This window comes from Paraplanobispora siamensis (assembly GCF_016863175.1).
GTDB classification, from domain to species: domain Bacteria; phylum Actinomycetota; class Actinomycetes; order Streptosporangiales; family Streptosporangiaceae; genus Planobispora; species Planobispora siamensis.
The window spans coordinates 54,344-110,111 of sequence record NZ_BOOJ01000036.1 but is presented as its reverse complement, the minus strand read 5'-3'; the positions used below and the strand labels follow the sequence as shown (position 1 = coordinate 110,111).

The following is a 55,768-nucleotide window of genomic DNA, read 5'->3' as shown; positions in this document are numbered from 1 at the left end:
CGGGGAACGGATCGCCTCACCTCGCGGCCGAGGATCGGGCCACCTTCTCGGGTGTGGCCCGCAGCTCTTCCTCCAGCTCCTCGACGACCCGCCGGGTGAGCATCCGCAGCCGCGCCCTGCGCCCGGTCAGCTCCCCGGCGAAGTCCCGCGCCGCCGGACCCGTCCAGACGGCCTCACCGGTGAACGTCGCATGCGCCGGATCCAGCGCCGCCTCCAGCTGCGCCGCGTAAATGCGCACCTTCTCCAGCACCCGCGCCAATTCTTCCCTACGGGGATTAGGGGCCATATCCGGTGGTTCGGGGATCAAACGCTTCCCCTTTCTCCTTGGAACGGCTTGTGCGCTCTCCCGGACGATATGAGATGGTGCGCTCAGACGGCCAGCTCTTTGGAGGGTATCCAATGCCCCGTTCCAACCGAAGCCTTCCCGTACGGCTCGGCGCGACGCTTCTGGCGGCCGGTCTGGCCATGGCCGGATGCAGCGACGACGAACCGACGGCGGCCGAGGCGGGGGCCACTCTCAAGACGCACATTCTGAAGCTTCTCGACGAGGTGAGCGCCCAGGACGTGCAGGTCACCGACCCGGGCGACAAGGACATCCCATGCGGAGACGACAAGGTCAAACGCACCTTCGCCGCAACGGCACCGGATGCGTCTCCGCAGTCAGAGCCTTACACGCTGAACTCCATCATGGTGAGCGTTCTGAAGGACATCGCCGATTACGGCATTACAGAAAGTTCAGGAAAAGTAATCCGCATGGCGCACGAGCCTTCAAGGACCGTGATTCTGCTGGAGTCCACTAAGGGCCGATACTCCGTACGGGGCGAGACCCAGTGCCTCAATCGGTCGTGAGCCCCGATTCCACATAATTCCGCCCACGACTGTAGGCATCTTCTTTCGTACCGTTAAAGGCCGTAGCCTGCCGTGCCACCAGCTCGCCCAGAGAAAGAAGATCACCCTTCCCCATGCCGTTGTCGGCCATCCACTGGTCGAAAGCCTTCGCCCCTGCGGCACCCTGCTTGAGGATGTCCTCGAATGGGCGGAGGCCGCCGTCCGAGTCGGCGATGACGCCGGACGGAGGCGTCCGGGGAGTGAATCCCTGCGTCATTAGAAGCTCGGCCATCTCACGACGGCGCCCCAGCGTCTCCGCCTCATCCGATTCCAGGAGCTCCTTCACCTTCTCCTCCGTTTCCCGGCCGTAGGTGTAGTAGCCGGAAACCCCGGTGGACAGAGCAGTCCAGGTCCTGGGGATGGAGGAGAAGGGATAGATCAGCCCGAGCGCTCCCAGGCCGGCACCCATGAGAAAGCTCTCGGCGTCCTCGGCGTCCTCCGCGCCTTCATCTCCGGGCTTGAGGACCCGTACGGCGGCCGCCAGCTCGGTGCCTCGGACGTTGCCCAGAGCCCCGAACAAATTGTCCAGCGCAGCGATGTTCCCACTGCTCTTCGCAGCATTCGACGCATACGGAAGAACCCTGTGCAGGAACTCCCCCATGCCCTCATCGAAACGGAGCCGCGCGTCGGCGTCACCGGCGAAGGTGGTCATGAAGCGGAAGGCGTCCTCGGGACTCAGCCGGAAGGCGCCCCGTACCCCCGGTGGCGGCGTCCACTCGAAAAGGCCGGGAGTGGTCCGCATGGCGCTGTCCCGGGCCAGATCCGCATCGTTGAGGCTGGCGCCCAGAGTGATCTCCGTGGCGTACGAGCCCGCGATCTCCGCCAGGTGGATCCGGGTCGCGTCGTTCAACGACCACCCGTCCGCCGTGGTCATCACGGTGTAGGCGAAGAACGCCGCCTCCCGGCCGTGCTCGCCGTCCTTCCCGTCGTAGACACCGGAGGCCGCGGCCAGAAGCCGTCCGAAGGCGTCCGCCGTCTCGGGGGTCTTCCGCGCCCGCTCGTTGAGCCCTTCCAGGAACGCGGCCAGCTCGGGTCGGCCGTCCCACTTGTCCGGTAACGGCGGGAGCTGTCCGAAGGGCAGGGAGAAAGTCCGCGGAGCCGGGTCGGGCCCGAACCGGGCCGCCGAGCCGATCGCCAGGCGGGCCGCGGCGGGGTTGTTCCCCAGCGCGTCGAGCAGCCCTGCCAGAGTCGAACCGCTGATCCGGCTGCCGGATCCCAGGGCGGGCCCGGCGACTCCGGCCAGCCACACATCCGGGTAGTCACCGTGGCTCAGCAGGGCGGCGACCGCCTCCATGCCCTCGGTGTCCTCGGCCCTCGTCTTCTCCACGGCCTTCATCACCGCGGCGAACCCGGGAACCTCCACCCCACCGCTGACCGCGGAGGCGAAAGCCGTACCGGCCACACCGAGCGCATCGGGCCGCTCGTCATCGGGCAGGCGGCGTAGAGCGGCGGTGACATGACCGATCCCGGCCGGACCGAGAGCGGCGAAGAACGCGGCGGTGAAGACGGCGTCGTGCCGGTGCGCCTTCAGCTCCCTCAGCACCGCGGCGATCTCGTCGGAGGCGTACGGCCCGGCGAGGCGGAACGCGTCCGGGTCGATGGCGGCGAACCGCCTGCCCAGGTCGGTCCCCTGGCGCCGGGCCTCGGCCGGAGCGAGCAGCGACGCCTCCCGGTAGGGCCGCAGACCCGTGCCGGTCGTCCCGGGCATCTCGGGCCCGGGAGCGGTGATGGTCGCCACCCTCTGACGCAGCCTGGGCAGCTGCTGCTCGACCCAGCCACCGATCTCCCGGATGGGGGCCAGCCCGGCGGCGGGCAGGTCGGCGGCTGTCAGCTCCCGGCGGATGTTCTCGGTCTGCTCAGCGATCACCTGCCCGGCCCGCTCCAGTTCGGCGATGAACCCGTTCATCGACACCGGGTCGATCCCGGAGAACCCCGGTGCGAGCGGCCCGGTCCCCGGCGGCACAGAGGGGGACTCTGTCATGCCGTCCATCATCGGCGACACGAGGGCCGCAGGGCACGTGTGAAGGCGGATTCGGCCAGGACGACACACAGGCGGTACGGCTACCGCCTACAGGGCGTTCACTCCCGGGGCGTCACCGGCAGGGATCGAGGTGCTCGGTGGGTCCGGCCAGCGCGGGGCGGGCGTAGTGGGCGGCGGAGAAGTGGACGCCCGCGGCGCGCTCGGCGAGGGCGAGAGCCCGGCGGACGGGGTCGTCGGGGAATTCGAGCTGGTCGCCGTCGACGTTCATCCCGAGGTCCTCGACATCGGCCCGGAGCCGGTCGGGATCGGATCCTTCCCGGAGGGAGTAGGAGTACAGGCCGAACGTGGTGACCGCCTGACCGTCGACGCAGTAGGCGAAGCTCTCGTTCTCGCTGGTCGCGAGGACGGCGGCCGCGAACGTGCCCGCGGACAGCGGACCTGCCAGAGCTGGACGAGTAAGTCCTAAAGCAGCAGGCGGGTACGGCAGCGCGTACCGGGCGGGTGAGCCCACCCCTGAGGCGTCTCCCCGGTGGGCCGGGTTTGCCCGCCCCACGCTGACCGCCGCGACCTGGCACGACCGGGTCACCGGCCGGCCCGTCACCCGGTCACTGATCGCCTACGCCACTGACCGGACTTCGGACTCATCCGTTTAGGCGGTGCGGGCATCGTGTGCTTCACGGTTGGTGAGGACTTCGTCCATGTGCGTCTCGGCCCAGTCCTTGAGCCCGCGCATCAGGTGGTGCAGTGACAGGCCGAGTTCAGTGAGCTCGTAGGAGACCGTGACGGGGACGGTGGGGGTCGCGGTGCGCGTGATGAGACCGTCGCGCTCCAGGGAACGCAGCGTCTGGGTGAGCATCTTCTGGCTGACGCCCGCAAGCAGCCGGGACAGCTCCGAGAAGCGCATCGCCCGAGGCTCACCCGGGCGGTCTGCGTCGGTCTGGGGCAGAGCGCCGTCGCGCCCTGCACGGCGGCTCGCGTCACTCCGGGGAACCCCGCCACCGAGTGCGCACAGGATCAGAGCGACCCATTTGTCGGAGATCAGATCGAGCAGTTTCCGGCTCGGGCACACGGCCAGGAACGCGTTGTACTCGATCTTGGCCTGGACTCTCTTCTCGGCTGCCGTGGTTGTGCTCATCGTCCACTCCTGTCACCTGCGGGTTACCAAGGCACTCTGAAGTGCCCACTTCCCATTGGAGAGTTGCACAACAATTATGAAGTTAGGCGCCGTGAGGCACCAGTGCTGAGATCGACATGAAAGACAAGAGGCATGAGCACACTCTCCCTTTCGCTTCCCGGTGGCATCTGGGCTCTGGGTGATCTGACCGTCACCCGCTTCGGCTATGGTGCGATGCAACTCGCGGGCCCGTGGGTCATGGGGCCGCCCGCCGACCGGGACGGCGCGATCGCCGTCCTGCGCGAGGCCGTCGACCTCGGGATCACCCACATCGACACCAGCGACGCCTACGGCCCGCGCATCACCAACCGACTGATCCGCGAAGCGCTGCATCCTTACCCGGAGTCGCTGCACATCGTGACGAAGGTCGGCGCGCGGCGGGATGAGCGGGGCGGGTGGCCGACGGCGCGGCAGCCGGACCAGTTGCGTCGCCAGGTCGAGGAGAACCTCGAGTCCCTCGGACTCGAGGCGCTGGACCTGGTGAACCTCCGGCTCGGCAACGCCGAGGGGCCTCAGACGGGCTCGATCGCCGAAGCGTTCGAGACGCTCGTCGAACTCCAGAGGCAGGGCGTCATCCGTCACCTCGGTGTGAGCAACGCCACCGCCGAACAGGTCGCCGAAGCTCAGAGCATCGCGCCGATCGTGAGCGTGCAGAACATGTACAACCTCGCCCACCGCCACGACGACGAGCTGATCGACCGGCTCGCCGCCGAACACATCGCCTACGTGCCGTTCTTCCCGCTCGGCGGGTTCAGCCCTCTCCAGTCCTCCGCGCTCTCCTCGATCGCCGCCCGGCTGGAGTCCACCCCCATGTCGGTTGCCCTGGCCTGGTTGCTGCACAGGTCACCGAACATCCTGCTGATCCCTGGAACCTCCTCGCTCGCGCACCTGCGCGAGAACATCACCGGCGCCCGGCTCTCACTGTCCGACGAAGACCTCGCCGAGCTGGACAAGATCGGACGCGAGTGACTCCCTCCGGGGCCTGCCGTACCGAGCCTGTGTCCGACAGCCAGGCCGACGGCGTACGGCTGCGCACCCCCGGAAACGGTCAACGGCGCCTGGTCCGGGGAACCCCCTGGTCAGGCGCCGTTTCTCAGGATGGGCGGAGAGCGTGGGATTCGAACCCACGAGGACCGTCGCCGGCCCTAGCGGTTTTCAAGACCGCCGCCATCGTCCACTAGGCGAGCTCTCCCGGTGGCGCGTCCCGGGGGACGCGTCAGATTGAACCTTAGCGCTTCATCGGGCGGGCCGGGTGGCGCCCTGGCGATCACGCCACCCGGTCCGGGGTCAGTTCTGGGGCGGGGCGAAGCCGTCGCCCACGGAGGCGGCCAATTGGAGGTAGGACTCGCGGGTGGCGGGCTGCAGTCTCTCGAGGTCGATCTCGGCGCCCTCTTCGAGGTGGGGGTCGTAGGGGACGCGGATGACCGCGCGGCAGCGGGCGGCGAAGTGGGCTTCCAGGCGGTCGAGGTCGACGGTGGACTTCGACCGGGGGCGGACGCTGCACAGCACCACCGTGGCGGCGCGGACGAGATGCTCGTAGTGGTGGGCCTCCAGCCAGTCCAGGGTCGCCGAGGCGGCCCTGGCGCCGTCCACGGACGGGGAGCTGACCAGGACGAGCTGGTCGGCCAGGCCGAGGACGCCGGACATGGCCGAGTGGAGCAGGCCGGTGCCGCAGTCGGTGATGCAGATCGAGTAGAAGTTCTCCAGGACCTGGGCCACCGACTGGTAGTCGGACGCGCTGAAGGCCTCGGACACCGACGGGTCGCGGTCGGAGGCGAGGATCTCCAGGCGGGACGGGGCCTGCGAGGTGAAGGCCCGGATGTCGACGTAGCGCTTGATCTGGCCGCGCTCGTTGAGCAGGTCGCGGACGGTGGCGGCGGTCTCCAGCTCGACCTTGTCGGACAGCGTGCCGCGGTCGGGGTTGGCGTCGACCGCGATCACCCGGTCACCGCGGACCTGGGCCAGGGTGGCGCCCAGGCCGACCGTGGTGGTGGTCTTGCCGACACCGCCCTTCAGGCTCAGTACGGCCACGCGGTGGTGGCCGGTCGCCACGGGGGTGCGGGCGCGGCCGACGAGCTCCCTGCGGCGGCGCACCTCGGGGGACTCGCCCGGCTTGATCAGGCCGGCCGAGGCCTTGTAGACGAGCTTGCGCCAGCCGCCGGAGGGCCCGTTGCGGCGGCCTCTGAGCAGCGACTCGGGGTCGAGGCTGTCGGCCGACGGCCGGGGGGCCCCGCCGAGGTTCGTCTGCCGCGCCGGGGAGGCGAAGGCGTGCGGCTGGGGGGTCTGGCGACGGCGCGGCTGGTACGGCTCGCGCACGCTCTCGGCCGTGTCCCGTTCGGGCCCGGAACGGCCGGGAGCGGAGGCCTTCGCCTCAGCGGAGGCCTTCGCCTCCTGCTCGCGGGCGAAGGCCGCATCCCCGCCGGACGCGAACGTCTCGCTCCTCTCGGGCCCGAAGACCGCGCCCCGGTCGCGGGGGAAGGCCTTGGTGTCGGAGGGGTCGGGGTCGAACATGCTCGGAGCGGGGCCCTCGGCGGCCGGCGCGGGCCGTTCGGGACCGAAGGCGGCGGGAGGCTCCGGCCAGGAGCCTCCGGGCGCGAACCGGTCGTGCACGGACTCGGTGGTGCCGCGCGCGGAGCGGTCGTATCCGGGGTCGGTGTCGCCCCGGTCGAAGCGGTCGGCGGCCTGCTCACCCTCGGACGCGCCACCGAAGGACTCGGCACCGCCAAAGCGCTCGGCACCGCCGAAGGGCTCGGCGCCGCCGAAGGGCTCGGCGCCGCCAAAGCGCTCGGCGCCGCCGAAACGCTCGCCACCGCCGAAGTGCCCGGTCTCGCGCTCAGCGTCGCCGAAGTGCTCAGGGCTCCCGGACGGCTCCGCGTCCTGCTCGGCGCCACCGGAAACGAATCGGTCGGCCTCCTGCTCGGCGTGGCCGGCGGGACGCTCGGTCTCCGGCTCGGCCGCGCCGCCGAATCCCCCGGTGTCCGGCCCGGTGCTCCAGCGCCCGGTCTCCTGCTCGCCGTTCGCGGCGAACGGCTCCGCGCCGGGAACCGGCGGCCTGACGGACGGGAGCGTGAAGGACTCCGGCTGCTCGGGCGCGGTGCGGCGGGGCTCCTCGAACAGGCCCCGGGAGGACTCTCTCTCGGACCTCTCCGATCCGGCGAAGTCGCCGCCGTCCGCGGGACCGTAGCCGACGTCCTCCTGGCGGGGCAGCGGCTTGAGCGGCGCCAGGAAGGCGTCGTTGTCGGCCGGAGCGGGCGCGGAGGGGGCTGAGGGGAGGGTGAACGAGCCCGCCGCCTCGGCGGCCTCCAGCCACTCGGCCGCGTCGGCCTCCTCGGCCTGACGCTCCGACGGCGGGTCGGCGACGGTCACGGACGGGCTCGTGGAACCGCGGTCCGGGTCGGCGGCCGTGCGGAACAGCGGCGAGGAGGCAGGGTCCGGCTCCGTGGGCACCAGGCTCCACGGGTCCTGCGGATATGGAGAGACGACGGCGTCGTCAGAGGTCGTGGCGACCTTGGCGGTCACCGCGATCGGTGCCTCCTCCTGCTCCTTGATGGCGTCAAGCCAGGCGAGCTGTTCCTCGAGAGATTCCTCACGATCGTGTCGTGCCACCGTGTTCCCCCTCGGGATGGGCTAAAGGGGCAGCAAACACATTGAAGATTAACGCCACGTGTTCTCTTCAATGCGGGCAACCACCGAGTTGGGTTCCCCGATAGCGTGAGCCGCATGCACGCCATCGTGATCGACAGGCCCGGCGGGCCCGAGGTCCTCTCCTGGCGGGAGGTCCCCGACCCTCGTCCCGAACGGGGCGAAATCATCATCGACGTCGCCGCCTCGGCGGTCAACCGGGCGGACCTGTTGCAACGGCAGGGTTTCTACGACCCGCCCCCCGGAACCCCGCCGTACCCGGGGCTGGAGTGCTCGGGGGTCGTCAGCGAGGTGGGCCCGGATGTGATCGGTTTCACTCCGGGCGACCGGGTGTGCGCTCTCCTGGCCGGCGGCGGATACGCCGAGCGGGTGGCCGTCCCCTGGCAGCAGGTCATGCGCGTCCCCGAGCGGGTGGACCTGGTCGACGCGGCCGGGCTGCCCGAGGTCGCGTGCACGGTCTGGTCCAACGTGTTCATGACCGCGCGGCTCAGGAAGGGCGAGACCCTGCTCGTGCACGGCGGCGCCAGCGGGATCGGCACCTTCGCCATCCAGCTGGCCAAGGCCTTCGGCTCGCGCGTCGCGGTCACCGCGGGCTCACCCGAGAAGATCGCCAGGTGTCTGGAGCTGGGTGCGGACGAGGGCGTCGACTACCGCCGGGAGGACTTCGCGGAGAAGGTCCAGGCCGACGTGATCCTCGACATCATCGGCGGGCGATACCTGCAGCAGAACGTCAGGGCGCTCAAGACCGGCGGGCGGATCGTGGTGATCGGGATGCAGGGCGGGTCCAAGGGCGAGCTCGATCTGGGCGCCCTGCTCGTCAAGCGCGCCTCGGTGCACGGGACCACGCTGCGCGCGCGGCCGGTCGACGAGAAGGGCGTCATCGTGCGCGGCGTCGTGGAGAACGTCTGGCCCCTGGCCGACGCCGGGGTGATCCGCCCGGTGGTGCACGCGCGGGTGCCGATGAGCGAGGCCGCCCGGGCGCACGAGATCATGGAGTCCGGAGAGCACGTCGGGAAGGTCATCCTGACGAACACCCCGTGAGCGGGGACGGGGAAACGTGTCGGCCCCCGTACCGTCTCGCGGCGGTACGGCAGTTAGTAGGTTGAGGTCATGAACGCAGAGGAGAACACCCCGCACATCGTTGTCGTGGGTCCCCAGGGCGTCCAGTCCCAGGACGACGGCGACGAGCGGTCGATCACTGATCTTGTCGAGCAGCCCGCCAAGGTGATGCGCATCGGCAGCATGATCCGCCAGCTCCTCGAGGAGGTCCGGGCCGCTCCGCTGGACGAGGCCAGTCGCAAGCGGCTCAAGGAGATCCACCAGAGCTCCATCAAGGAGCTCGAGGACGGCCTGGCACCCGAGCTGGTGGAGGAGCTGGAACGCCTGTCGCTCCCCTTCACCGAGGAGGAGAACGGCACCCCGCCCAGTGACGCCGAGCTGCGGGTCGCGCACGCGCAGCTGGTCGGCTGGCTGGAGGGTCTGTTCCACGGGATACAGACCACGTTGTTCGCCCAGCAGATGGCCGCCAGGGCCCAGCTGGAGAACATGCGCAGGGCGCTGCCCGGCGGCGCCTCCCTGCAGGAGGGCCACCCGCCGGCGAGCTCCGGCCCCTACCTGTAGGACCCGCAGGACCCTGCAGGTCCGCAGGAGTCCGGAGCAAGCCACCCGCCTGTCAGGTCCCCCGGTGCGCCGAGGGCTCGCCGAGGGGCTCCTGCGGCGTGTCCTGGAAGAGCTCCTCCAGGATCCGGGCGACCCCGTCCTCGTCGTTGGCCGCGGTCACGTGGTGCACCGCGGCCAGCACCTCGGGATGGGCGTTGGCGACGGCGTAGGCCGTACCGGCCCATCGCAGCATCGGCAGGTCGTTCGGCATGTCCCCGAAGGCCACCACGCTGTCCGAGCCGATCTGCTGCGCCTCCGCGAGCTCGGCCAGCGCCGACGCCTTCGTCACGCCGTGGGCGCTCATCTCGATCAGGGCCCGGCCGCTGGAGTGGGTGGGCGTCACCAGATCGCCCACCACCCCGCACACGGCCGCCTGGAGGATGTCGGGGTCCATCCGGGGATGCAGGGCCAGAAGTTTGGCGCACGGGCGTGAGGTGAGTGTGTCGGTTCCGACACGGAGCCCGGCGACCGCCTTGCGGTCCCAGCCGCCCAGGCGGAAGTCCGACTCGTGGGCGAAGCCGCCCTCGTACTCCACGGAGAACGACAGTTCGGGGACCTTGTCGCGCAGCCGTCTCACCACCTCCTCCAGCACGTCCGGCTGGATGAGGCGCGACTTCACGATCTGCTCGGTGTGCAGGTCGTACACCAGGGCGCCGTTGGCGCATATGGCCAGCCCCCGGTGGTGTACGGCGCCCGCGACGGTGTGCATCCACCGGGGCGGGCGGCCGGTGACGAAGACCAGCGTGGCACCGGCGTTCTCGACGCGGGCGAACGCGGCGGCGGTACGGGGCGAGACGGTGCCGTCAGAGCGCAGAGCGGTGCCGTCGAGGTCGGTGGCGACGAGCCGGGGACTTCCCATAACAGGTCCCAGTGTGCACTGTGATCCTCCCGGCGCCAGTGCCGGGACCCGTACGGCGAGGAATCTTCCTGATGGCGGGAACATACGGCCCCGGGATAGTGTTAGATGTGATGGCGTTGTATTAGCTGATCCCGTAGTGCATGACCAGAGCTGAGATCTGAGCCACCCGGGGCCCCGCTGTACGACACACGGGGGTTCACGAGGTGTGAATCCCATAGCTTCAAATCCTGAGGGAGAGCTTTAATGGCTCAGGGAACCGTCAAGTGGTTCAACGCTGAAAAGGGCTTCGGCTTCATCGCACCGGACGGCGGTGCGCCGGACGTGTTCGTGCACTTCTCCGAGATCGTCGGCAACGGCTACCGTAGCCTCGAGGACGGCCAGCGGGTCGAATTCGAGATCACGCAGGGTCAGAAGGGCCCGCAGGCCTCGCAGGTCCGCGCCGTCTGATCCCCAGACCTGATAACCACAGAGGCGAGGTTTCGCTTACCGCGAACCTCGCCTCTGTGTTTTTCGGTCCTGCCCGGACAACTGCCTTGAAGGGCCGTTTCCGGGCAGGTACGGCAAATCTTCATAGATGAACCGTAATAGAACTCTCTGGAGCAAATCCGTCAGAGCTCCGTGAACACGGGCTCAAGCGCGGTAGACCAGCCCCGACAGCCGCCAGGCCAGATTCCGGCGGAACCCGGCCACGTGCGCCAGAGCGCGCAGCACGAGGTTGCGGACCGGGCGAATGCTCCTGCTCAGGGTCGCCAGCCGGGTGAGACGCCCGGCGAACGCGACCACCTGCTCGGCGACCGGCCTGCGGACGGCCCCGTAGGCGTCCAGGGCGGCCTCGTCCCCCTTCAGCGCCGCGCTGAGCGCCTCGCCCAGCACCGTGGCGTCCTGGATCCCGGTGTTCATCCCCTGGCCGCCCGCGGGGCTGTGGACGTGGGCGGCGTCCCCGGCCAGGACCACCCGCCCGGCCCGGTAGGCGTCGGCCACCCGGTGGTGGACCCGGAACCGCGATCCCCAGATGACCTCGTGCACCACCACGGGGTCCCGCTGCGGCCCCCTGGCGTCCAGGAGAGCCTGGACGAAGGCCGCATCGGGTACGGCGGGCGCCTCGTCCACGGTCGCCACGATCCGGTGGCTCCCTCCGGGCAGGGGAGCGACCACGACGAGTCCGGCGGGTGAGAAGTACAGGACGACCTCGTCGGCGGGCACCCCGCCGCCGAGCCGGACGTCGGCCAGGCTGAACGACTCGGCGTACTGCCCGCCGGTGAAACCGATGCCCGCCTGCTCGCGGACGGTGCTGTGCATGCCGTCCGCACCGACCAGATACCTCGCCCGCACGGCGCTCCCGTCGGTCATCGTCGCCGTCACCCCGTCGTCGTCCTGGACGAGGCTCTGAAGCGTGTACGGCCTGGCGACGCGGGCGCCCAGCTCGGTCAGGCGCTCCAGCAGGATCCGCTCGGTCTCGGCCTGGGAGATCATCAGGGTGTAGGGGTAGGCGGTGGGGAGCCGGTCGAACTCGACCGGGACGAGCAGCCGGTCTCGGTCCCTGATGGTGAACCGGCGGGCGTGGATGCCCAGGCCGGTCAGGCGGCCCGAGACCCCCAGCGGCTCCAGGACCTCCAGCGTCCTGGCGTGGACCACCGCGGCCCGCGAGGTGTTGTCGCCTGCGGCCTGGTTGTCGACGACGGTCACGTCGTGACCCTGGCCGGCGAGGGAGACGGCGACGGTGAGGCCGGTCGGGCCGGCGCCGACGACGAGAACGTCCGTGCTGGTGGGGAGCATTTCGACCTCCGGTGAGCGATGCCAACGGTTGTTTGCCAACGTCCGTTGGCTTAACTGTGCGCCTACCGGCTGGCGATGTCAACACCTGTTGGCCTACAGTTGTTGGCATGAGGAGATCCTCGGAGGACACCAAGGCCGTGATCCTGACCGCGGCCCGCGAGCGGTTCGCCGCCGACGGCTACGAGAAGGCGACCATCCGCGCCATCGCCGCGGACGCGGAGATCGACCCGTCCATGGTCATGCGCTACTTCGGCAGCAAGGACAAGCTGTTCGCCGCGGCGGCGGAGGTGGACCTGCGGCTCCCCGACCTGACCGCCCTGCCCCGCGAGACCGTGGGAGCGGCGCTCGCCGCCCACTTCCTCGACCGGTGGGAGGAGGACGAGGGGATGATGATCCTGCTGCGCACCGGTGTCACCAACGAGGCCGTCGCCGGGCGCATGCGCGGGATCTTCGCCGCCCAGCTCGGCCCGGCGGCCGCCGCGCTCTGCGGCGACCCCGCCCAGGCCCCCGCACGGGCCGGTCTCGCCGCCTCCCAGGTGCTGGGCATGGCCCTGTGCCGCTACGTGCTCCGCCTGCCGCCCGTCGTCGCCCTGTCCCGCGAGGAGATCGTGCACTGGCTGGGCCCGACCCTCCAGCGCTATCTCACCGAGTGAGCCGCGCCCGCTCTACGGGTACGGTGACGCCGGGACACGGAGCGGACACGGCTTGATCACAAGAACCGTCACGCGCCGAACCGGACCCCCTGCCACGATGTCCATCCCAGCATGAGGCATCTGTCCGGTTCGGCGCCGACCTGGCTCGGTCATCCGGCGACCGTGATCGCCACCTTCGTCCTGCTGACCAACGACCACCTGCTCAAGCACCTGTGGCCCGGCCTCGTCACCGGAAAACTCGGCGACCTCACCGGCCTGATCGCCGTGACCGCCGCCGCGCCGGAGAGCTACCCGCCCCCGGAACTCAACCTGGGGGCGGAGCGCGTCACGGGGATCTTCGCCGGTCTCCTCACCTTCCTGGCCGGAACCGCCGCGGCCTGCCGCCACAGGAAATCCACCGTCGTCTTCGCCGCGATCGCTTCCGCGTTCGTCTCAGCCGGCTTCCTGATCACCCTCCAAGGCGCAGGGCGCCCGTACCTGATCGTGAACCTGCCGTTCGTCCTGGGAGGCGCCTGCGCCCTGCTGGGCATGATCTTCGCGATCGTCACGGCCGTCGCGGCACGTCCACGCGGCTGGACGTGGCTCTTCCTCCTCGTCACCCCGCCGGCCACCATGCTCACCGTCTGGAGCCTCTTCTCCGGATGGCTCCGGGGCACGCCCGAGTATTACTCGACGGCGGTGTGGCTCTCCTGCCTCGCAGTGATCATCGGCGTGGCGACCACGGTGACGGCCGGCCACCGGGGCCGCAGACCCATCGTCCGGGAGGACTCGCGGCTGGAGATCGTGACCGGCGAAGACAGCGAGGACCCGGCATGATGCCCTCAGCCGATTCGACGGCGCCTCGGAACACATCGGGCTCGGCCGGGGACTCGCCCGTATCGGCGTCGGCGTGGTACTCGGCTGCCTCGGCGCTGGCGTGGATCGGTCATCCGGTGACCGTGATCGCCACCTTCGTCCTGCTGATCAACGACCACCTGCTCAAGCATCTGTGGCCCGGCCTCGTCACCGGCAAGCTCAGCGACCTCGCCGGCCTGATGGTCGCCCCGCCCCTGCTCGCTCTCGCCCGCGTCCCCGCCCTCGCCGCCGTGATCGCCACCGGCCTCGGTTTCACCCTGGTCAAGACCACGCAAGCCGGCGCCGAGGCCGCCTCGCAAGCCTGGACCCTGCTCGCCGGACCCTCCCGGGTCCTGGCCGACCCCACCGACCTGATCACCCTGCCCGCCCTGGCCGCCGCCTGGCTCATCTGGCGCCGCTGCCAGTCCGAGCAGGCCGTACGGCGAGCCCGCACCCTCATCATCGTCCCCATCGCCCTGATCGCCGTCACCGCCACCGCGCCGGAGGGAGCGTCACGCTGGAGCGCGACGACCGGGGTCTCCGTCGACGGTGACGCGATCACCGTCTTCTTCGAGAGCGACTATGACGGCCCCTACGTCTCCCGGGACGGCGGGCAGACCTGGGAGGTCCCGCCGCCGCGGTCGACCCCGGTGGTCTATCCCCGGCCGCGCCCCAGGACCCAGGACTGTGTTCCCGGCGAGCCCGCCCACTGCTACCGCGTCGACCCGCCCCGACTGGCCGTGCAGGAGTCCCGGGACGGCGGGCGGACCTGGAGCGCGGCCTGGCAGCTCTCGGAGGGGCGGGAGGACATGCTGCGACGGCGTTACGGTCCCGCGGGTGAACACCTCTGGACGGGTTCCCAGGCCATCGCGGTGCAGAAGACGGCCGGGGGCCACGTGGTGGTCGCGGCGAACGGCAGCGACGGCATCGCCGTACGGGATGAGAGCGGGGCCTGGCAGCGGCTCGGCGCCTCCGGCGACGGTTTCTCCCCGGAGGCCGCGGAGTCCCTGCGGCCGTCGGACGTCAACCTGGAGCCCGAGCGCACCATGGGGTTCTTCGCCGGGCTGCTCGTGTTCCTGGCCGGAGTCGGCGCGGCCTTCCGTTCCGGGAAAGCCGCCGTCGTCTTCGCCGTGATCGCTTCAGCGCTCATCTCGGCCGGCTTCCTGATGACTCTCCGGGGTATGGGCGAGCCGTACCTGATCGTGAATCTGCCGTCCATTCTGGGAGGCGCCTGCGCCCTGCTGGGCCTGATCTTCGCGGTCATCGCGGCCATGGCGGTACGCCCGAACGGCTGGACGTGGCTCTTCCTCCTCGTCACCCCGCCGGCCACCATGCTCACCGTCTGGAGCCTCTTCTCCGGATGGACCCAGGGCGCTCCCGACGACTACTCGACGGCGGTGTGGCTCTCCTGCCTCGCAGTGATCATCGGCGTGGCGACCACGGTGACGGCCGGCTACCGAGGCCGCAGACCCATCGCCCGGGAGAACTCGCGGCTGGAGATCATGACGGGCGGAGATCCCGAGGATCCGGCATGAGGTGTCCACCCGGTGCGACGCTGGCGTGGATCGGTCATCCGGTGACCGTGATCGCCACCTTCGTCCTGCTGATCAACGACCACCTGCTCAAGCATCTGTGGCCCGGCCTCGTCACCGGCAAGCTCAGCGACCTCGCCGGCCTGATGGTCGCCCCGCCCCTGCTCGCTCTCGCCCGCGTCCCCGCCCTCGCCGCCGTGATCGCCACCGGCCTCGGTTTCACCCTGGTCAAGACCACGCAAGCCGGCGCCGAGGCCGCCTCGCAAGCCTGGACCCTGCTCGCCGGACCCTCCCGGGTCCTGGCCGACCCCACCGACCTGATCACCCTGCCCGCCCTGGCCGCCGCCTGGCTCATCTGGCGCCGCTGCCAGTCCGAGCAGGCCGTACGGCGAGCCCGCACCCTCATCATCGTCCCCATCGCCCTGATCGCCGTCACCGCCACCGCGGCGGTGCCCCCGCCTCCCGACGCGACCACGGTCGTCAGCGACGGTGAGGCGATCACCGTTTTCGACGGGCACGGAGCGGACTACGGCCCGATCACGTCCCGGGACGACGGCCGGACCTGGGTCCGGCAGCCGGCCCCCGCTCCCGGCCCGGGCTCGTCTCCAGGCTCGTCTCCGGGCCCGTCCGCCCCGGCTGCGCGCACCCCGGACGCGGGTCCGGCGTCGACCTCGCCCGCCCGGCCGGTGTCCCCGGTGCCCGAGAGCTGTGTCCCCGGCGAGCCCGGCCACTGCTACCGCGTCGTCCGTGGCCGTCTGGCCGTACAGGAGTCACGCGACGACGGGGGGAGCTGGAAGATCGCGTGGGAGGTTCCCGAGGACCGCGAGGAGATACTCCGGCGGGTCTGGGACGGCACGTCATGGAAGCAATGGGGCTCCGTGGCCGTCGCGGTGCACGCCACCCCGGACGGCCACGTGGTGGTCGTGGCCAACGGCAGCGACGGCATCGCCGTACGGGACGCGGACGGCGCCTGGCGGCGCCTGGGCTTCTCCGCCGACGGCCGTTCGCTCTCCACAGAGGCGGCGATCCCGCTCAACGGAGCGGATCCCGACCTGACATGGGAATATGCGATGGGCCTGTTCGCCGGGTTGATCGTTTTCCTGGCCGGGATCGCCGTGGCCCGCCGTCGTCACGCCCCCGGCCACGGTTACGCGGCCGCCGCCTACACCCTGGCCTCCGTCGGCCTCCTCATCGCGATCACCTTGGACGGGGACCTGTTCTCGCCCATCACGACCATGGCGGCTCTGACCTTCGCCGTGGTGAGCGTGGCGTTCGCGATCGTCGCGGCCCGCCCGGCACGCATGCGCGCCTGGGCGTGGTCCTGCGTTCTGACGGCGTCCGCAGGCACCACGCTGGCGATCTGGGCCCTCTTCCTCGGCTGGGTCTCGGGAACCCCGGGCGGCTACGGAACGGCGGTGGCGTTCTCCTGCTCCGCCACCGTCATCGGGCTGGCGGGGTCGGCACTGGCCGGATGGGAAGGCCGGAGGGGCCCGGTTCGCGGAGACCGTCCGTGAGGCCCCGGGGCCCGCCGCGGCGGGCCCCGGGGATCGCGGGACTTACTTGGCCGGCTCCAGGACGTCGAGACCGACGTAGGGGCGCAGGGCCTTGGGCACCACGACCGAGCCGTCGGCCTGCTGGTGGTTCTCCAGGATGGCGACGATCCAGCGGGTGGTGGCCAGCGTGCCGTTCAGCGTGGCGACGTGCTGGGGCTTGCCGCCGGAGTCACGGAAGCGCACGCCCAGGCGGCGGGCCTGGAAGTCGGTGCAGTTGGAGGTCGAGGTCAGCTCGCGGTAGCGGCCCTGGGTCGGGATCCAGGCCTCGCAGTCGTACTTGCGCGCGGCCGAGGTGCCGAGGTCGCCCGCGGCCGTGTCGATGATGCGGTAGGGCACCTCGATCTTGGCGAGCATCTCCTTCTCCCAGGCGAGAAGGCGCAGGTGCTCCTCGTGCGCGTCCTCGGGACGGCAGTAGGAGAACATCTCGACCTTGTCGAACTGGTGGACCCGGATGATGCCCCGGGTGTCCTTGCCGTACGAGCCCGCCTCCCTGCGGAAGCAGGACGACCATCCGGCGTAGCGGTACGGCAGCGCGGAGCCGTCGAGGATCTCGTCGGCGTGGTAGGCCGCCAGCGGCACCTCCGAGGTGCCGACCAGGTAGAGGTCGTCATCGGGCAGGCGGTAGATCTCCTTGTCGTGGGCGACGTGGAAACCGGTGCCCTGCATGGCCTCGGGCTTGACCAGGACAGGCGTGATCATCGGGGTGAACCCGGCCTCGACCGCCTGCTGCATCGCCATGTTGAGCAGGCCGAGCTGGAGCCGGGCGCCGACGCCCTTGAGGAAGAAGAACCGCGAGCCCGAGACCTTCGCGCCGCGCTCCATGTCGATGGCGCCGAGCAGCTCGCCCAGCTCCAGGTGATCACGGGGCTCGAAGTCGAAGGCGCGCTTCTCGCCGATCTCCTCGAGCACGACGTAGTCGTCCTCGCCGCCCTGCGGGGCGCCCTCCTCGACGATGTTGGGCACCGTCTGCAGGACCTCGTCGAGCTCGGCCGCCAGCTTCTCGGCCTCGGCCTCCAGGGCCTTCACCTGCGCGGCGAGGTCCTTGGCGCGGTTCAACAGCGCCGTCTTCTCCTCACCGGACGCCTTCGAGACCGACTTGCCCATGGTCTTCTGCTCGGCGCGCAGCGACTCGAACGAGGCCAGCGCGGAGCGGCGGCGCCCGTCGAGGTCGAGCAGCGTATCGACGACAGAGTCGTCCTCACCGCGGGCACGCTGCGACGCCCGTAGCCGGTCGGGATCCTCACGAAGGGTACGCAGGTCAATCACAGACATAGGCTACCGATGTACGGACGGCACCCGCGTGGATATATCGCCTACCGGAGCGCCTTCAGGTTGAGGACGCGCGAAACTCCGGCGCTCTCCACCCTCCAGCCGACCAGCCCGCCCTCGCGGGACAGATCGATGATCCGCAGGCTGCCGGCGTTCTCCGGCTCCCGGAACGCCGCCGCGGTCCCGCCCTCCAGGTCCACCACCAGCAGCCGGGAGGGCGCGAAGACCCGCCCCGTCGGCGTCTCCGGAGGCGCGAACGTCCCGTCCCGCATCTCCTTCAGCGCCTCTTCGATGCTCTTCTCTGCAGCTCCGCCGGGCGGGTCGGGCCTGAGCAGCTTCCGCATCTCCTCCAGCACCACGAACCGGTCGAGCCGGGGCCCCTCCCTCCCGGCGGGGGCCGGGCACCACAGCACGTCCAGCCCCGCCGGGAAGTTCACCACCCCCGACCCGTCCTGTCGCTGGGCGAAACGCCGGACGCCTTCGATCCCCAGCTCGGTGTCCCCCGGTATGAAGGCCAGCCCGACGCACCAGCTGGGGGAGCAGGTCTCCAGCGTGCCGGCCGCGGGGACGGGGACCCTCCGCTCGCCGGTCTCCAGGTTGACCAGCGGCCGACGGGTGACGTCGGCGAAATCACCCTCGGCGAGATTGTCGGAATCCCTCCCGGGCATCGCCCAGGGCCAGGAGACCAGGTCGAGTCCCTCACTCCCGGCGACGAGCTCCGGCGCGCCTCCGGCCGATGACATCCTGAGGACACCCCGGAAGCCGGCGGCCGGATGGACCCTTCCGGAGGCGCCGGTGAAGAGTACGGAGTCCCCCGCCACCGCGAGCTCCGCCTTCCACAGCTCGTGGTTCTCGTCGAAGGTCAGCAGCAGCCTCGGCCCGCCTCCGGTACGCGGCATCGTCCACACCTGTCTGACCTGGCTCTTATCGCCCCGGCTCGCGGTCGTCGCCCAGACCAGGTGATTCTCCCCCACCTCCACCTGGGTGACCGTGAAGCCGCTCAGACCCGGGTCCACGGAGTGGACGGCCAGCACGGACGCCTGCCGGGACTCCGTGGAGAACACCTCCAGCCGCACCTGACGGCCGGCGTCTCCGGCACCCTGCCCGCTCTCGGCGTTCCCGGGGCTCTGCGTGCCTTCCGCGCTCTCGGCGGCCAGCAGGATGTGCCCGGCGTCGAGTGCGGCCACCGGCCGGTAGGACAGCCCGTCGGCGGCCCGGACCGGAACCTCGACCAGGGCGTGCGGCCAGACCTCCTCGACCGGCCGGGCGTCCCGGATCGCCCTCTCGGTGAGGGGAGGGGCCGGCGTGACCACGGTGGCAGGCGTCGCAGGCACGGCGGGCAGCTGCCGTACCGCGCCGGTCAGGGTCACCATCAGCAGGGCCAGCGCGCCCGCGGCGAGCAGCGCCGGAGAGTGGGGGATCCGGCCTCGACGGCCGGGCCCGGAGGGAAAAGGTTCCATGGCGCCTCCCCGTCATAAGGTTGAACGGGTCACGGCGCCTTTCTGTTACGAGCTCAAGGAGATTTCCGGCGGATCAGACCTGACCGGTCCTGATCCTGGCCAGCCAGCCGGCGGCCTCGGCGAAGTCGGCGTCGGCCGTGCCCCGCTTGATCTGGGGGGACAGGCGGTCGGCGCGCGGGTAGCTGCCGAGGAAGCGCACGTCGGCGCAGACCCGGTGAAGGCCGGAGATCGCCTCGCCGACCCGGGCGTCGGCCACATGGCCCTCGAAGTCGAAGTGGAAGAAGTAACGGCCGATGCCGTCGCCGGTGGGCCGCGACTCGATGCGGGTCAGGTTGACCCCGCGCACCGCGAACTCGGTCAGCATCTCCAGCAGCGCGCCCGGGTGGTCGTCGGAGAGGAAGACCACCAGGGAGGTCCGGTCGGCGCCGGTGGGCTCGGGCAGCGGGGCGGGCCTGGTCACGTGGACGAACCGGGTCACCGTGTCGGAGCGGTCGCCGATGCCCGAGGCCAGCTCGACCAGGCCGTAGTGCTCACCGGCGATGCGCGCGGCGATGGCCGCGTCGTACGGCGAGCCGGGAAGGGCGACCTCCTGGGCCGCGCCCGCGGTGGACGGGGCGGCGATGGTCACCGCGTCGGGCAGCTCGCGGGCGACGAACCCGCGGCACTGGGTGAGGGCCGCCGGGTGGGAGAAGATCCGCTTGATGTTGCCGATCTCGGTGCCGGGACGGGCCAGCAGCGAGAACTCGACCGGCAGCAGCACCTCGGCGGTGATCAGCAGCGGCTCGCCCCAGGCCAGCTCGTCCAGGGTCGTGGCGATGCCGCCTTCGAGGGAGTTCTCCAGCGGGACGACGGCGCCGTCGGCCTCGCCGCGCCGGGCCGCGTCGAGCGCCGCGCTGACGTTCGCGCTCGGCAGGCGCTCGGCGTCCGGCGCCAGGATCCGCAGGGCTTCCTCGGCGAAGGTGCCCTCGGGGCCCAGGTAGGCGAGTTTCGGCATACCCCCAGGTTATCCGGTGAGTGTCCGGAAGTGTGCGGAGAACGGCATACTCGGCCTCCGGAAAATCCCGAAACGGGGGAGCAGCGGGATCCGCAGGACGCCCTCCCTGCCGAGCCCTCCCCCGCTCACCCGGTCTCCGGATGCAGGCTCACCCGATCCCGGCCGGCCCCGTCCCGGCGCGGAAGGCCGCGCGCCGTCCCGGCAGCCAGACGCCCAGCAGCCACACCAGCCCCAGCGCGCCGAGCCCGAACGCGTTCTGCACGATCTTGCCCGCCACCGGGCTGAGCACCGGGATCTCCGCCGCCCTGATCGCCACCCCCCACCACGGGATCGGCACCACGTAGTAGAGCCAGACCCCGGCCGCCACCCGCAGCCGCACCGGGTCCCGCCCGTCGCCGGCGATCGCGCCGAGCACGACGACCACCCAGGCCAGGTGGTGGATCCAGGCCACCGGGGACAGCAGCACGGCCATCAGCCCGACCAGGGCGACGGCGGTCACCGTCTCCCCGTCGAGCAGGGCCCTGCGGGCGTGGCGGAAGCCGTACCAGCCGACGACCGCCACCAGGACGAGCCAGATGACGCTCGTCAGCGCGTCGGGCAGGTAGAGCCGGATGAGCATGCCGCGCATCGACTGGTTGGTGGTCGCGGCGTTGGCGCCCAGCCGTTCGGGGTCGAGCAACGCGCGGAACCAGAAGTCGGCGGCGTCGGCCGGGATCACCACGAACGGCAGCAGCGTCAGCAGCGCCGCGGTGAAGACGGCCATGAAGAAGGTCCGGCGCTGCTCCTCGCGCGCCCCGGGACCGAAGCCGGTGATGAGGAGATAGATCAGGAAGACGCCGGGGGTGAGCTTGACCGCCGTGGCCAGGCCGATCAGCATGCCGCGCGGCCACACCGGCCGCCGGGCCGCGCAGTCGGCCAGGCAGAGCGCGACCAGCAGGATGTCCACCTGCCCGAAGCGCACCTGGTCCCTGATCGGCATCAGGTAGGTGCACACGACGGTCAGGAACGCGAACGCCAGCGGCATCCACACCGGCCGCGGAACCGCCCAGACGGGCCCCGGACGGCCCAGGGCGGCCTTCACGCCGTCCGAGCCGCCGGACGCGTGTCCCGGGCCGCCGGGGCCGGTCTCCGCGCCGTCGGGAACGCCTGGGACGCCGGGCCGGTCGAGGCGGGCGAGCACGGCGCGGAAGCCGTACCAGACGGTGACCGCCAGCGTGACGAAGATCCCCGCTGTCCACACCCACTGGGCCACCGGCCACGACATCACCGCCAGCGGCGCGGCCAGCAGGGCCGCGATGGGCGGGTAGGTGAAGGGCAGCAGTTGCGGCGCGGGCGTGGCGAAGTCGTAGACCGGGCGGCCGGAGAGGATCATCTCGCCACCGGTACGGTAAACGTCCAGATCGACCAGGCGCTGGTCGTCGACGTTGCCGAGCCAGTGGAGCACCAGGGGTCCGGCCGCCGCCATGATGAGCAGCAGCGCGAGCGGCCACGCCCACGCGGGCCGCCTGGTCGCCACGGTCGTCTCGCCAGTCGTCACGACCAGGCAGGCTACCGTGAGCGTCCGGGAACGCCATCAGCCACGGGCAAACACGACAGGGAGGGCCGGATGGGCTCAGCACGCGGGTGTCACCGGCCGTCCGGCCCGCTGACGGTGCTCTTCCTCCTGCTCGCCGCCGTCGTGCTGCCGCTGCTGTCCGCCGGTACGGCGGCCGCCGCCGCCAGGCCCGAACCCGTGCGGGTGGTGGTCGTCGGGGCGCCGGGACTGCTGTGGAGCGACCTCGACCCGGCCCGGACGCCGAACCTGTGGAAGCTCGTCGAGAGCGGCGGGGTGGCGTCCCTGTCCACCCGGGCCGCCCCGGCCAAGGGCCGGGGCTTCATCTGCCCCGTCGAAGGCTGGCTGACCTTCTCGGCCGGGCAGCGCGCGGGGGCCCCGGGGACGGGCTGCGCGCCGGTCCCGGCCCCGCAGGTCTCCGGTGCCGGGGCGAGCGTGCCGGGCTGGCCGGAGATGCTGGCCTACAACCGCGACGAGACCGACTACAAGCCCGTGCTGGGCCAGCTGGGCGGGCTGGTGACCGCCTCGGGCGGCGCGGTGGCCGCGGTCGGGCCGGGAGCCGTGCTGGGCGCCGCCGACCAGTCCGGAAAAGTCGGGAAATACGCGGAGACCGTTGACCAGCTCGGCGACCTGACGCCGTACCGGCTGGTCGTCGTCGAGGCCGGGGACCTCGCCCGGGCGTGGACGACGACCGGCTCGGACGCGGACGGCGGTCCCGCGGCCCTGTCCGAGCGGGCCAGGCGCGAGGCCGTGGCGGCGATCGACCGGCAGGTGGGCGAGGTGGCCTCCCGGCTCCCCGCGGACACGACCCTCCTCGTCGCCGGACTGTCCGACGCGGCCGCCACGGCCCACCTGCACGTCGCCCTCGCCTCGGGTCGGTCGCCGAACGGCGAGCCGTACCCCCGCGGTCTCCTGTCGGCCTCCTCCACCCGCCAGGACGGCCTGGTCACCCTCACCGACCTGACCGCCACCGCGATCGCCCTGCTCGGCCTGGACCAGCCCACGACCGTCGTCGGCCGCGCCTGGACCGGCCAGGGCCCGAGCGGCGAGCCGGCCGCCTCGACCGCGGCGAACCTGGCGGGCGAGGACCTGGCCAGCCAGGTCCTGCGTGAGGTGCGCGGGCCGTTCTTCGGCGTCTTCGTGGCCGTGGAGATCCTGTTCTATCTGCTGGCCGCCGCCGCGATCCGCCGGGGCTGGGGCGGCTCCCGCGCGCTGTCCGCCGCCCAGGTGGTCGCCGTGGTCAGCGGTGCCGTCGCGGTGGCGACCTTCCTGGCCCAGCTCGTGCCCTGGTGGACCTTCCCCGCACCGATGGCCGGGGTGATCGTGACCATCCTCGCCATCGCCTGCGCGGTCGCCGGGATCGCGCTCGGCGGTCCGTGGCGGCGGCACGTGCTCGGCCCGCTGACCGTGGTCGCCGGGATCACCTCGCTGGCCCTGCTGGCCGACGTGATGACCGGCTCCACGCTCCAGGTCAACGCCGTCACCGGCTACGAGCCCGTGACCGGCGGGCGGTTCTACGGGTTCGGCAACATCGCCTTCGCCGTCTACGCGGCCGGGACGATCCTGGCGCTGGCCGGAGTCGCCCAGTGGCTGATCGAGCGCGGACGGCGCGGGCTCGCTCTGGCGGTCTGCGCGCTGTACGGCGGGCTGGCGGTGTTCGCCGACGGGTGGCCCGCCTGGGGGGCGGACTTCGGCGGGGTCCCGGCGTTCCTGGCCGGGGTGGCCGTCTTCCTGATCCTGCTGTCCGGCCGCCGGGTCTCGCCGGTCAAGCTCGGCCTGATCGGCCTGGCCGGCGCCGTGCTGATCGGCGCGATCGCGGTCGCCGACTGGCTGCGGCCCGCCGAGCGCCGCACCCACCTGGGCACGTTCGTCCAGCAGGTGCTGGACGGCGAGGCCTGGACGGTGGTCGCCCGCAAGTTCGGCGCGATGATCGGGGTCACGGTCGGGAACTGGTCGCTGACCCTGCTGTCGCTGGTCGCGCTGGCCTTCCTGTTCCTGGTGCTGAACCGGCCCTCCCGGTGGGGCGCGCCCGCGCTGGGCCGGGCCTACGCGCTCGCGCCCACGCTGCGCGCCGGATTGATCGGCGCATTGACCTGCGCGCTCATCGGGTTCCTGATGAACGACTCGGGCATCGCCATCCCCGCGATGGCCCTCACCGTCGCGGTGCCGCTGACGCTGGCCGCCTGCGTGCGCGCGCTCCGGCTCTCGCCGCCCACCACACCAGAGCGGCCGTCAACGCCAGCAGGGACCACGGCACCACCTGCTGCCTGACGACGGTCTTGAGCCAGAGCAGGTCGTCGGGGCGCAGCGCCTCCCTGGCCGGCAGATAGCCCAGCGACAGGATCGTCGTCCTGGCCACCACGAAGCTCTCCAGCGCGGGCCACGAGGCCGTCATGGCCAGGAGCGCGAAGGCCAGCCCGTCGTACCACGGCAGGGCGTACGGCGCGGCGAACAGCCAGGCGATCACGATCACCGCCGCCACCGCCGGAGCCGAGAGCGACGCGCCCGTCCCGCCCACCCCGGCCCCCGGCGTGATCCCGGCGCCGGATCCGGAGCCAAGCGCAATCCCACCACCGGAGCCGGACGGGGCCGCGCCGCCGGATCCGGGGGCCGGCACGAGGACACCGGATCCGGGTCCCGGTGTGACCCCGGTGCCGGAGGCGGCGCGCAGGAGCAGCCAGGCCAGGACGGCCAGCAGGCTCGCGGTGCCGATCTGGATCCACAGGGTGTAGGCGCCGGGCCCGAACAGTGACTGCAGGCCGATCTTCACCAGTTGCCAGGGGGTGGCGAGGGAGACCTTCTTGCCGGCCTCTCCCACCTGGTCGAGCACGTGCGGCCCGGCCAGGCCGTAGATCACCGCCACCGTGGCCGTCGCCGTGCCCGCGACCAGCATCAGCCTCCGGGGCGAACGCCGCAGCTCCCAGGCCGGCCCCAGGGCGACCAGCCCGGCGTTGAGCTTGACCCCGATCCCGGCCCCGAGCAGCAGTCCCGAGAGGACCCGGGGCAGGGCCCGCCCGCTCTCCGGCACGCCGGACGGCCCGGAGGCACGGCCCAGGCGGCCTCCCAGGCTCCGGCGGCCTCCCAGGCTCCGGCGGCCTCCCGGGCCCCGGGCCGCCGCGTGGGCGACGAGGGCGGCGACCATGCAGGCGACGGCCAGGGTGTCGACGTGCATCCCGGCGGACAGGTGGTAGATCATCAGCGGGTTGGCCGCCCACAGCAGCGCCGCCCGCCGCTGAAGAGCGTCGTCCCCCGCGGTGAACCGGTGGATCAGCAGCGCGGTGCCGATGAACGCGGCGGCGTTGAACAGCGCCATCACGAAGACGGTCAGCCTGACCGAGTCGCCGCCTGCCAGGCTCGCCAGCGCCTGCAGGACGGTGGCCACCGGGCCGTAGACGCTCGTCACCCCGGCCCACTCCTCGACCGAGCCGGTGACCGGGTCACCGGGCAGCTCGGCCGGGGTGACGGCGTAGGGGTCGTGGCCGAGGGTGGCCAGCCGGCCGTAGGCCGCGTAGTTCAGGTGGTCCGGGGAGCCCGACGGCGGCAGGAGGGCGAGCAGCGCCACCGCGGCCGACCCGGCGGCCAGCGGCCACCGCGGGTCCGGCCGCCACCGCGACCGCAACGCCGCGCCGAGCCCGGCCCCGCCCAGCAGGACCGCCAGGGCGGCCATGACGATCACCAGGTGGCCGCTCGGGGCTGCGCCCAGGGCGTATGGCGGGTGCCAGGAGGGACCGGCCAGCCCGGGCACCATGGCCGACGGCCCCAGCAACCCGATCAGGATCGTCAGCAGGACCGACACGCCCATGGCCCAGCGCGCGAAGGCGCCGAGCGCGTCACGCGAACCGGGCGCCGTGTTCTTCCCGGCCACCGCCGAATCCAGGGTCACCCGCAAATTCCAGCACACCCGGCGGATCGCCCGTCCCGGTTGTCCACAGCCCCCGAGTTATCCACAGGCCCCGGATGCTTGAGAACGTTGAGCCACCGGGCACTCCGGCGCCCGCCCACCGGGCCGCCCGCCGTACACCGGCGCCGGAAAGGCCCGCACACCATCCCGCCGCACCGGCGCCCCACAGCGTCACACCGGGGAACAAGCGTGTCCCCGCCAAACGTCAAGGTTCGGTGATCTCGGGTGCTTGGAGGCGCCGGTGGGTCAGGGGCGCAGGGCTTTGCGGGTGAGGAGGGCGCGGCCTACGTCGCGGAACTGGCGGGCGCGGTGGACCTGGGCCCTCCAGTCGGTGCCGGTGGCCCGGTGGGCCATCTCCACCTCGACCTCGCGGACCCGGAACCCCTGGCGGATCAGGTCGATGGTCAGACCCGTCTCCACCCCGAAGCCGCGTGCCAGGGGCAGGGCGGCGTCGAAGGCGGCCCTGGTCAGGCAGCGCTGGCCGTTGAGGGGCTGGGCGGGCGTCCAGCCGGTGGCGCGCTCGATGCCCTGGCGGGCGAGGTTCACCACGAAGCCGTGGCCGCCCAGCTTGACGCGGGTGACGAAGACCGCGATGGTCATGTCCGCCTCACCCGACCGGACCGGCTCGATCAGGGGAGCGGCCGTGTGCGCGGTCTCCCCCAGATCGGCGTCCAGGAACAGCAGATGACGCGGCTGCCCGTCCTCGGCGTCGAGCAGGCGCACGACCTCGGCGCCGCTCTCCATGGCCGCCGCCTTGCCGCGGTTGCGGCTGTGCCGTACGACACGGGCCCCGGCGGCCCTGGCCTTCTGACCCGTCCGGTCGGACGAGCCGTCGTCCACGACCACGACGAGATCCACACCGGACAGCGCCATCGCCGCCGTCACGGTGGCGCCGATCCGGTCCTCCTCGTCCTTGGCCGGGATGATCACCGCTGTGCCGGTCACGACTCCCGCTCCCGAACTCGCTCCACCGGGCGGCCGCGCCGCCCGTCCGTCAAGTTTGTGCCGCCCGGGCGGCTCACGCCTTGGGTTCGGCCGTCAGCAGCTCCTCGGGCACCGTCTCGTGCACGGTGAACACCGAGTCGAGACCGGTCACCTGGAGGATCTTGCGGACGGCGGGCCGGGGCCCGGCCACCTCAAGGGCGCCGCCGCGCTCACGCAACCGCTTGAGCGCGGAGAGCAGCACGTTCATCCCCGTGGAGTCGCAGAACTCCACACCGGACATGTCGATGACCACGAGGGTCGTGGCGCCCTCCTGGAGCAGCCGGGTGAACTCGGCTTGCAGGCGAGGCGCCGTATATAGGTCGATTTCTCCGACAATGGCCATGACGGTGCGCCCGCCATGAGATCGAGTTGAGACTTTTAGCTCCACAGCGGGCACACTAGCGGCGCGAAGGCCCCGGGTCACGTTCTCTCGGCCGCCGGGTGTCCGAGATGCATCGCCGGATCAGGGTCGTCTGTTCTTTGTCCCCCGTTCTCCCCTCATGAGAACCCTCAGTGCGCAAAGCTTGACACTGTGCGACGTCAGCTCGACAGAGAGGAAGGCGCCCAGTGGGGGACCGCACCGCCACGGAACCGGTCGCGCAGGACACCAGGACCGGAGACCGGGGTCTCCACGCTGGAGGCATTCGATGAACACCGATCTCGATCTTCCCGAGGATTCCCAGAGGCGACGGCTCCTGGAGCGCCTGGAATCCGCCATCGTCCGCGCCAGGAGGGCCACGTCCTGGCGTGAGGCGGCCGCCCCGCTCCGTGGCCTGGTCAACCGGGACGGCTTCGTTCCGATACGGACCCGCCTGAGCCGCGAGGATCTCGACTTCCTCGAAGAGGCGCGCGAGGAACTGCTGGACTTCGCCGTGCTCGGGGTCCGGCTCCTCGACCTCCACCAGCCCCGCGACGCGGGCGGCATCACCAGCGACACCGCGCACCCGATCCTGCGCTGCCGGAGCTGCATGTGGCGCTGGCCGTGCCCGACCTTCCGGGCCATGTCGGAGACCTTCGGCGAACCGCGCGGGCACGACGAGCACGACGACGCCCCCGTCCTCCGCCACCAGGTCGAGCCCGACGACGGCGGGACCGGGGGCCAGGAGGCCGGCGGCGTCCGGATGACCGTCATGATCCCGGCCCAGTCGGAGGGCGGGACCTCGGCGCTCGCACTCCCCGGCGGACCGCCGGAGAGCTGACCGCCGCCCCCTCCGCACCGGACCGCCGGAGACCCGGCCGCCGTCCCCTCCGTTCCGCACCCGACCGCCGGAGACCCGGCCGCCGTCCTCTCCCGGAGAACGGCCCGGCGGGCGGTCCCGGACACCGGCCCGGCGAACGGTCCCGGCGAACGGCCCCGGACAACGGCCCGGCGAACGGCCCAGGAGGCCGTCAGGACGACAGCGGCAGGCGGATCTCGAAGCGGCACCCCGGCCCCGAGTTGACGACGCCGATGTCGCCCTCGTGGGCCTCCACGATGCCGCGGGCGATCGCCAGCCCGAGTCCCGCCCCGGCGCCGTCCCCGCGCGGGCTGCGGGCCGCCTCGCCGCGGAAGGCGACGTCGAACACGCGGGGCAGGTCGTCGGCCGGGATCCCGCCGCAGGCGTCGGCCACCGACAGGCACGCGAGGCCGTCCTCGACCGTCGCGCTGACCGAGACCGTGCCGTCGGCGGGAGTGTGCCGGATGGCGTTGACCACCAGGTTGCTCAGAGCCCGGGAGAGCTCTCCGGCGTCCGCCTGGACGGGCACCACCGGGTCGACCGCCCCCTCCAGACGCACCCCCTTGGCCCGGGCCAGCGGCTCCACCCCGGCCAGGGCGTCGGCCACCAGGTCCCCGAGGCCGATCCTGGTCCGGGACAGGCGCAGCGACCCCGCGTGGATCCTCGACAGCTCGAACAGGTCGTCGACCATGCCCGACAGGCGGTCCACCTCCAGGCGGATCCGGGTGTGATAGCGGTCCACGGTCTCGGGGTCGGAGACCACGCCGTCCTCCAGCGCCTCGGCCATCGCGCGCATGCCGGCCAGCGGGGTGCGCAGGTCGTGGCTGACCCAGGAGACGAGCTCGCGGCGGGCGCCCTCCAGGGCGCGCTCGCGCTCGCGGCCCAGGCGGATCCGCCGGTAGGCCTCCTCCAGGCTCGCGGCGATCGTGTCGAGCTCGGCGGGCAGGCCCCGCGGCGGGGTGAACTCCCCGGACGGGGGGACCTCCTGCACGGCGGAGACGAGGGTACGGCTGGCGGCCACGACACGCCGGGCCAGCACCGCCGCCACGCCCAGGCCGATCAGTCCGCTGACGGCGACCACGCTGAGCACGATGTTCCTGGGCGTGCCCTCGATGATCATTTTCAGGGTGATCGCCACCATGCCCGCCACCGTCACCACCACCGGAACGGCCGCGACCACCGCGAGCATGACCCCGATCGACCGCTTCCGCAGCAGGTGCATCGCACCCAGCCCGGCCAGCGCGACCAGCAGGCCGATCCCGGCGGTGACCGCGACGATCTCCACCATGTCCGGGATCACGGCAGGTCCAGGGGCTCGTAGCGGTAGCCGACCCCCCACACCGTGACGATGCGCCGGGGAGCGGTCGGATCGGGCTCGATCTTCTCGCGCAGGCGGCGGACGTGCACGGTCACCGTGGAGGAGTCCCCGAAGGACCAGCCCCAGACCTGGTCGAGCAGGGCGGAGCGGCTGAAGGCCTGGCGGGGGTTGCGCATCATGTGGGCCAGCAGGTCGAACTCGCGCGCGGTCAGCATGATCAGCTCGTCGTTGAGCCGCACCTCGTGCGCGCCCACGTCGACCACCAGCTCGCCGTCCCGCAGCACGCCGGTGCCCGCCGGGACGGAGGCGCCGCGGGCCCGCCGCAGCACCGACTGCACCCGCAGGGCCAGCTCGCGCGGGCTGAACGGCTTGGTCACGTAGTCGTCGGCGCCGGTCTCCAGGCCGACGACCCGGTCGATCTCCTCGCCGAGCGCGGTCAGCATGATCACCGGGACCGGCCAGCGCTCCCTGAGCTTCCTGCAGACCTGCAGGCCGTCCATCTTGGGCAGCATCAGGTCGAGCACGAGCAGGTCGGGCGGGTTGGACAGCGCGCGCCTGAGGGCCTCCGCGCCGTCACCGACGCACTCGACGTCGTGCCCGTCGCGTTCGAGATAGCGGGCCACGACCTCGGCCACGGTCGGATCGTCGTCGACCACCAGAATCCGCGCGCTCATGCCCTCCACGGTAGGCGGGACACCGCCGATCGCCGAACCACGTCACCGGACCGTAAGACTCGATCGTTATGCGCCCGGACCACTGCGGAAGGCGCGGCGGACGTACGGTGGACCCATGGGTCGTACTGTGATGGCGGTGCTGGGCGGCATCCTGGCGCTCTACGTGGTGTTCGGGATCGTTCTCCCCGCGCTGTTCGGGCTGATCAAGTTCATGTTCGTGCTAGCTCTGGTGGCGTTCGTGGTCGTTCTCGCGGTCACCGTCGCGGCCAAGTTCTCCCGGGCCTCCAAGTGATCCACGGGTGAGCCCCCGCTCACCCCGGACGAGCACACCTGTGGATCCCGCCGCTGCGGGATCCACAGGGCTCAGACCCGCTCTCTCCCCGCAGGCTCGGGAACGGGCATCCGGCCGTCGCTCACGACGTTGAGAGCCGTGACCACGGCCCAGACCGTAGTCGTCTCGCCCTCGTGCCGGACCCCCCACCTGTCGGCCAGATATTCGACAATGCCCAGGCCACGACCTCCCAGCGCGGACAGCGAGGCTCTTCCCGCACGCGGTTCGGTGGTGGCTCCCCCGTCACTCACCGCTACTTCGACGTGCCCGTCGGTCCAGCGCCATGACACTTTGACCTGCCCGGACGGCAGGGGGTGCGCATGTCGCAGGGCGTTGCTCAGCAGCTCGCTCACCACCAGCACGGCGTCGTCGATCGCGGTCTCGTAGACACCCCATTCCTGCAGGTCAGAGCTGAGGCACTGGCGTGCGACGGCGACGCTTGACGGTGCGTAGGGCAACATCACGACGCTCGACGGACTCACCCCCCGTATCCCTGTTCCCCCTGAGGAACACACCCCAGATACGACCGAAATGCCCCGTTACATGGGCGTAGAAACCGCACTCCGATCACCGCTTGTGCACATGGACAATAGATCAGCCCTCCCGTTACCGGCTCGTTACCGCACCAGCGTGTCGGAGCCGCTAAGCGCGCCTGGCGTGTCGGCCCTCCTCAGGGAAAGCCTGATGCGGGTGCCGCCGCCCGCCCTGGGATAGGCGGACACGTCGCCTCCCTGGGCCAGGGCCAGGCTGCGCACGATGTAGAGGCCGAGGCCGACCCCGCCGAAACGGCGGCGGTCGCCGCTCTCCACCTGGACGAAGCGCTCGAAGATGCGGTCGCGGTCGGCCGGGGCGATGCCCACGCCCTCGTCGTCGACCGCGAGGACCACCCGTTCGCCGTCCGGCCACACCGCGACCTTGATCAGGCCGCCGTCCGGGGAGTACTTGAAGGCGTTCTCCAGGAGCTGGCCCAGCACGATGTCGGTGGCGAGCGCGTCCCCGGAGACCATCGGCAGGTCGTCGGGGACGACCACCTCGACCCGGTGCACGTCCGACAGGACCGGCAGGCCCAGAGTGGCCGACCTGACGAGCTCGCCGAGGTCGAACGCCTCGATCTTGAGGGTGAGCTCCTCCGCCCCGGCGCGTGAGCCCAGCAGCAGGTGGTCCATGAGATCGCCCAGCGAACGCGCCCGTTCGGCGATGGTGTGGACCGCGGAGCGGCGCTCGGTGTCGCTCAGCCCGTCCCAGCGCGTGTCGAGCATGGCGGCGAAGCCGCGGACCACGGTGATCGGGGTGCGCAGTTCGTGGCTGGTGGTGGCCAGGAACAGGTCCTTGGCCTCCTCCAGCTCCTTGGCCCGCGTGATGTCGCGGAAGTCGACCACGGTCTCCCCGGTCTCCGGGATCTCCGCGCGGAGCACGTCTAGCCAGATGCCCGAGGGGAGCTGGTAGGTGAGCTTGTCCCCCGGCTCGGGCAGCGGGAACGGCGGCGGCTCGCCGATCATCTCGGCGATGTGGAAGCCGGTCAGCTCCGCCGCCGCCGGGTTCCACTGGATGACCCGGCCCAGGGTGTCGAGGACCGCGATGCCGTCGGCGCTGGCGTCGAACACCGCGCGCTCGTGGGCGCGCTGCCGTACGGCCTCCTGGTAGGCCATGGCGTTGCCGACGGCGATCCCGGCGTGCCCGGCCAGCAGCTCCAGGAGTTCGAGCTCGACGTGACCGGCCTTGCCGTTGGCGAACAGGGCGTAGAGCGCGCCGTACGGCCGCCCGCCCACCGCCGCCACGCCGAGCGCGATGGTGTGCAGGCCCGGCAGCCACGACCAGACCAGCTCGTCCAGCCGGGCCTGGTCGCCGGTCTCCAGCATGACGGTACGGCCGGCCCGCAGGAGCTTGCCCACCAGGCTGGAACGCAGGTCCGCGGTCGAGCCGCGCAGCTCGTCGGGAAGCCTGTGGCAGGCCACCAGGCGCAGCTGATCGCCCTCGATGAGCACGAACCCGCCCGCGTCGGCTCCGGTCAGCTCGGTGAGGCTGGCCGCGATCCGGTCGAGCACCGTGGGCAGCTCCAGCTCGGCGTTGATGTCGGCGACCACGTCGGTCAGCCTCCGCACGAGCTGTGCCCGGCGCAGGGCCTTGTCGCTGGCGCTCTCGTCGTCCTGGGTCAGGTGGTAGACGCTGACGTAGCCGAGCAGGGCACCTGCCTCCGAGCAGAGCGCGCCGGTGTCCACGCGCACGTCGAGCAGCCTGCCGTCCCGCCGGAACCGCTTGGTCCGCAGCGAGACCTGGCCCCCGGTCCGGACGCGTTCGAGGACGGCGTTGTGCTCGGCGGTGAGCTCCTCGGGGACCATCGGGACGCGACGTCCGACGACCTCCTCGGCCGGCCAGCCGAACAGGCGCTCGGCGGCGGGGTTCCACGTCAGGATCGTCTGGTCCCGATCAAGGGCGACGACCGCGTTGGGGGAACTGGCGACGATCTCACGACCGATGGCATCGTCACTGATCGCAGTCCTGTCATCACGCACACTTCCATAGTGCCGTTTCGAACGGCCGGATCTTGGCACTTTCGCCCCGCATGTGCTGCCACTCCGGGAGGCGATCCGTCCGATACGCTGCGGTCACCACACACCTGGACGTGAAAGGGTGGGGCCATGTCATCCGGGCCGGCCGGCGACCTCGACGCACTGCTACGGGTGACCTCGCCCACCTACATCGGCGACAGACATCCCGACGTCGCACTCGGCACCCATGACGGGCCGGTGGGCCGCCTGATCCTCGCGGTGACCTCCCGGGGCGTGGTCACGTGCAGCTACGAGGACGAGAACGTCGTCTTCGAGCGCGTCTCCCGCGGCATCAGCACGTTCATCGGGGGCGACCCCCGGCGGATCGACCCGGTCCGCCGTGAGCTGGACGCCTACTTCTCGGGACGGCTGCGCACCTTCACCACCCCCGTGGACCTCCAGCTCGCCACCCCGTTCGCCAGGACCGTGCTGCAGATGATGCCGGCGGTGCCGTACGGGACGGTGACCACCTACCAGCGGATCGCCGAGCGGATCGGCAGGCCCCGGGCGCTGCGCGCGGTCGGCAACGCGCTCGGCGCCAACCCGGTGTGCGTGATCGTGCCCTGCCACCGGGTGGTGGAGAGCGAGGGCATCCTCGGCGGCTACGCCGGCGGCACGACCGCCAAGGAACGGCTCTTCAGGATCGAGGGGATCCGTTAGCGGCGCGACAGCCTGCCCAGGGCGAGGGTGACCAGGCCGGAGACGAGGAACGCGCCGATGGCCGCGCTCATCCAGGGCTGCGGGACGAACCCGATCGCCTCGCGGGCGCCGGTCCAGAAGCCGGTCCACCAGCCCAGCTCCTCGGCGTCCGGCAGCGCGGCGAGCATCCACCAGGCGGCGAAGCCGAGCACCCACGGGAGCACCATGAGCCAGCGGGAGGGCGCGTTCTCCGAGGTGTCCCAGTTCTCGCCGCGGCCGAGCAGGAAGTAGTCCACCGCCAGCACACCGAACATCGGCACGAACACGGCGCCGATGATGCCGAGGAAGGCGATGTAGTCGTCGGCGCTGACGAAGATCGCCATCAGGGTGACCACCACGCCGGTGCCGACGGAGATGATCCGCCGGTCCAGCCGGGGCAGCAGGTTCTGCAGCGACATCGCGGTGGAGTAGACGTTGACGAACGACTGGTCGGTCTCGCGCAGCACCAGGATGCCGAAGAACAGCCAGCCGAGCGGGGCCGCCACGAACGGGTCCCACACCTTGGCCGGGTCGTTGCCGACCAGCGCGAGCGCGGCGATGCCCAGGGTCAGGCAGGCCACCTGGGCGACCGTGTAGCCGCCGACCACTCCGGCGAAGGCGGCCCGGCCCGAGCGGGAGAACCTGGCGAAGTCCGCCGCGACCGGCACCCACGAGACCGACAGCGCGATCACGTAGTCGACGGAGGGGGCGAACGCCTCCCAGGTGCCCGTGCCGAGTGACGGCCCGCGGCTGAACAGCGCGACGGCGAACCAGATCATCGAGATGATCACGCCTGCCGTGACGTAGCGGCGCAGCAGGCGCACCGCGCCCAGCGGCCGGATGGTCAGCGCGACGGTGACCGCCCCGCCGAGGACCACCCAGACGGCGTAGGGCACCTCGACCCCGAAGGAGCCGGCGATGGCCTGGGCGCCCTGGGCGATGACCCACAGCTCGAACGCGCCCCAGCCGAGCATCTGGACGATGTTGAGCACGGTCGGGGCGTACGACAGCCTGGCCCCGAAGAGCCCGCGCAGCAGCACCATCGCCGGTGCGCCGGTCCGCTGGCCGGGGATCGCCGCCAGAGCGACCATCGCGGTGCCGATGAGGCTGCCGACGACGGCGGCGGTGATCGCCGCCAGGAAGCTCAGGGGCCGGTTCCCCAGCGGGTTGATCAGCGCGATCGCACCGGAGAACCCGAGCAGGCTGACGCCCAGGTTGGCCCAGAGGGCGCCCTGGTCGAGCACGCCGAGCGTCTTCGGCGGCGCCTCGTCGAGGGTGAGGGGGGCTTCGGCATGCTTGGACACAATGACGTCGGACGTCATCACCGCTCCCTACGCCGGCATTACCCGGACAGGTTCATGCGGTCGGCGGTGCGTGGGAGAGGCCTGCCGGCTCTCCGCGATTCCGCCCTCTCAGCCCGGTAACGCCCGAGCTCCCGCGGTAGACATTTCGCTCCGGATTATGCCATCGCGCCTCTTCGTGGCAAGCGCCGGCCCGGTCGTGAACCGCTGCGCCGGGAAACGCGGCGGGATCCGCTCAGGCGACGAACGGCTCGTGCCCGCTCTCGCTCACCATGGGACGGCCGGCGAAGGCCCAGGACTGCATGCCGCCGCCGACGTTGATCGCATCGCGCCCGACGGCGTTGAGCCAGGCGGCGGCGTGCGCGGAACGGCCCCCGACCCGGCAGATCACATAGATGGCCGTGTCCTTGGGCAGCTCCTCGACCCTGGTCTGCAGCTCGCCGAGCGGGATGTGGAGGGCCTCGGGCGCGTGCCCGGCGTGCCACTCGTCGTCCTCCCGGACGTCCAGCAGGAACGCGTCGTCCGGCACGGCGCGCACATCGACCTCAGGAATGTTCATAGCCCTCATTGTTCCAATCCCGTCACCAGATCGGACGCAAAACCGCACGTCCACCTGCGATTTCGTTCACGTAGACCTGCAAATCCTGATGAATGCGGTCCAACCGTTCGGTGCCGATCACGGCGGCCCAGGCGTCCTCGATGTCGCCCCACATGACGTCGGCGTGCCGTACGTAGGCGTGTCCCTTGTCGGTCAGGACCAGCACCCTGGCGCGGCCGTCGGTGGCGTGCGGGCGGCGCTCGACGTAGCCCCACCCCTCCAGCTCGGAGACGATCTTCGAGGCGGCCTGCTTGGTGACGCCCAGGTGCTCGGCGAGGTCGGCCGCGGTGACGTCGTCGCGGTCCAGCAGCAGCCGGAAGGTGTAGCCGTGCGCGGGCCGCAGCGGCTCGCGCCCCTCGGCCGCGATGCGCTCTTTCAGCGCCTCGTTCATCGCCCGGTACGTCATGGCCAGAAGCAACGGGATCTCACCTCGCCTGCGCGTCACGCCGCCCGCCTCTTCTCGCCTTTTCCCGCCTCTGGTACGGCCGGCGCACCCGGCCCGCCGTCACGGCCAAGCTATTCGACCGCTTCGGAGATATGCGACCTCCGCCGCGGCCACCGTCTCAGGGCACGTCCCAGAAGGCGAGCTCATGGGCCATCCCCCGGGTGAACAGCTCCTCGGCCCGGGCGGGGTCGAGGTCCACCTCGTCGATCATCGCCGCGATGCGCTCGGTCAGCGCCGCGAAGCCGGGATGGGCGTAGGTGTCCACCCAGGCGCGGTAGCGCGGCTCGGCCGGCGGGTTCTCGGCGAGGATGCGGCCGAGGGTGGAGTAGCCCCACATGCACGGATAGAGCGCGGCCAGCCCCTCCGCGTAGTCCGCCGCCGACTCCAGCAGGAACGAGGTGTAGGCCGCGCACGCCGGGCCCTTGCGCGCCCCGCCCAGGTCGGCGCCGAACTCGGCCGACAGGGAGCGGTGCAGGTCCAGCTCCTCGTGGAAGGTGGAGTGGGCCAGGTCGACCAGGTCCCCGAGGTGCCCGTCGGGGGCCTGCCACGCCAGCCGGGAGAACACCCGCACGTAGTCCAGGAGGAAGAGGTAGTCCTGCTCCAGCCACGATCGGAACACCGGCTCGGCCAGGTCGCCCTTGGCGATGCCCACCACGGTCGGGTGGGCGAGCTGCGCCTCGATCAGGGGACGGCCGACGGCATGGAGTTCCTGAGAAATGCTCATAGGTCAGGGATTGTGGCAGAACCCACCGGCCGGGGGATCATGGCGGGCTCCGGTCAGGCGATCAGGTGGCCAGGTGGCCAAGCGACCAGGTGGCCAAGCGACCAGGCGACCAGGCGACCAGACAACCAAGCGGTCAGGCGGTCAGGCGGTCAGGGTCGCGGCGCCGAAGGAGACGCTGAAGCGCTTGCACCAGATGGTGACGCTCTTGAGCGCCTCAAGGTCGGCGTCGGCGGGGACGGCGTAGTTGGCGTCGCCCTTGTTGCCCTTGAGCTCGCCCAGCTCCAGGTGCTTGCCGTCGTCGAGGTTGAACCACCCGTCCGTGCCCTCCTTGACGGGCTGGTCGCTCAGCCACACCCGCAGGTCGGGCCCGTCGGAGGTGTCCAGGTCCTCGATCCTGAGCACCCGGCTGCCGTCGGCCAGCTCCAGGAGCCTGGCCTTGCCCGAGGTGTCGTGCTCGTGGGAGATGAACGTGCCGGTGGCCAGCACCTTGGTCTTCCCCGCCTTCCCCTCGGAGCCGCCCTGCGCGCCCTCTCCCGTGCCGTCGCCCGCCGTGCCGGGCGCCTGCGTGCTCCCGGCGGCCACGGGCGGGGCCTCGTTCACCTCGACCGTGGTGAACAGCCGCCACGGCTGGAACAGATAGAGGGCGACGGCGACGGCCACGGCGCCGGCCCCCAGGATCACCCAGCTGATGGGGTGACGGAGCATTTTCTTGATCTTCATGATGTCCTCCCGGCCTCGGATCGAGGCTATGCCGGACAGTGCCACCCGGCGCTTACAGAGTGCTTACGAACGAAGATCACGGCATAGGGTCGGAGACATGACGACCATCGTTGAGGAAGTGCTCCTGCTGGCATACAGCGAGGACGAGGGGAAACAGCTGGTCGGTTCGCTGCAGCTCGACGCCGCCCTCGGGGGCGCGCTCCTGGCCGAGCTCGCCATCAACGACCGGATCGACCTGTCGGGCAAGAAGGTCACGGTCAAGGACACGACCCCGCTCGGAGACCCGGAGCTCGACGCGACGCTCTCCCGGATCGCCGAGGACAAGGAACGCAAGCCCGACCGCTGGGTCTACAAGCTCTACTCCAACAAGCTCCGCAAGCGTCTGCTCACCGGGCTGGCCGAGCGCGGCGTGCTGGGCGAGGAGCACCGCAAGGTCCTGGGGATCTTCCCCAGTTCGCGCTATCCGGAGCGCGACCCGCGCATCGAGCAGGCCGTGCGCGAGCGGGTGCAGAACGTGCTGAACGGCGCCGAGCCGGACGAGCGGGTGGCCGTGCTGATCGCCATCCTGCACGCGGCCAAGATCGACCGTAAGGCGTTCCCCGGGGCGAGCAAGGAGCGCATCAAGGAGATCGCCGAGGGCGACTGGGTCGGCGACGCGGTGGCCAAGACGATCGCCTCGATCAACGCGGCCATCATCGCCGGCGGCGCGGCGGCCGCCGCGGGAGCGGCCGGCTGACCTCCGCGGGAGCGGCCGGCCGATCTCTGCGGGGAGCGGCCGGCCGACCCGTGCGGGGACCGGGAGGAAGCTCCTCCCGGGCGCTCCTACTTGGCGAGGACGTCCTTCGGGACCTGCTTGTCCTGGGCCAGGGCCTCGAACATGCGCAGGGCCTTGTTCCGGTCCCACCTGACGACGTTCTGACCGTTGATGTCCTCGAAGCCGCTGAACGGGACGATCGTGGTCACCGGGTTGTCGCCCATGGCCAGGCCGAGCGAGAGCAGGTCGAAGGCGCCGGTCTCCTGCCCGACGGACACCGAGTCGGTGGCGCTGAACGCGAGCGGGACGGACGTGAACGGGTTGATCAGGACCCCGGGGCTGGCGGCCTTCTTCACCACGGCGGAGAAGAACTGCCGCTGGCGCTGGGTCCGCTCGAAGTCGGGGATGCCCGTCGCCCCGGTCTGGCGGGTGCGGACGTAGCCCAGGGCCGTGGCGCCGTCGAGGGTCTGCACGCCCTTCTTGAGCTTGATCCCGGCCTTGGGGTCGTTGATGTTCTGCTTGACGTCGATCTCGACGCCGCCGATCGCGTCGACGATGCCCACGAAGCCGGCGAAGCCGATCTCCATGTAGTTGTCGATGCGCAGCCCGGTGACCTTCTCCACGGTCTTGGCCAGCAGCGCGGGGCCGCCGTCCTGGTAGGAGTAGGCGGCGTTGAGCTTGTCGCTGCCGTGGCCGTCGATGGGCACGTAGGAGTCGCGCGGCAGGCTGACCAGCGTCGGGCGGCCGTCGTTGTCGGGGATGTGCAGGAGCATCATCGTGTCGGTGCGGCGGCCCACGGAGCTGCCGGTGGCGAGCTTCCTGCGCTGGGCCTTGGTGAGCCCCTCGCGGCTGTCGGAGCCGACCAGCAGCCAGGTCGTGCCGGGGGTGTCGGCGGGACGGCCCTCGTAGTCGGCCAGGGCGTCGATCCGCTTCAGCCGTCCGTCGATGGTGAAATATCCGGCTACGGCGAGCACGAGCAGCAGCACGAGCAGGCCGATGAGGATCCGCACGATCAGCCGGCCGGTCCGCCGGGGACCCTTGGGGCTCCTCAAGCGCGAAGACGCGTTCGGCACGGCGCCGCCTTTCCCACCGGAAGACCCGCCGGGGGAGCCGGCGAGCGGCGATCTGGACGGACCGGCCTGCGGCCCGTCGGACGGCCCCTTCAGGGGGCGGACGGGACTCGTGCCCGACCGCGCCTTGCCGTACACCTGCGAGACCGCCCGGGGCACGGTGTCGTCGCGTACGGCCCCGCCGGATGAGGGGGCCTGGGCGGGGACCCCCGCCTGCGGTCCGGCGGCCGCGGGACCGCGCCGTCCGGGGGCGCCGCCCTGCCCGGGAGCCTGCCCGGGAACGGGATGGGCGGGCTGTCCGGCCGCCCGGGGCGGCACGGACGCGGGCGACCGGAGCGCACGCGTGCGGTCGTCGTCTTCCTGCCAGTCACCCACGTCGCATCTCCGCCACTTCTCGGGGCCACTTACCAACTGACGGTGAAATCGTCACCATCGACGCTACTTCGTGGCTCGCACCCGCGTAGATGCGTCCTCAAGGTTTTCCCAGTGTAAAAGTACTCAGAGGGGTATTCGATCGCCGACGAAGAGCCACCGGCCGATCCGGAAACATCGGCCGCCACCTCGGTCGTTACCGTAGAGGACGACCACCCGCTCGAAAGGAAGATCGTGTCCAGTTCGGACCCGTGGAGTACCTGCCCGTGCGGCCGCACGGGACTCACTGACCTGACCGGGGGAAACACCCGGTGAACACCGCCTTCGGCCTGCTGGCCGTACTGCTCCTCACCCTCGCCACCGGCTACTTCGTCGCCCAGGAGTTCGCCTTCGTGGCCGCCGACCGCGGCGTGCTGCGCGAACAGGCCGACGCCGGCGACGACGCCGCGCAACGCGCGCTGAAGGTGACGGGGCGGCTGTCCTTCATGCTCTCGGGCGCGCAGCTCGGCATCACCGTCACGGCCCTGCTGGTCGGCTTCATCGCCGAGCCGGCCATCGCCTCGGTGATCCGTCCCTGGCTGGAGGCCGCGGGGGTGCCCTCGGCCGCGGTGCCGGGCATCGCGGTCGCCCTGGCCGTCGCGATCGCGACGATCGTCCAGATGGTCATCGGCGAGCTGGCCCCCAAGAACCTCGGCATCGCCCGGCCTGAGCCGGTGGCCAAGTTCCTGTCCCGCTCGACCCTGATCTACCTCAAGGTCGCCGGGCCGGTCATCCGGCTGTTCGACTCCGCCGCCACCGGCCTGCTGCGCAAGGTCGGCGTGGAACCGGTCGAGGAGGTCGAGCACGGGGCGAGCCCCGAGGAGCTGTCCAGGATCATCGCGGAGTCCGGCGCGGCGGGTGACCTTCCCCCGCGCCTGTCCGAGCTGCTGGAGCGCGCGCTGGAGTTCGGCGACCGCACGGCCGAGGACGTCATGGTGCCGCGCCCGCGCGTGGTGCTGCTGCGCGACGACCGCCCGATCTCCGACCTGCTGGAGGCCATGCGCGAGCACGGTCACTCCCGCTATCCCGTGCTCTGCAACGAGAACGGCGAGGACGTGGTCGGCGTCACCGGGGTGCGCGAGCTGCTCCGCTCAGGCCTGGCCGACGGGCCGCTGGAGAAGATCACCCGCCCGGCGCTGCTGGTGCCCGACTCGCTGCCGCTGCCGGTCGTCCTGGAGCGCATGCGCGCGGCCCGCGACGACCTGGCCTGCGTCATCGACGAGTACGGCGGGCTGGCCGGAGTGCTCACCGTCGAGGACCTCGCCGAGGAGCTCGTCGGCGAGCTGATGGACGAGAACGACCCCGAGCCCGCGGGCGTCGTGGCCAACGACGACGGCACCTGGGACGTCCCCGGCACGCTGCGCGTCGACGAGGTCGAGCGGGCGACCGGGCTCTCGCTCCCCGAGAGCGACGACTACGACACCGTGGCCGGCCTCGTCCTGGCCGCCCTGGGCCGGATGGCCGAGCCCGACGACACGGTGACCGTCACGCTCACCCTGGAGAGCGACCCGCTGGAGAAGGACGACCCCGACGAGGCCGACGCGGTCCTGACGGTGCTGTCGGTCCACCGCAGGGTCCCCGAGTGGGTGCGGATCGCCCCGGTCACCGAGGGCGCGGCCCAGGCCCGGCCCGGCCCCTCCGCCCGGTCACGGGAGCAGGGCGGGAAGCAGGCCTCCCGGTCACAGGAGCAGGGCCGGAAGCAGGATCCGGAACAGGAGCACGCGATGTCCGGTCACGGCCACGGAGCCCCGGCGGAAGGGGACAGCCGATGAGCACCGGAGCCGCCCTGCTGCTCGGCGTGGTCCTGCTGGCGGGCAACGCCTTCTTCGTCGCCGCCGAGTTCGCGGTCATCTCGGCCCGCCGGCACCGCCTGGAGGAGGCCGCGGCCAGGGGCGGCCGGCTCACCCGGATCGCCGCCCGCGCCGCCGTGCGCGGCGGCAGGGAGCTGTCGCTGATGCTGGCCGGAGCCCAGCTCGGCATCACCCTGTGCTCGCTCGGCCTGGGCATGGTGACCGAACCGGCGATCGAGCACCTCCTGGAGCCGGTCTTCGGCGCGGTCGGCGTGCCCGAGTCGCTCCGGGTGCCGATCTCGCTGATGATCGCGCTGGCCCTGGTCACCTTCCTGCACATGGTGGTCGGCGAGATGGCGCCCAAGTCGTGGGCGCTGACCCACCCGGAGGTCGCGGCGGTGGGGGTCTCCCTGCCGTTCCGCGGTTTCACCTGGATCGTCAGGCCGGTGCTGGCCGCGCTCAACCGGCTGACCAACGGGATGCTGCGGCTGTTCGGCGTGCACGCCAGGGACGAGCTGGCCACCACCAGGACGCCGGTCCAGCTCGCCATGCTCGTCGGCGAGTCGGGCCGGATGGGGCTGCTCGACCGGGAGGAGCACGACCTGCTGACCAGGGCCCTGCGGGTCCACCAGCAGTCCGCGGAGCGGCTGATGCTGCCCATCGACCGGGCCGCCGCCGTACCGGCCGACGCCACCGGCTCCGAGGTGCGCAGGATCGCCGCCGAGAGCGGTCATCTGCGCCTGCTGGTCAACTCGGGCCGGGCCGGTGACGTCGTGGGCGTCCTGCACGTCAGGGACGCCCTGGTGCGGCCCGGGGCGAGCCCCGGGGAACTGGCCCGGCCGGTGCCCCGCCTGCCGCGGTCCACGAGCATCCCGGACGCCGTGGCCGCCCTGCAGGAGGCCCACGCCCATGTGGGCCTCATCACCGACGCCGGAGAGGTCGTCGGGATGGTGAGCCTCACCGATCTGCTGGGCGAGCTCCTGGACGTCAAGGTCCTGGCCACCCGCTGAGAGCGGGCCGAAGGACAGAAGGGCCGGGAGGTCGGGAGGTCGGGAGGTCGGGAGGTCGGGAGGTCGGGAGGTCGGGAGGTCGGGAGGTCGGGAGGTCGGGAGAAGCCTTCCGGCCCCCGGTCTCCCGCCGTCGCGCCGGGTACGCGGCCTGGGGTTTCTCTGTGAGCGTAACGAGAATCACATGCCGACATCCCGTGCAAGTCGCCCGAAAGTGACAAGCAAGTGGAGGGGGGTACAACGGAGAGCGGGCGCACGCCGTACGCCACGAACCCCCCGACGGCCCTCGCGGGCCTCCATCACGGAGCCGACGACCATCTTGATCACGACCGCCCGCATCCCGCCGTGGACGGCCTCACGACGCGTGCCCGCGGAAGCCGGACAACGAGAAAGCCCCGGTGGAGGCGGACTTTCGTCCGCGACCATCCGGGGCCGACTTCGAGTGGGCGAGGAGGGATTTGAACCCTCACGTCCTTTCGGACACACGGACCTGAACCGTGCGCGTCTGCCGTTCCGCCACCCGCCCTTGTTGGGTGCGGTCGAAACATTAGCACGGATCAGCCGGTACCTACGAACCCGGATACGATCCTTCTAGGTGCGGAGCGGAGGAGCCGGGTGCGAGAGAGCGGAAAGCGTGCCAACCGACGCCCGAGCGGCCGCGACCATAAGTACGGAGGAAGGGAGGTAGCCGGTGGGAGTCCTTCAGCGCTTCGAGCGCAGGCTCGAAGGCTTGGTTGAGGGCGCCTTTGCGCGGGCGTTCAAGTCCGACCTTCAGCCGGTCGAGGTCGCCAGCGCGGTTCAGCGGGAGATGGACGAGCGGGCTGCGATCGTCGCTCAGGGACGGACGCTCGTCCCGAACGACTTCGTGGTCGAGCTGTCCACGACCGACAGCGAGCGGCTGGAGGTGTACGCCGACAGCATCGGCCACGAGCTGGCCAACCTCGCGAGGGAGTACGCCAAGGAACAGGGCTACTCGTTCGTGGGGCCGGTACGGGTGAGGTTCGAGACCGCCGACGATCTGGCGGTCGGCCTGTTCCGCATCCGTTCCGGAGTGATCCGCGGTGCGACGGTCGAGCAGGACGAGATCCGCCAGCCGGTGAGCGACGTGCCCCAGGGCCGGCCGCACGCCTTCAACGGACGTCCCCGCCTGCTGGTCTCCACCCAGGACGACCCGCAGGGCCAGCGCTCCTACGATCTGACCACCCCGGTGACCCTGCTCGGCAGGGGCACCGACTGCGATCTCCGGCTGGTCGACCCGGGTGTGTCCCGGCACCACGCCGAGCTGCGCGTGGAGGGTCCCCAGGTGGTCCTGGTCGACCTCGGATCCACGAACGGCACTTTCGTCAACGGCCAGCCGGTTCGCCGGGTCGAGCTCCAGAACGGCACTCGCGTGACTCTGGGGCGCACGACTCTGGTTTTCCGGCGCGATTAAAGGTAAACAGACGGTCCATGTCCGAGCTCACGCTGCTGCTGATCCGGCTCGCCTTCCTCGCGGTGCTGTGGTTCTTCGTGATTGCCGCGGTCGGCGTGATCCGGACAGACTTGTTCGGGTCCCGTACGGCCGCCGCGGCTCCCGCCCGCAAGGCTCCCAAGCCGGTCAAACCACCGGCCAAACCCAAGAAGGGGGAGCCCCGGCAGATGGTCGTCACCGGTGGTCCCCTGCAGGGCACCACCATCACGCTCTCGGAGACGCCGATCACCATCGGCCGGGCGAACGACGCCACGCTGGTGGTCACCGACGACTACGCATCCAGCCGGCACGCCCGGCTCTTCCCCCAGGACGGTCAGTGGATCGTGGAAGATCTCGGCTCCACCAACGGCACGTATCTCGACCGCTCCAAAGTCACCCGTCCGACCCCGGTGCCGCTCGGTGTTCCGATCCGCATCGGTAAGACCGTCATCGAATTGCGCAAATGACCATCGCACTCCGTTACGCCGCCCGCTCTGACGTCGGCCTCCTCCGCGAAGGCAACGAGGACTCCGCGTACGCCAGCGGACGCCTGCTCGCCGTCGCGGACGGCATGGGCGGGCACGCACACGGCGAGGTGGCCAGCTCGGTCGCCATCGCCGCCATGTCGTCCCTCGACGAGGACGCGTTCGGGGGTGACCTGCTCAGCGCCATCGAGGCCGCGGTCCGTGACGCGAACCGGCGACTCCACGAGATGGTGGGACGGGATCCCAGCCTCAAGGGCATGGGCACCACGCTGACGGCCATGCTGTGGTCCGGCACGCGGGTCGCCCTGGTCCACGTCGGCGACTCCCGCGCCTACCTGCTGCGCTCCGGCGAGCTCTACCAGATCACGCACGACCACACCCTCGTGCAGTCCCTGGTGGACGACGGCCGGATCACCCAGGAGGAGGCCGCCACCCACCCGCAGCGGTCGATCCTGCTGCGCGCGCTGGACGGCAGCGGCGAGGTCGACCCCGACCTGTCGCTGCGCGAGGCCCAGCTCGGAGACCGCTATCTGCTGTGCTCCGACGGCCTGTCCGGCGTCGTCAGCGCGGAGACCCTGCATCACACCCTGTCCACGATCGACGATCCCGAGACGGTCGTCCGCACGCTCGTCGATCTGGCCAACCGCGGCGGCGGCCCGGACAACATCACCTGTGTGATCGCCGACGTCCTCGAGGTCGACGAGGGGTTCCCGCCGGCCACCGAGGCGGCCGTGGTGGGCGCCGCGGGCTCCACGCTCGCCCGCGCCTCGCAGGGGTCGCAGGACACCTCGCCCGGCCTGGCCAACCCGGCCACCATGCCGCAGCCCGTCATCACCGACGACGAGCTCGACGAGCAGGAGGCCAGGGCCGTGGCGGCCCGGCCGGCCAGACGCCGGCGGCGGCTGTGGCCGCTGCTCGTCTCCATCGGAGGCGTCATCCTCGTCGGCGGCGGCCTAGGCTGGTACTTCGGGAACCAGTGGCTCGACGACCAGTATTTCGTGGGATTGCGAGGTGAGGAGATCGTGGTCAACCGCGGTGTGAACACCACTCTCGGCCCGTTCGAGCTCTTCGACACCGTCCGCACCTCCACCGTGCCGGTTGCCACCCTCGGCACGCTGGAGCAGGCCCAGGTCCGCAACGGCATCCCCGTCGCCGACGAGGCCGCGGGCGTCAAGAAGATCGAGGAACTGCGGGCCTCCTCCCAGGAGGGCTCCGGCGACGCCGCCTCCGCCACCCCGTCGCCGAGCGCCAGCCCCAAGCCCAGTTCGAAACCCAGTGGCACCGCGACCCCGAGGCCCACGAACTCATGAGTGCCCCCACCGTCAGCACTCCGGGAGCCGAAGCCGTCCCCCTGCCAGCCAAGCGGCGGGTGGCGCAGCTGGTGATGCTCGCCTTCGCGGTCCTGATCGTGATGGCCGCCTACGCCGCCGTGGGGATGGGGATCGACCAGAAGATCCCCTCCGGCATGCTCACCTACGGCCTCGGCCTGGGCGGGTTCATGCTGGCCGCCTACCTGGTGCTGGCCCGCTTCGCCCCCTGGGCCGACCCGCTGATCCTGCCCCTGGTGACGCTGATCAACGGCCTCGGCCTGGTCATGATCTACCGCCTGGAGGTGGGCGCCGGCGGCAGGGGCGGCGCGTCGGCCACCACCCAGCTGCTGTGGACCGCCGTCGGCGTGGTCGTCTTCACCGTGACGCTGATCGTGCTGCGCGACCACCGCGCGCTGCAGCGCCTGACCTACACCGCCGGGGCCGCCGGTCTGCTGCTGCTGGTCTCGCCGCTGCTGCCGGTCCTCGGCCAGGAGATCAACGGCGCCCGCATCTGGATCGGCCTGGCCGGCTTCACCCTCCAGCCGGCCGAGCTGGCCAAGCTCGCCCTGGTGATCTTCTTCGCGGGCTATCTGGTCGCCAAACGCGACGTGCTGGCGCTGGCCGGCCGGCGGCTGCTCTTCATCGACCTGCCCCGCGCCCGCGACCTCGGCCCGATCCTCATCACCTGGGGGCTCAGCCTCGGCGTGCTGATCCTGCAGAAGGACCTCGGCTCCTCCCTGCTGATCTTCGGCACGTTCATCGCGATGCTCTACATCGCCACCCAGCGCACCTCCTGGGTGCTGATCGGCATCCTGCTGTTCGTCGGCGGCGCGATCCTGGCCGGAATGGTCTTCAGCCACGTCCAGGACCGCTTCACCGTCTATCTCAACCCCGAGGACCCGGCGCTCTACGACAGGGTCGGCGGCAGCGCGCAGCTCCTCGAGGGCCTGTTCGGCATGAGCCAGGGCGGCATCCTGGGCACCGGGCTCGGCCAGGGCCACCCCGGCCTGATCCCGCTGGCCTTCTCCGACTTCATCTTCGCCGCCATCGGCGAGGAACTGGGCCTGACCGGCCTGATGGCCCTGCTGATGGTCTACGGGCTGCTGGTCGAGCGCGGGCTGCGCACCTCGATCGCCGCCCGCGACCCGTTCTCCAAGCTTCTGGCGGGCGGCCTGTCCTTCCTGCTGGCCTGGCAGGTCTTCATCATCGTCGGCGGCGTCACCAACCTGATCCCGCTGACCGGCCTGGTCACGCCGTTCATGTCACAGGGCGGCTCCGCGTTGCTGGCTAACTGGATCCTTATCGCGCTGTTGGTACGCATGTCTGATGCGGCCAGGAAGCCGCCGCCCCAGGCAATCCAGGACGAAGGACTCACCCAGGTGTTCCAGCGATGAACAGTCCCCTCAAGCGCACCGCCCTGGCCTGCATCCTCATGTTCGGCCTGCTCATGATCAACATCAACTACCTGCAGGCCGTACGGGCCGAGGACCTCAAGCAGGACTCCCGCGACCGCCGCAACTTCTTCGCCCGCTACGAGGTCGAGCGCGGCCTGATCACCGCGGGCAACAAGGTGATCGCCCGGTCCGAGGACACCGGCGACCGCGAGGCCAGGTTCAAGCGCGTCTACCCCGAGGGCAAGATCTACGCGCCCGTCACCGGGTTCTTCGCGCCGGAGAACACCAGCGACATCGAGCGGGCCGAGAACGACCTGCTCGACGGCTCCAGTCCCTCCCTGGTCATCCGGCGCGGCATCGACCTGTTCACCGGCAAGCAGACCAAGGGCGCCAACGTCCAGCTGACGATCAACCCCAAGGCGCAGGAGGCGGCCTACAAGGCGCTGGGGGCCAGCGGCAAGAAGGGCGCGCTGGTCGCGATCGAGCCGAAGACCGGGGCCATCCTGGCGATGGTGTCCATCCCGACCTACGACCCCAACCTGCTCGCCCCCGCCGACAAGGCCGCGGTCAACGAGGCCTACAAGAAGCTGGACGCGAACGACGACAAGCCGCTGGTCAACCGGGCGATCGCGCGCACCTACCCGCCGGGCTCGACCTTCAAGGTCGTCACCATGGCCGCCTACCTGGAGAGCGACGACTCCCTGGGCCCGCAGAGCCAGGTGGACGCCCCGCAGCGGCTCGACCTGCCCAACACCACCGCCGACCTGCCCAACTACGGCGGCGCGGCGTGCGGCGCCGGACGGGTGACGCTCTCCTTCGCGCTGGAGAAGTCCTGCAACACGCCGTTCGGCAAGATCGGCATGGATCTGGGCTACGACGCGATGAAGGAGCAGGCCGCCAAGTTCGGCATCGGGGAGAACCTGGACCCCCTGGAGATCCCGATGGCGGTCGCCCCCAGCAGCATCGGCCCCGAGGAGGACCAGGCCGCGCTCGCCCAGGCCTCGATCGGCCAGCGCAGCAACCAGATGTCGCCGCTGCAGATGGCCATGGTCGCCGCCGGCATCGCCAACAACGGCGTCGTCATGAAGCCGTACCTCGTCAACAAGGTGACCGACGCCGAGGGCGGGGAGATCAAGACGGCCGACCCCGAGGAGCTCGACACCGCGATGAGCGAGGAGAACGCGGCCAAGCTCAAGGAGATGATGGTCAACGTCGTCAACCTCGGCACCGCCTCGGCCGCGCAGATCCCCGGTGAGACCGTCGGCGGCAAGACCGGCACCGCCGAGACCGCCGAGGGCCAGGCCCCGCACGCGTGGTTCATCTCCTTCGCCCCCGCCGAGAACCCGAAGGTCGCCGTCGCGCTCATCGTCGAGTCGGGCAGCGCCGGAAACGACGCCTCGGGTGGTCAGACCGCCGCGCCCATCGCCAAGAGCGTGATGGAAGCGGTGCTGGGTAAATGACGTCGTTGCTCGGCGGCCGATACCGCCCGTTGAGGCGGATCGCCGCCGGCGGCATGGGCGAGGTCTGGCGGTGCCGGGACGAGCTGCTCGCCCGCGAGGTGGCCGTGAAGCTGCTCCGCAGCCACGTGGCGGCCGACCCGCACTTCCGCGAGCGGTTCCGCACCGAGGCGCGGATCGCCGCCGGGCTGGCCGACCCGGGCATCGCCCAGGTCTTCGACTACGGCGAGGACGGTGACGTCGCCTACCTGGTGATGGAACTGGTCCCCGGCGAGTCCCTGGCCGGCATCCTCGCCCGCAACGGGACGCTGAGCCCGGAGATCACACTCGACGTCGTGCACCAGACCGCCAAGGCGCTGCACGCCGCGCACAGCTCTGGGATCATCCACCGGGACATCAAGCCCGGCAACCTGCTGGTCACCGAGAGCGGCACCGTCAAGATCACTGACTTCGGGATCGCCAGGGCGCTGGAGGCCGCGCCGGTGACCCAGACCGGGACCGTGCTCGGCACCGCCCAGTACGTCAGTCCCGAGCAGGCCTCCGGCGACACGATGACCCCGGCCACCGACCTGTACTCCCTGGGCGTCGTGGCCTACGAGTGCCTGACCGGCCGCCCGCCGTTCGTCGCCGACAACCAGGTGGCGATCGCGCTGATGCACCTCAACGACCCTCCGCCGCCGCTGCCCGAGAACGTTCCCGCGCCGGTGCGCGACCTGGTCCTGGAGTGCCTGTCGAAGGACCCCACCCACCGCCCGGCCGGCGCGAGGAGCCTGTCGGACCGCGCCTACGTGCTGCGCGAGTCGCTGGCCACCGCGGGGGCGCTGGAGCTGGGCATGCTCACCGACCCCGCCGGGTGGCGGGCCGAGCCGGGCGCGGCGCCGCCGGAGGAGACCGCGTGGCGCCCGCCGGTGGCCGGATCCGGTCATTTCCAGGAGCCGGGAACGGACCCGGGCGACCACGGGACACCGCCCACGGCCGCCCCCGTGCTCGCCGCCGGGACGGCGGGGAGCACCGCGGTCCCGAGGCGCCACGGGCTGCGCCGCACCGGCGTGATCGTCGCCGCGGCGGCCGGCTGCGCCGCGGCCGTCGGCCTGGGCACCCTGGTGGTCCAGGACCTGACCGGCCGGCAGGACGACAACGGGTCCTCGGAGCCGTTCACGCCCCCGACGCCGGCCGCCGAGTCGCCCACGGTCAAAGCCACCCGGAGCAGACCGGTCACGACCCGGCCGGTGGCCACTCCCGCCAAGTCGCCACGCCCGTCCCCCTCGCCGTCGGCTACGGTAAGTACGTCGGCCACGCCCACACCCCGGCCGACGAAGTCTCCGTCCCCGAGCCCCAGCCCGCCCACCCCGACCCCGACGCCCCCCGCTCCGACGGTGACACCGAGCCTCACACCGAGTGACACACCCGGCCCCGGGGACACAACCGCTCCGAACGGGGAGACGTGATGCGCCGAGAGGTCGATGATGGACACCGGTGGCCCGAGAGCCCACCGGCACCCAAGATGAACGGTAAGGGACAGTGCAGGAAATGACTCAGCCCCGACGCCTCGGCGATCGCTACGAGCTTGACGGCGTCGTCGGCCGTGGCGGCATGGCCGAGGTCTATCGCGCCCGGGACATCCGACTGGACCGGGTCGTAGCGATCAAGACCCTCCGCGCGGACCTGGCCAGGGACCACACCTTCCAGGCACGCTTCCGCCGGGAGGCTCAGTCCGCCGCGTCACTGAACCACCCGTCCATCGTCGCGGTCTACGACACGGGCGAGGACACCTCCGAGGGCGCGCCCGTGCCCTACATCGTGATGGAGTACGTCGACGGCAGCACCCTGCGCGACCTGCTGCGGGCCGACCGGCGGCTGATGCCCGAGCGCGCGGCCGAGCTGGTCGACGGGATCCTGCGGGCGCTGGACTACAGCCACCGCGGCGGCATCGTCCACCGGGACATCAAGCCGGCCAACATCATGATCACCCGTAACGGTGACGTGAAGGTGATGGACTTCGGCATCGCCCGCGCGATGGCCGACTCGGCCGCGACCATGACCCAGACCGCCCAGGTCATCGGCACGGCCCAGTACCTGTCGCCGGAGCAGGCCAGGGGCGAGCGGGTCGACGCCCGCAGCGACCTGTACTCCACCGGCTGCGTGCTGTACGAGCTGCTGACCGGGCAGCCGCCGTTCACCGGCGACTCCCCCGTGGCGATCGCCTACCAGCACGTGCGCGAGGACCCGATCCCGCCCTCGCAGATCGACCCGGACATCCCCAAGTGGGCCGACGCCATCGTGCTCAAGTCGATGGCCAAGGACCCCGCCCAGCGCTACCAGAGCGCCGGGGACATGCGGGCCGACATCCAGCGGGCGATGTCGGGCATGCCGATGGACGCACAGACGATGGCGCTGGCCGCCAACTACGGCACGGCCACCCGCACCATGCAGCAGCCGCCGCCCGGCCAGGCCGGCCCGGTCACGCAGCGCACCACCGCCGTCCCGCCGTACGAGTACGGCACGGAGGAGGTCGGGCGCGGTGAGCGCGGACGCCGCCGCCAGAAGAGCGAGGGCAACAACGCGGTCAAGATCGCGGCCTGGATCCTGATCCCGATCCTGGTCATCGGCGCCTTCATCTGGGCGGGCTACCAGTTCCTGAGCTCCCCCGGCACGCCCACCGAGGGAGGCAAGGTGTCGGTCCCGACGCTGGCCTCCCGGACGGAGGAAGCCGCGATCAAGACCCTCACGGACATGGGGCTGAAGGTCAAGAAGACCGAGGAGTTCAGCGACGAGCAGCGCAAGGGCTCGGTCATCGGCACCGAGCCCGGCGCGGGCACCGAGGTCCCCAAGGGCAGCGAGGTCACGCTCATCGTCTCCAAGGGCGTGGAGAGGGTCGAGATCCCCGATGTGATCGGCCAGACCAAGGAAGAGGCGATACAGACGCTCGAGGACGCGGGCTTCAAGCCGAGCGTGCAGTCCAAGCCGTCCGCCCGCCAGCAGAACGTCGTCTTCGCCATGTCTCCGGAGGCCGGCACGAAGGCCGCCAAGGGCAGCTCGGTCAAGATCACCATTCCCGCGCAGGCCCAGGAGGTCCCCAACGTCCTCGGCTTCGACATCAAGGAGGCCCGGGACACGCTCGTCGAGGCGGGCTTCCGGGTCAAGGTCGTCGACCAGCCCAGTGACCAGGCCGAGGGCACGGTGCTCAACCAGACCCCCGAGGCCGGTTCCAAGCTCCAGCCGAACACCACGATCACGCTGACCGTCTCCACCGGCCAGCCGCCGGTCCCGACCGAGGAGCCGAGCGTCCCGACCGAGGAGCCGACGTTCCCGACGGAGGAGCCGAGCGTCCCGACCGATGAGCCGACGGAGGAGGATCCGTTCGTCGACGACCCCTCCGGAGAGAACGGCTGATCTCCGTCGCCACGTGATCAGGAGGGGCCCCCTCATACATGAGGAGGGCCCCTCCGCCACTCGGGGGCAATGGCGGCAGGGCCCTCACTGGTTAGTCGTCCAGCACGCCCGGTGTGTTACACGATTTTCGCGAGCCAGTTTCCGAGCAGCCGGTGACCGTACTCGGAGATCACCGACTCGGGGTGGAACTGCACCCCCTCCACGGGCGCGTCACGGTGGCGCAGCCCCATGACGACTCCGTCCTCGGTGGTCGAGGTCACCTCCAGGACCGGCGGCACGGTCTCGGGCCGTACGGCCAGCGAGTGGTAGCGCGTCATGGTGACCGGCGACGGCAGGCCGGCGAAGACCCCGCGCCCGTCGTGCGAGACGGCGCTGGTCCGGCCGTGCATCAGCTCGGGGGCCCGGGCCACGGTGGCGCCGTACGCCACCGCGATGGCCTGGTGCCCGAGGCAGACGCCGAGCAGCGGCAGGCCCCGGGCCGCGCAGTGACCGACCAGGGGGACGCTCACCCCGGCCTCCTCCGGCGTGCCGGGCCCGGGGCTGATCAGGACCCCGTCGAAGCCCGCCGCGTCGTCGACCGCGACGTGGTCGCGGGGGCGCACATCGCAGTCGGCGCCCAGCTCGCGGAGGTACTGCACGATGGTGTGGACGAAGCTGTCGTGATTGTCCACCACCAGGATTCGGCTCATGGACTCACAGTCACGCGGTCGAGGAGGACGTACGGTTCGATCCAGGGGAACACGACATACCAGAGTACGGCCGCCGCCATCCCGGCCAGCACCAGTGCGGTGCACAGCTTGGCCACGGGACCTCCGGAGAGCATCCGCCAGATCCATTCGTACATGTGCTTCCTCCTTGCTCGGTCACCGATCGGGGTCCCGCCTGTCGTCGAGCCGACCGAACACGACGAGCCGCTGCGCGGCGGAGTACTCCGGGTGGCAGGTGGACAGGGTGATGCGTGCCCTGGTGGGCCTGCGACCCGGACTGCCCGGGACGGGGGCGATCACACTCATCTCGGTGGGGGCGACGATGCGGGTCTCGGTGACCCGGTAGACGTAACGGGCGTCGCGGGCGTCGACGATGATCTCGTCCCCCCTGCGGAGCTCGTCGATGCGGTTGAAGGGCGCGGCGTAGGTGGTCCGGTGGCCCGCCAGGACGAAGTTGCCGGTCCCCCCCGGCGGGGCGGTGCCGGGATAGTGGCCGGGGCCCGCCCGGAGCTCGTCCCGGCCCACCCCCTCCACCACGACGTAGCGGTAGTCGTCGCCGAAGCGGGGGATGCGCAGCATCGCCAGGGGCTCACCCGTCCGGGCCCCGTCCGGCGCGCGGGAGCCGCCGGAGACCGCCTGCGGGGGCTGCTGCAGCTGCTCGCGCAGCACCGCCTGCCGTCCGGCGGTGTAGCTCCCGGTCCCCCAGATCAGATAGGCGCACAGGAGCAGCAGGACCCCTCCCACGGTGAGGCCCAGCTCCCCGCACACGCGCACCACGGCCCTCATGGCGTCAGGCTAGTGAGAGGCTGTCACGCCCGAACCGCGACGATCGAGGCGTTGGACGGTTGTTTGCCCGAGGATGGGACTGCCGCGGGATCGCATGTCCCGCATGTGGCGACTATCCTTACTCGGGTCGTCGCCCACCAGCGATTACGCTAGCTGACAGAACCTGCGCACGATCCGGATCGCGCAGGGTTGACGCAGGAGAACCCCAGTGCCCAAGTCCAAGGCTCGTAAGAAGGCGGTTTACACCCCGCCGAAGACGTCCCAGCAGGTCAAGATTAGCCCTCGCTGGCTGGCGCCCGTCATGGTGGCCTCCTGGATCATCGGGATCCTGTGGATCTCGGTCTACTATGTGGCGCCTGACGCCCCGCTGATCGGCACGCTCCAGAACTGGAACCTGCTGGTCGGGTTCGCTTTCATCATCTTCGGTGTGGTGCTCTCCACCCGCTGGCGATAGATCTTTCCACAGACATATCCACACCCTGGGGAAGCATCAGGGTGTGGATCACCCCCCGGACAGCCTGGCCTGTATGTACGCGTCATAGGCGAACGGCGGCAGCAGCATGACCGTGGCGACCAGCGCCAGCAGGACCAGCGCGCATCCGCCCCACTGGACCAGGTTCCTGTTCCTGGCCGGGGCGTAGACGAGGATCGCGCTGACGACGGCGCCGGTGACGAGGCCTCCGAGGTGCCCCTGCCAGCTGACGTTGGGGACCACGAAAGTGATCAGCACGTTGATGCCGATCAGCCAGAGCACGCCACGGATGTCGTAGCCGAGCCTCCTGGAGACCACGAACAACGCGCCGAACAGGCCGTAGACCGCGCCCGAGGCGCCCACCGCGCCGAGGCCGAGCAGATAGACCGCGACGGAGCCGCCCAGCGCGGACAGCAGATAGAGCGCCAGGAACCGGGTCGAGCCCAGCCTCCGCTCCAGCTCCGGGCCGATGGCGTACAGCACCCACATGTTGAACAGGATGTGGGTGAGCGCGAATCCTCCCGACTGCAGCGGCGCGTGCAGGAAGGCCCCGGTGATCAGGCGCCACCACTCGCCTCCGTAGGCGACGGCGCCCGACTCCATCGCGTAGCCGCCCACCACCCGGGCCGGCGCGATCGACTCGACGGCGTAGGCCAGGACGTTGAGGATCAGCAGGCCCCAGGTGACCCGGGGCGTGGTGACCGCCTTGCCGCCGAACACCGACTGCGCCCGCCGCACTCCCTTGTTGCCCTCGGCCACGCACTCGGGGCACTGGAAGCCGACCGAGGCGTCGCGCATGCAGTCGGGGCAGATGGGCCGCTCGCAGCGCTGGCAGCGCACGTAGGTCTCGCGGTCCGGGTGACGGTAACAGGTGGGTACGGCCTGCGTGCCGGACTCGCCGGGCGGCTGGGTGGTCATGGCGTGTCGGTGGCCCTTTCGACCGTGCTTCTTCCTGCGCCCAGCCTATGCAGAATCACCGGCGTCCGTGCGGCGGCCACCGGCGGTGGCCGCCGCAGGCGGATCAGCCCTGGACGCGGTCGATGGTGACCGACTCCAGCACGACCGGCTCGACGGGACGGTCACGGCCGTCGGTCTCGGTCTTGGCGATGGCGTCGACGACCTCCTGGCCCTCGACGACCTCCCCGAAGATGGTGTGCCTGCCGTTGAGGTGCGGCGTGGGCACCACGGTGATGAAGAACTGCGAGCCGTTGGTGCCGCGGCCCATCTGGATGCCGGCGTTGGCCATGGCGAGCAGGTAGGGGCGGTTGAAGTAGAGGTCCGGGCTGATCTCGTCGTCGAACTTGTAGCCCGGGCCGCCGATGCCCTGACCCAGCGGGTCACCGCCCTGGATCATGAAGCCGGCGATGACGCGGTGGAAGACGGTGCCGTCGTAGAGCTTGTCGGTGGTCTTCTGGCCGGTCTCGGGGTGCGTCCACTCCCGAGTGCCCTCGGCCAGCTCGACGAAGTTCCGCACGGTCTTGGGCGCGTGGTTCGGGAAGAGCTCGAGCTTCACGCTGCCACGGTTGGTCTTGAGGGTTGCGAACAACTTCTCAGCCACGATGGGGCTGCCCCCTTCAGGTCAACAGGCGGAGCCTGTACAAGGCGCGATGTTTGTGATGTTTTGAGATTGAGGGTCGCCGCCGACCCCTCCAGCATCCTCCCACGGCTGGTCATGATTGAGCCGCTTTCGAGCGGGAAGGGGTGCCTGCGGGGCCCCAACGACAGGGGAGGAGTTGCTGTGCCTCTTGCACTATTTGGAAAGCGCCGCACCACCAAGGTGGTTCCGGAAACCCGGCTGTACATGGCGAAGTCCCAGCTCAAGCGAGCTGTCGGACAGGTCGGTCCGATGGCGGTCCACGCCCGCGACGCGGCGCGTGACGCCGCCGCCGCGAAGGTCCTCGATGCCCGTGGGTGGGCAGCACCAAGACTAGACGCCGCCGCCCACTCTTTCGAGGACCAACTCGCGCCGAGGATCACGGCGATGCTGTCCCAGGCCGCGACGAGGATCGACCCTTC

54 protein-coding genes, 2 tRNA genes and 1 riboswitch (1 of these 57 only partly in view) are annotated in these 55,768 nt (G+C 71.1%); of the genes, 25 read left to right on the top strand and 31 right to left on the bottom strand.

Features of this window, described 5'->3' with window-relative positions:
- Positions 1 to 16: 16 nt before the first annotated feature.
- Entirely contained in the window at positions 17 to 238 is a 222-nt protein-coding gene (locus tag Psi01_RS22320; protein WP_204066014.1) for a hypothetical protein, read from the bottom strand.
- A 161-nt stretch (positions 239 to 399) separates the two neighbouring features.
- Between Psi01_RS22320 and Psi01_RS22315 the strand changes: the two genes are divergently transcribed.
- Complete coding sequence (locus Psi01_RS22315; RefSeq protein ID WP_204066013.1) at positions 400 to 849, top strand: hypothetical protein; 450 nt, start codon at positions 400 to 402, stop codon at positions 847 to 849.
- Here Psi01_RS22315 and Psi01_RS22310 read toward each other — a convergent pair.
- The 3 genes from Psi01_RS22310 to Psi01_RS22300 form a co-directional block, all read right to left on the bottom strand.
- A complete protein-coding gene (locus Psi01_RS22310; protein ID WP_204066012.1) occupies positions 836 to 2,869 on the bottom strand; it encodes a hypothetical protein in 2,034 nt (677 codons plus the stop codon). The genes Psi01_RS22315 and Psi01_RS22310 overlap by 14 nt on opposite strands.
- Positions 2,870 to 2,981: 112 nt before the next feature.
- Positions 2,982 to 3,380, bottom strand: coding sequence for a DUF6461 domain-containing protein (locus tag Psi01_RS22305; protein ID WP_204066011.1), 399 nt, complete (start codon positions 3,378 to 3,380; stop codon positions 2,982 to 2,984).
- A 138-nt stretch (positions 3,381 to 3,518) separates the two neighbouring features.
- Positions 3,519 to 4,004, bottom strand: coding sequence for a winged helix-turn-helix transcriptional regulator (locus tag Psi01_RS22300; RefSeq protein WP_204066010.1), 486 nt, complete (start codon positions 4,002 to 4,004; stop codon positions 3,519 to 3,521).
- Between the two features lie 132 nt (positions 4,005 to 4,136).
- Between Psi01_RS22300 and Psi01_RS22295 the strand changes: the two genes are divergently transcribed.
- A complete protein-coding gene (locus Psi01_RS22295) occupies positions 4,137 to 5,012 on the top strand; it encodes an aldo/keto reductase family oxidoreductase (protein WP_204066009.1) in 876 nt (291 codons plus the stop codon).
- A gap of 134 nt (positions 5,013 to 5,146) precedes the next feature.
- On the opposite strand, the gene Psi01_RS22290 is transcribed toward Psi01_RS22295, so the two are convergent.
- Together Psi01_RS22290 and Psi01_RS43440 are read right to left on the bottom strand one after the other, a co-directional pair.
- Positions 5,147 to 5,235 (bottom strand) — tRNA-Ser (locus Psi01_RS22290).
- A gap of 95 nt (positions 5,236 to 5,330) precedes the next feature.
- Entirely contained in the window at positions 5,331 to 7,649 is a 2,319-nt protein-coding gene (locus Psi01_RS43440) for a MinD/ParA family ATP-binding protein (RefSeq protein ID WP_239127924.1), read from the bottom strand.
- A 114-nt stretch (positions 7,650 to 7,763) separates the two neighbouring features.
- Between Psi01_RS43440 and Psi01_RS22280 the strand changes: the two genes are divergently transcribed.
- Positions 7,764 to 8,726: an NAD(P)H-quinone oxidoreductase gene (locus Psi01_RS22280; protein WP_204066008.1), complete on the top strand. Its 963-nt coding sequence runs from the start codon at positions 7,764 to 7,766 to the stop codon at positions 8,724 to 8,726.
- A 69-nt stretch (positions 8,727 to 8,795) separates the two neighbouring features.
- Positions 8,796 to 9,305 carry a bacterial proteasome activator family protein gene (locus Psi01_RS22275; RefSeq protein ID WP_204066007.1) on the top strand — a complete coding sequence of 170 codons (510 nt, stop codon included), beginning with the start codon at positions 8,796 to 8,798 and terminating at the stop codon, positions 9,303 to 9,305.
- A gap of 52 nt (positions 9,306 to 9,357) precedes the next feature.
- Here the strand turns inward: Psi01_RS22275 and Psi01_RS22270 are convergent, their stop codons facing one another.
- Positions 9,358 to 10,203 (bottom strand): HAD family hydrolase, encoded by an 846-nt coding sequence (locus tag Psi01_RS22270; protein WP_204066006.1) that lies wholly within the window; start codon positions 10,201 to 10,203, stop codon positions 9,358 to 9,360.
- 243 nt (positions 10,204 to 10,446) lie between these two features.
- Between Psi01_RS22270 and Psi01_RS22265 the strand changes: the two genes are divergently transcribed.
- Positions 10,447 to 10,650 (top strand): cold-shock protein, encoded by a 204-nt coding sequence (locus Psi01_RS22265; protein WP_196439280.1) that lies wholly within the window; start codon positions 10,447 to 10,449, stop codon positions 10,648 to 10,650.
- A gap of 183 nt (positions 10,651 to 10,833) precedes the next feature.
- Here Psi01_RS22265 and Psi01_RS22260 read toward each other — a convergent pair whose 3' ends face one another.
- Entirely contained in the window at positions 10,834 to 11,979 is a 1,146-nt protein-coding gene (locus Psi01_RS22260; protein WP_204066005.1) for an FAD-dependent oxidoreductase, read from the bottom strand.
- Positions 11,980 to 12,086: 107 nt separating this feature from the next.
- On the opposite strand from Psi01_RS22260, the gene Psi01_RS22255 reads away from it, so the two are divergent.
- The 4 genes from Psi01_RS22255 to Psi01_RS22240 all read left to right on the top strand — a co-directional run bounded on the left by Psi01_RS22255 (position 12,087) and on the right by Psi01_RS22240 (position 16,512).
- Positions 12,087 to 12,632: a TetR/AcrR family transcriptional regulator gene (locus tag Psi01_RS22255; protein ID WP_204066004.1), complete on the top strand. Its 546-nt coding sequence runs from the start codon at positions 12,087 to 12,089 to the stop codon at positions 12,630 to 12,632.
- Between the two features lie 111 nt (positions 12,633 to 12,743).
- A complete protein-coding gene (locus Psi01_RS22250) occupies positions 12,744 to 13,448 on the top strand; it encodes a hypothetical protein (RefSeq protein ID WP_204066003.1) in 705 nt (234 codons plus the stop codon).
- Between the two features lie 116 nt (positions 13,449 to 13,564).
- Positions 13,565 to 15,001, top strand: a complete 1,437-nt coding sequence (locus Psi01_RS22245) for a hypothetical protein (protein ID WP_204066002.1) — start codon at positions 13,565 to 13,567, stop codon at positions 14,999 to 15,001.
- A complete protein-coding gene (locus Psi01_RS22240) occupies positions 14,998 to 16,512 on the top strand; it encodes a hypothetical protein (RefSeq protein ID WP_204066001.1) in 1,515 nt (504 codons plus the stop codon). The genes Psi01_RS22245 and Psi01_RS22240 overlap by 4 nt, the downstream gene beginning before the upstream one ends.
- A gap of 42 nt (positions 16,513 to 16,554) precedes the next feature.
- Here the strand turns inward: Psi01_RS22240 and serS are convergent, their stop codons facing one another.
- The 4 genes from serS to Psi01_RS22220 all read right to left on the bottom strand — a co-directional run bounded on the left by serS (position 16,555) and on the right by Psi01_RS22220 (position 21,811).
- Entirely contained in the window at positions 16,555 to 17,817 is a 1,263-nt protein-coding gene (serS, locus tag Psi01_RS22235) for a serine--tRNA ligase (RefSeq protein ID WP_204066000.1), read from the bottom strand.
- A 47-nt stretch (positions 17,818 to 17,864) separates the two neighbouring features.
- Entirely contained in the window at positions 17,865 to 19,280 is a 1,416-nt protein-coding gene (locus Psi01_RS22230; protein WP_204065999.1) for a hypothetical protein, read from the bottom strand.
- A 73-nt stretch (positions 19,281 to 19,353) separates the two neighbouring features.
- Positions 19,354 to 20,274, bottom strand: a complete 921-nt coding sequence (pheA, locus tag Psi01_RS22225; RefSeq protein ID WP_204065998.1) for a prephenate dehydratase — start codon at positions 20,272 to 20,274, stop codon at positions 19,354 to 19,356.
- Between the two features lie 148 nt (positions 20,275 to 20,422).
- Positions 20,423 to 21,811: a glycosyltransferase 87 family protein gene (locus Psi01_RS22220; protein ID WP_204065997.1), complete on the bottom strand. Its 1,389-nt coding sequence runs from the start codon at positions 21,809 to 21,811 to the stop codon at positions 20,423 to 20,425.
- Between the two features lie 69 nt (positions 21,812 to 21,880).
- On the opposite strand from Psi01_RS22220, the gene Psi01_RS22215 reads away from it, so the two are divergent.
- Complete coding sequence (locus Psi01_RS22215) at positions 21,881 to 24,097, top strand: hypothetical protein (RefSeq protein ID WP_204065996.1); 2,217 nt, start codon at positions 21,881 to 21,883, stop codon at positions 24,095 to 24,097.
- On the opposite strand, the gene mptB is transcribed toward Psi01_RS22215, so the two are convergent.
- The 3 genes from mptB to Psi01_RS22200 form a co-directional block, all read right to left on the bottom strand.
- Positions 23,979 to 25,709 (bottom strand): polyprenol phosphomannose-dependent alpha 1,6 mannosyltransferase MptB, encoded by a 1,731-nt coding sequence (gene mptB, locus Psi01_RS43435; RefSeq protein ID WP_239127923.1) that lies wholly within the window; start codon positions 25,707 to 25,709, stop codon positions 23,979 to 23,981. The genes Psi01_RS22215 and mptB overlap by 119 nt on opposite strands.
- 264 nt (positions 25,710 to 25,973) lie before the next feature.
- The gene (locus Psi01_RS22205) at positions 25,974 to 26,672 is read right to left on the bottom strand and encodes a glycosyltransferase family 2 protein (protein WP_204065995.1); all 699 of its coding nucleotides are present in this window, start codon (positions 26,670 to 26,672) and stop codon (positions 25,974 to 25,976) included.
- 73 nt (positions 26,673 to 26,745) lie between these two features.
- Positions 26,746 to 27,099, bottom strand: a complete 354-nt coding sequence (locus Psi01_RS22200) for an STAS domain-containing protein (RefSeq protein WP_203879027.1) — start codon at positions 27,097 to 27,099, stop codon at positions 26,746 to 26,748.
- Positions 27,100 to 27,358: 259 nt separating this feature from the next.
- Here Psi01_RS22200 and Psi01_RS22195 point away from each other — a divergent pair, with 259 nt between their 5' ends.
- On the top strand, positions 27,359 to 27,910 hold the full coding sequence (locus Psi01_RS22195; RefSeq protein ID WP_239127922.1) for a hypothetical protein: 552 nt from the start codon (positions 27,359 to 27,361) through the stop codon (positions 27,908 to 27,910).
- 190 nt (positions 27,911 to 28,100) lie between these two features.
- On the opposite strand, the gene Psi01_RS22190 is transcribed toward Psi01_RS22195, so the two are convergent.
- Both Psi01_RS22190 and Psi01_RS22185 read right to left on the bottom strand, forming a co-directional pair.
- Positions 28,101 to 29,216 (bottom strand): sensor histidine kinase, encoded by a 1,116-nt coding sequence (locus Psi01_RS22190; protein WP_239127921.1) that lies wholly within the window; start codon positions 29,214 to 29,216, stop codon positions 28,101 to 28,103.
- Between the two features lie 8 nt (positions 29,217 to 29,224).
- Positions 29,225 to 29,920: a response regulator transcription factor gene (locus tag Psi01_RS22185; RefSeq protein WP_275424588.1), complete on the bottom strand. Its 696-nt coding sequence runs from the start codon at positions 29,918 to 29,920 to the stop codon at positions 29,225 to 29,227.
- Positions 29,921 to 30,035: 115 nt separating this feature from the next.
- Here Psi01_RS22185 and Psi01_RS22180 point away from each other — a divergent pair, with 115 nt between their 5' ends.
- Positions 30,036 to 30,212, top strand: coding sequence for a hypothetical protein (locus tag Psi01_RS22180; RefSeq protein ID WP_204066165.1), 177 nt, complete (start codon positions 30,036 to 30,038; stop codon positions 30,210 to 30,212).
- Positions 30,213 to 30,283: 71 nt separating this feature from the next.
- Here Psi01_RS22180 and Psi01_RS22175 read toward each other — a convergent pair whose 3' ends face one another.
- Both Psi01_RS22175 and Psi01_RS22170 read right to left on the bottom strand, forming a co-directional pair.
- Positions 30,284 to 30,733, bottom strand: a complete 450-nt coding sequence (locus Psi01_RS22175) for an ATP-binding protein (protein WP_239127920.1) — start codon at positions 30,731 to 30,733, stop codon at positions 30,284 to 30,286.
- Positions 30,734 to 30,868: 135 nt separating this feature from the next.
- A complete protein-coding gene (locus Psi01_RS22170) occupies positions 30,869 to 32,764 on the bottom strand; it encodes a sensor histidine kinase (RefSeq protein ID WP_204065992.1) in 1,896 nt (631 codons plus the stop codon).
- A 126-nt stretch (positions 32,765 to 32,890) separates the two neighbouring features.
- Between Psi01_RS22170 and Psi01_RS22165 the strand changes: the two genes are divergently transcribed.
- Positions 32,891 to 33,460 carry a methylated-DNA--[protein]-cysteine S-methyltransferase gene (locus Psi01_RS22165; protein WP_204065991.1) on the top strand — a complete coding sequence of 190 codons (570 nt, stop codon included), beginning with the start codon at positions 32,891 to 32,893 and terminating at the stop codon, positions 33,458 to 33,460.
- Here Psi01_RS22165 and Psi01_RS22160 read toward each other — a convergent pair.
- From Psi01_RS22160 to Psi01_RS22140, 5 genes are all read right to left on the bottom strand, one after another.
- Complete coding sequence (locus Psi01_RS22160; RefSeq protein WP_204065990.1) at positions 33,457 to 34,800, bottom strand: purine-cytosine permease family protein; 1,344 nt, start codon at positions 34,798 to 34,800, stop codon at positions 33,457 to 33,459. The two genes, Psi01_RS22165 and Psi01_RS22160, sit on opposite strands and share 4 nt — an antisense overlap.
- A riboswitch (TPP riboswitch) is annotated at positions 34,788 to 34,927 on the bottom strand. It overlaps the preceding gene by 13 nt.
- Positions 34,928 to 35,014: 87 nt before the next feature.
- Positions 35,015 to 35,347, bottom strand: a complete 333-nt coding sequence (locus Psi01_RS22155; protein ID WP_204065989.1) for a rhodanese-like domain-containing protein — start codon at positions 35,345 to 35,347, stop codon at positions 35,015 to 35,017.
- Positions 35,348 to 35,360: 13 nt separating this feature from the next.
- On the bottom strand, positions 35,361 to 35,822 hold the full coding sequence (locus Psi01_RS22150) for a MarR family winged helix-turn-helix transcriptional regulator (protein WP_204065988.1): 462 nt from the start codon (positions 35,820 to 35,822) through the stop codon (positions 35,361 to 35,363).
- 118 nt (positions 35,823 to 35,940) lie between these two features.
- A complete protein-coding gene (locus tag Psi01_RS22145) occupies positions 35,941 to 36,546 on the bottom strand; it encodes a TenA family protein (RefSeq protein WP_204065987.1) in 606 nt (201 codons plus the stop codon).
- Between the two features lie 141 nt (positions 36,547 to 36,687).
- Positions 36,688 to 37,266: a DM13 domain-containing protein gene (locus Psi01_RS22140; RefSeq protein WP_204065986.1), complete on the bottom strand. Its 579-nt coding sequence runs from the start codon at positions 37,264 to 37,266 to the stop codon at positions 36,688 to 36,690.
- A 97-nt stretch (positions 37,267 to 37,363) separates the two neighbouring features.
- Between Psi01_RS22140 and Psi01_RS22135 the strand changes: the two genes are divergently transcribed.
- Positions 37,364 to 38,002, top strand: coding sequence for a GOLPH3/VPS74 family protein (locus tag Psi01_RS22135; protein WP_204065985.1), 639 nt, complete (start codon positions 37,364 to 37,366; stop codon positions 38,000 to 38,002).
- 86 nt (positions 38,003 to 38,088) lie between these two features.
- On the opposite strand, the gene Psi01_RS22130 is transcribed toward Psi01_RS22135, so the two are convergent.
- Positions 38,089 to 39,465 (bottom strand): LCP family protein, encoded by a 1,377-nt coding sequence (locus tag Psi01_RS22130; protein ID WP_239127919.1) that lies wholly within the window; start codon positions 39,463 to 39,465, stop codon positions 38,089 to 38,091.
- Between the two features lie 308 nt (positions 39,466 to 39,773).
- Between Psi01_RS22130 and Psi01_RS22125 the strand changes: the two genes are divergently transcribed.
- Positions 39,774 to 41,273, top strand: coding sequence for a hemolysin family protein (locus Psi01_RS22125; protein ID WP_204065984.1), 1,500 nt, complete (start codon positions 39,774 to 39,776; stop codon positions 41,271 to 41,273).
- Positions 41,270 to 42,301: a hemolysin family protein gene (locus Psi01_RS22120; RefSeq protein WP_204065983.1), complete on the top strand. Its 1,032-nt coding sequence runs from the start codon at positions 41,270 to 41,272 to the stop codon at positions 42,299 to 42,301. The genes Psi01_RS22125 and Psi01_RS22120 overlap by 4 nt, the downstream gene beginning before the upstream one ends.
- A gap of 440 nt (positions 42,302 to 42,741) precedes the next feature.
- On the opposite strand, the gene Psi01_RS22115 is transcribed toward Psi01_RS22120, so the two are convergent.
- Positions 42,742 to 42,824: transfer RNA gene (locus Psi01_RS22115), tRNA-Leu, on the bottom strand.
- Positions 42,825 to 42,989: 165 nt separating this feature from the next.
- Between Psi01_RS22115 and Psi01_RS22110 the strand changes: the two genes are divergently transcribed.
- From Psi01_RS22110 to pknB, 7 genes are all read left to right on the top strand, one after another.
- Positions 42,990 to 43,730 (top strand): FHA domain-containing protein, encoded by a 741-nt coding sequence (locus tag Psi01_RS22110; protein ID WP_204065982.1) that lies wholly within the window; start codon positions 42,990 to 42,992, stop codon positions 43,728 to 43,730.
- Between the two features lie 17 nt (positions 43,731 to 43,747).
- On the top strand, positions 43,748 to 44,215 hold the full coding sequence (locus tag Psi01_RS22105; protein ID WP_203879040.1) for an FHA domain-containing protein FhaB/FipA: 468 nt from the start codon (positions 43,748 to 43,750) through the stop codon (positions 44,213 to 44,215).
- Positions 44,212 to 45,543, top strand: coding sequence for a Stp1/IreP family PP2C-type Ser/Thr phosphatase (locus Psi01_RS22100; protein WP_204065981.1), 1,332 nt, complete (start codon positions 44,212 to 44,214; stop codon positions 45,541 to 45,543). Before Psi01_RS22105 ends, Psi01_RS22100 begins: the two co-directional genes overlap by 4 nt.
- Complete coding sequence (locus Psi01_RS22095) at positions 45,540 to 46,937, top strand: FtsW/RodA/SpoVE family cell cycle protein (protein ID WP_204065980.1); 1,398 nt, start codon at positions 45,540 to 45,542, stop codon at positions 46,935 to 46,937. Before Psi01_RS22100 ends, Psi01_RS22095 begins: the two co-directional genes overlap by 4 nt.
- On the top strand, positions 46,934 to 48,397 hold the full coding sequence (locus Psi01_RS22090) for a peptidoglycan D,D-transpeptidase FtsI family protein (protein ID WP_204065979.1): 1,464 nt from the start codon (positions 46,934 to 46,936) through the stop codon (positions 48,395 to 48,397). The genes Psi01_RS22095 and Psi01_RS22090 overlap by 4 nt, the downstream gene beginning before the upstream one ends.
- Entirely contained in the window at positions 48,394 to 49,842 is a 1,449-nt protein-coding gene (locus Psi01_RS22085; protein WP_204065978.1) for a serine/threonine-protein kinase, read from the top strand. Before Psi01_RS22090 ends, Psi01_RS22085 begins: the two co-directional genes overlap by 4 nt.
- Positions 49,843 to 49,924: 82 nt before the next feature.
- Complete coding sequence (gene pknB / locus Psi01_RS22080) at positions 49,925 to 51,787, top strand: Stk1 family PASTA domain-containing Ser/Thr kinase (protein WP_204065977.1); 1,863 nt, start codon at positions 49,925 to 49,927, stop codon at positions 51,785 to 51,787.
- Between the two features lie 116 nt (positions 51,788 to 51,903).
- Here the strand turns inward: pknB and Psi01_RS22075 are convergent, their stop codons facing one another.
- Genes Psi01_RS22075 through Psi01_RS22065 form a run of 3 tightly spaced genes read right to left on the bottom strand, consistent with a single transcriptional unit; the run spans position 51,904 to position 53,280 of the window.
- Positions 51,904 to 52,476, bottom strand: coding sequence for an anthranilate synthase component II (locus Psi01_RS22075; RefSeq protein WP_204065976.1), 573 nt, complete (start codon positions 52,474 to 52,476; stop codon positions 51,904 to 51,906).
- The gene (locus Psi01_RS22070) at positions 52,473 to 52,631 is read right to left on the bottom strand and encodes a hypothetical protein (RefSeq protein ID WP_204065975.1); all 159 of its coding nucleotides are present in this window, start codon (positions 52,629 to 52,631) and stop codon (positions 52,473 to 52,475) included. The genes Psi01_RS22075 and Psi01_RS22070 overlap by 4 nt, the downstream gene beginning before the upstream one ends.
- A gap of 19 nt (positions 52,632 to 52,650) precedes the next feature.
- Positions 52,651 to 53,280 (bottom strand): class E sortase, encoded by a 630-nt coding sequence (locus Psi01_RS22065; protein WP_204065974.1) that lies wholly within the window; start codon positions 53,278 to 53,280, stop codon positions 52,651 to 52,653.
- Between the two features lie 208 nt (positions 53,281 to 53,488).
- Here Psi01_RS22065 and Psi01_RS22060 point away from each other — a divergent pair, with 208 nt between their 5' ends.
- Positions 53,489 to 53,734, top strand: a complete 246-nt coding sequence (locus tag Psi01_RS22060; RefSeq protein ID WP_204065973.1) for a cell division protein CrgA — start codon at positions 53,489 to 53,491, stop codon at positions 53,732 to 53,734.
- Positions 53,735 to 53,782: 48 nt separating this feature from the next.
- Here the strand turns inward: Psi01_RS22060 and Psi01_RS22055 are convergent, their stop codons facing one another.
- Positions 53,783 to 54,670: a rhomboid family intramembrane serine protease gene (locus tag Psi01_RS22055; protein ID WP_204065972.1), complete on the bottom strand. Its 888-nt coding sequence runs from the start codon at positions 54,668 to 54,670 to the stop codon at positions 53,783 to 53,785.
- Positions 54,671 to 54,773: 103 nt separating this feature from the next.
- Positions 54,774 to 55,310: a peptidylprolyl isomerase gene (locus Psi01_RS22050; protein ID WP_204065971.1), complete on the bottom strand. Its 537-nt coding sequence runs from the start codon at positions 55,308 to 55,310 to the stop codon at positions 54,774 to 54,776.
- 423 nt (positions 55,311 to 55,733) lie between these two features.
- On the opposite strand from Psi01_RS22050, the gene Psi01_RS22045 reads away from it, so the two are divergent.
- Positions 55,734 to 55,768, top strand: partial view of a YtxH domain-containing protein gene (locus tag Psi01_RS22045; protein ID WP_204065970.1) — the start only. It continues 307 nt past the right edge of the window; the window shows 35 of its 342 coding nt (coding positions 1–35); the start codon lies at positions 55,734 to 55,736; the stop codon falls past the right edge of the window.

Bases quoted from the DNA above. Each gene is read 5' to 3' on its own strand.
- Psi01_RS22315 (WP_204066013.1), top strand. From the start codon at position 400: ATGCCCCGTTCCAACCGAAGCCTTCCCGTACGGCTCGGCGCGACGCTT.
- Psi01_RS22310 (WP_204066012.1), bottom strand. From the start codon at position 2,869: ATGACAGAGTCCCCCTCTGTGCCGCCGGGGACCGGGCCGCTCGCACCG.
- Psi01_RS22300 (WP_204066010.1), bottom strand. From the start codon at position 4,004: ATGAGCACAACCACGGCAGCCGAGAAGAGAGTCCAGGCCAAGATCGAG.
- Psi01_RS22295 (WP_204066009.1), top strand. From the start codon at position 4,137: ATGAGCACACTCTCCCTTTCGCTTCCCGGTGGCATCTGGGCTCTGGGT.
- Psi01_RS22280 (WP_204066008.1), top strand. From the start codon at position 7,764: ATGCACGCCATCGTGATCGACAGGCCCGGCGGGCCCGAGGTCCTCTCC.
- Psi01_RS22275 (WP_204066007.1), top strand. From the start codon at position 8,796: ATGAACGCAGAGGAGAACACCCCGCACATCGTTGTCGTGGGTCCCCAG.
- Psi01_RS22270 (WP_204066006.1), bottom strand. From the start codon at position 10,203: ATGGGAAGTCCCCGGCTCGTCGCCACCGACCTCGACGGCACCGCTCTG.
- Psi01_RS22265 (WP_196439280.1), top strand. From the start codon at position 10,447: ATGGCTCAGGGAACCGTCAAGTGGTTCAACGCTGAAAAGGGCTTCGGC.
- Psi01_RS22260 (WP_204066005.1), bottom strand. From the start codon at position 11,979: ATGCTCCCCACCAGCACGGACGTTCTCGTCGTCGGCGCCGGCCCGACC.
- Psi01_RS22255 (WP_204066004.1), top strand. From the start codon at position 12,087: ATGAGGAGATCCTCGGAGGACACCAAGGCCGTGATCCTGACCGCGGCC.
- Psi01_RS22250 (WP_204066003.1), top strand. From the start codon at position 12,744: ATGAGGCATCTGTCCGGTTCGGCGCCGACCTGGCTCGGTCATCCGGCG.
- Psi01_RS22240 (WP_204066001.1), top strand. From the start codon at position 14,998: ATGAGGTGTCCACCCGGTGCGACGCTGGCGTGGATCGGTCATCCGGTG.
- Psi01_RS22230 (WP_204065999.1), bottom strand. From the start codon at position 19,280: ATGGAACCTTTTCCCTCCGGGCCCGGCCGTCGAGGCCGGATCCCCCAC.
- pheA (WP_204065998.1), bottom strand. From the start codon at position 20,274: ATGCCGAAACTCGCCTACCTGGGCCCCGAGGGCACCTTCGCCGAGGAA.
- Psi01_RS22215 (WP_204065996.1), top strand. From the start codon at position 21,881: ATGGGCTCAGCACGCGGGTGTCACCGGCCGTCCGGCCCGCTGACGGTG.
- Psi01_RS22195 (WP_239127922.1), top strand. From the start codon at position 27,359: ATGAACACCGATCTCGATCTTCCCGAGGATTCCCAGAGGCGACGGCTC.
- Psi01_RS22190 (WP_239127921.1), bottom strand. From the start codon at position 29,216: ATGGTGGAGATCGTCGCGGTCACCGCCGGGATCGGCCTGCTGGTCGCG.
- Psi01_RS22185 (WP_275424588.1), bottom strand. From the start codon at position 29,920: ATGAGCGCGCGGATTCTGGTGGTCGACGACGATCCGACCGTGGCCGAG.
- Psi01_RS22180 (WP_204066165.1), top strand. From the start codon at position 30,036: ATGGGTCGTACTGTGATGGCGGTGCTGGGCGGCATCCTGGCGCTCTAC.
- Psi01_RS22165 (WP_204065991.1), top strand. From the start codon at position 32,891: ATGTCATCCGGGCCGGCCGGCGACCTCGACGCACTGCTACGGGTGACC.
- Psi01_RS22160 (WP_204065990.1), bottom strand. From the start codon at position 34,800: ATGACGTCCGACGTCATTGTGTCCAAGCATGCCGAAGCCCCCCTCACC.
- Psi01_RS22155 (WP_204065989.1), bottom strand. From the start codon at position 35,347: ATGAGGGCTATGAACATTCCTGAGGTCGATGTGCGCGCCGTGCCGGAC.
- Psi01_RS22145 (WP_204065987.1), bottom strand. From the start codon at position 36,546: ATGAGCATTTCTCAGGAACTCCATGCCGTCGGCCGTCCCCTGATCGAG.
- Psi01_RS22140 (WP_204065986.1), bottom strand. From the start codon at position 37,266: ATGAAGATCAAGAAAATGCTCCGTCACCCCATCAGCTGGGTGATCCTG.
- Psi01_RS22135 (WP_204065985.1), top strand. From the start codon at position 37,364: ATGACGACCATCGTTGAGGAAGTGCTCCTGCTGGCATACAGCGAGGAC.
- Psi01_RS22120 (WP_204065983.1), top strand. From the start codon at position 41,270: ATGAGCACCGGAGCCGCCCTGCTGCTCGGCGTGGTCCTGCTGGCGGGC.
- Psi01_RS22105 (WP_203879040.1), top strand. From the start codon at position 43,748: ATGTCCGAGCTCACGCTGCTGCTGATCCGGCTCGCCTTCCTCGCGGTG.
- Psi01_RS22100 (WP_204065981.1), top strand. From the start codon at position 44,212: ATGACCATCGCACTCCGTTACGCCGCCCGCTCTGACGTCGGCCTCCTC.
- Psi01_RS22095 (WP_204065980.1), top strand. From the start codon at position 45,540: ATGAGTGCCCCCACCGTCAGCACTCCGGGAGCCGAAGCCGTCCCCCTG.
- Psi01_RS22090 (WP_204065979.1), top strand. From the start codon at position 46,934: ATGAACAGTCCCCTCAAGCGCACCGCCCTGGCCTGCATCCTCATGTTC.
- Psi01_RS22085 (WP_204065978.1), top strand. From the start codon at position 48,394: ATGACGTCGTTGCTCGGCGGCCGATACCGCCCGTTGAGGCGGATCGCC.
- pknB (WP_204065977.1), top strand. From the start codon at position 49,925: ATGACTCAGCCCCGACGCCTCGGCGATCGCTACGAGCTTGACGGCGTC.
- Psi01_RS22075 (WP_204065976.1), bottom strand. From the start codon at position 52,476: ATGAGCCGAATCCTGGTGGTGGACAATCACGACAGCTTCGTCCACACC.
- Psi01_RS22070 (WP_204065975.1), bottom strand. From the start codon at position 52,631: ATGTACGAATGGATCTGGCGGATGCTCTCCGGAGGTCCCGTGGCCAAG.
- Psi01_RS22065 (WP_204065974.1), bottom strand. From the start codon at position 53,280: ATGAGGGCCGTGGTGCGCGTGTGCGGGGAGCTGGGCCTCACCGTGGGA.
- Psi01_RS22055 (WP_204065972.1), bottom strand. From the start codon at position 54,670: ATGACCACCCAGCCGCCCGGCGAGTCCGGCACGCAGGCCGTACCCACC.